This is a genomic window from Providencia sp. PROV268 (assembly GCF_028477805.1).
In the GTDB taxonomy this organism is placed as follows: Bacteria; Pseudomonadota; Gammaproteobacteria; order Enterobacterales; family Enterobacteriaceae; genus Providencia; species Providencia stuartii.
The window spans coordinates 1-57671 of record NZ_JAMPLW010000001.1; the positions used below are offsets into that span (position 1 = coordinate 1).

A 57671-nucleotide genomic window follows, 5' to 3' on the forward strand; every position below is an offset into this window, starting at 1 on the left:
ATTTAAACGGTTGTTTGGTCTTGATACCCGACAGCGAAGATACCCGAGCGATTAAGCAACAAAACCAACAGCAGCAAGCACAACTCTGTGCCATCAAACACACCATGCGTGAGTTGATGGCGGAATATGTTAGAGATTAAAGGCTAAACTAAGCAGCTATTAATGACAAAAAAGCCAGAAGATTGGTAGATCTTCTGGCTTATTTAAGCACAATGATTTTATTATCGGGTGATAAATCGAGTCTCTATCTCTCTAGGCATAATAATATCGCAGGCTCTAGTTGGTCTTGTTGAGATCTATAATTTACTGATTCTACAGAAAACATAAGTGTTTTCTGTACAATATCATCCGCTAAACTGTAATTTTTAAGGATTAAAAGAAGAGAGCCATTCTTAGTTACATTAACTTTAATCATTCCCTCCTCTGGGTACCTCAGTCCAGACAAACAATCTATTAACGCATTTATATTTCTACCAAAAAAATCAGGAAAGCCAAATATAGGAATTAGCTCATCATAGAAAATATTTTCATTACTAAACTTAGAACAATCTAATGTGATTTCTTTTTCAATATGCATTATTTCCACCCTTTGAGATCTATTTCTATGAATGAATCATAATGGTCATGTGTGTAATATGCTCGACCTGATTTAGAATCTACAACAATACGTCTAGCGCCATTAGTCCCAACATCGGGAGTTTTAACAGTCCATTCTTTATAGGGACCGCTACCTGTATCCAATCTCTGGCTGTTTGGGTTACCCATTTGGGGATTGTTTTCGAAAACTTTTCCATCATTTGAGTATTTAGGTTGCCTTAGCTTTATTCTATCAACCGTGAGCTGTAGCTCCCTCATGTCTCTTTTCGACATGGTATGCCCCCACTTTTCTTGAATGATGGCATGAGCTTGTTTAGGGTTCTTTGCAAAGAAGCAACATACTAACCCAAAAGGATCGATATATTTCGTTGGATTACTTACACACCCATAAGGATTCAACCCACCCAGTAGCCCTATTCGATCTGGTGAAATAGACTGCCCGCTGTCCTTATCCTAGTACCGAAAGCGGTTATAATACAAGCCCGTTTCGCGGTCTTCATATTGCCCGGCAAAACGAAAATGGCATTCGGTATAATTTGGGTCATTGTCGGCTCGACCGTCGTGAGACTGCCAAAACGCCATTTGACCCCATGTATTGAGGCGCCAGCCCAACTGGCTATCCCTTTTTCAGTAAAAATCTCTCGGGGTGTACCTTGATGGTCTGTGACCATAGCGTGCAATTGCCCCTTTTGATAGCGAACAGTAGGGGTGATGGCCCCGGCTGATAGAGCCATTGAATGCCAGCATCATATGCCACGGTACCTAATGCTTAAAAACAAAGCGTTATTATACGGTGGGGTATGCCCTAAACGGCAGCAAAACCAGTCCACCACAGGCGATTTACCTTAAAGGGCATTGGTTAAAGGAAGCGGGTTTTGAGACTGGTTTCACGTTCACAGTGAAGATTTTAAACGGCTGTTTGGTATTAATCCCCGACAGCGAAGGCATCCGAGAGATTAAGCAACAAAACCAACAACAGCAAGCGCAACTAACTGCCATACGGCACACGATGCGCGAGCTGATGACAGAGTATACAAGCGGCTAAAAGCAAAACTGAGCGGCTCTTAAAAACGAAGAAGCCAGAAGATTGGAAGGTTCTTCTGGCCTAATAACTATATTTAATCATATTCATACTTGGATGAAACTATTTCAACATAACTATCATTTCCAGTAATTAAATAATGTTTTAAATCAAATCTATTTAATGGGTCATAAAGTACTTTTTTATGTTTCAATATATCAGAATTCATTACTTGGTAAATTCCTGAATCAGAGTGGTATCCATTTTGCTCCCAAAAGTTAATTCTATTAGTTATGATACCTTGGCTTTCTATAGAATAATTATCAGAATAAGCATCAAAAAAATTCATAGAAACACATCGTAATTCAGCCACCATTAAAAAGTGAATTTCTATTTCACGATACGTATCACTTTTAAAATTATCAATATCTTGAATATCAATCCTAAGTTTTGCCCCACCTGATTCTGTATAAATTACCTCAAGATCCGTAGTAGATACTTTAAACGCTAATTTTTCAGAAGCTAATAGTAGTTTCATATTTTCCCTTATTAATTTTTAAAAAAAATTATTTTGTTTAGTCCAGATCCATCTTTATTCTGTGTGATGCTTATAGATCTAGATGGAGGCCTATCTAAAATATCTTTAACTAAGTGTTTCGGTACCTTTTCATATGGAACATATATTGCGTGCTGTGGGTATTTACTAGACTCAATTATAGCAGCTAAGCCACGATTATTAAGAGTTACAGGTTTACCTGTAGCTGGATCAATTGTGTATGAAATCACAAAGGTATCGGGGCTAATATGTCCAACTTTAATATCATTCGCAACATCGAGAATAGGCCTTCCAGCTATTAAAGGATCGGCCTGGCTACCAATACTACTAAAGTTTGGGGCTATTCTATTTTGGCCAAAGTGCAGGTCTTTAGGAAAATCAGTAATTTCTCCATGCATAAATGGAGCAAAACTACTCAGTTCGTATGGAGTAATAAATTTCGTTGGATTGTGTACGTAACTATATGGATTCAACCCACCCAATAGCCCTATGGGATCTGGTGAAATATACTGCCCTCCGTCCTTATCATAGTGCTGAAAGCGGTTATAATACAAGCCCGTTTCGCGGTTTTCATATTGCCCAGCAAAACGAAAATGGCATTCGGTATAATTTGGGTCATTGTCGGCTCGACCGTCGTGAGATTGCCAAAACGCCATTTGCCCCTTCGTATTTAACCGTCCATAAAAACTGATAATTTCACTTTTTTAAGTATTTTCTAAGAAATAAGAACTATAATAGGAAATACAACAAGGTGAGATTAAGCTACACCTATTTAAATTAGTAAAAGTAATGATATGTACTTTAAAATAGAGATGTTTGTTATTACTTCTTATTTAACATTGATTTTATCTCAGAAAATATTTTTTTCATTAGGTAGTAAACTATAAGCCATATTTAAGTTATTTTTCTTCACTAGTTTATGAATTTCACGAACTCTTTCTTTAATATCCTCTATATTAATTATCCATTGATTAACATATTTATCAACAGCATGATTGCGCAATCCTATTTATATTGTGCGTTCTTCTAATTTGTTTAAAAAATATCACACTCAGGATCCCATTGAATAACAACATCACTTTGTTGAACATTATATTTCCACTCTTCTTTTGATGAGTGAAGAGACTCATCATAATGGCTAATAATACCTTGATGAAGAATTTCTTTGAATCCGTCGTGTGAAATATCAATAGCCAAAATACATTTTTGACCAAGGTCTTTCATTCCCCACCCAGAGCGGTACATCATCCACAAAAATGAAGGTTTAATCCATGTCATACGTGTCATACTAAACGGTGGGGAAACGAAAGTATTATTTTCAGTAGTACTGTTCGCTATAGTTTTTGAGTATGCCTGATATACTCTAACATATTGTTCTGTATAGAATGCTTTTATTGCGTGTTTTTCATATGCTAACATGGTTACCTACTTAATTTCATTAAACTTTATTTTTCTTATACCGTTTTAATTGTTCTGTAGCATTATTTTTTATTATATCATTATTTGAATTAGATAAGATTTCTAATTTATCCAATGCCTCTTGCGTTCCTATATCACCTAATGCCCAAATGCATTTAACAGCTAGTGCATGGCTATCATCAAATGAGAGGTAGTTAAATTTCGTTTGAATTGCTTGATATAAATAATTGATACTTTCTGGCGAGCATATATCTTGTAATAAACTAGCAATATCTTCATGTCTGTAATGCCAAGTAACAAGTAAAATCTCATTTAATTTACTGATGGGGTAATGATTAATTTCAAAAATGAAATAAAGTGTAATTATATCTTCTAAATAGTCAGGATCTTGGTTTTGAATGGTGACATCAAGTTCATCATAAAGGAAATCATCAATTAGTTTTCCTTCAAAATCAAATTTTTTCCATTTCAGATGAGGATATTTTTTTGAGAAAAAAACAAGTCTAATAAATTAGTATTATGAGCATTCATTTAGTTGAAATCTCTTTTAATTTAGTTACGTTATCTATTCCATATATTAAATATATCTAAAGCTTTACCATCTCCTAATCCTATAATTAATTGTCCTTTTTCACCTTTAAAATACGCATGAGAGCTTTTCCAACTACTTTCAAGGCTATCTACGAAAGGCATATCAGAAAATTGACGAGTTACTCTAGATTTGTCTCTAACACCTATCGTCATGAGCTCTTCAATTGTATTTGGTTTCAGATCAAAACGGACTAGTACTCCACTATAACCTTCAGAGAACGATTGAGTAGGTGAAATAACTGTTTCATAAGTTGGTTTCAATTGGCCAGTATCCATTAAGTGGTCATAATGCTCTTGTGACATAGTTCGATAATAACTATCAATATCACCTTTATTTCCCTTACCGCCCGCTAGCCCAAACGGATCAATAAATTTTGTCGGACTATGCACATACCCATACGGATTCAACCCGCCCAGTAGTCCTATCGGGTCTGGTGAAATATACTGCCCGCTGTCCTTATCATAGTACCGAAAGAGATTATAATACAAGCCCGTTTCTAGGTCTTCATATTGCCCGCAAAACGAAAATGGCATTCGGTATAATTTGGGTCATTGTCGGCTCGACCGTCGTGAGACTGCCAAAATGCCATTTGCCCCCACGTATTGAGGCGTCCTGCCCAATTGGCTATCCCTTTTTCAGTAAAAATCTCTCGGGGTGTACCTTGATGGTCTGTGACCATAGCGTGCAATTGCCCCTTTTGATAACGCGCCGTCGGTATAATAGCTCCCGGTTCGTACAGCCATTGAACTTGTGAATCGTAAGCCGGTGTTCCCTTGCCATATCCCACCGTGTGACACGCCCTACTTGTTGTTGCTGGAATAACTGCAACATCGCCCCTTGCACATCCGACGGTAACGTCATGTGCTCGGTGAGGTTTAAGTTCGCATCGTACAGGAATTTTTCATCGTGACTAAAGTAAGGTTAGCTAGGTGGGGCTCACCGGACGCTTGCAATCCTCCCAAAACAGAGCGTTATTACACACTGGGAGATACCCCGAGTGACAGCAAAGCCAGCCCACCGCCGGCAATACACCTTAAAGGGCAGTGGCTAAAAGCCGTGGGTTTTGAGACAGGCTTCACCTTTACGGTAAAGATTTTAAACGGCTGTTTGGTGTTAATCCCCTACAGCGAAGACACCCGAGCGATGAAGTAACAGAACCAACAGCAGCAAGCGCAACTCAGTACCATCAAACACACTATGCGCGAGCTGATGGCGGAGTATATCAGCGGCTAAAGGGGAAACTGAGCTGCTATTAACAACAAAAAAAACAGCAGGATATTTAAGCTGCTGGTTAGATATTTAATCAGTTATATAGATGAAAAAATCCATCTCATAGAAGCTCAAAATTGAAATTTTCTTTGTTAAGCTTTTCAAAAACTGAAATTTTTTTGAAAACAGATTGTAACTGTTCAAATTCTACTGGGTACTTACTTTTAAAAATATTGCTATTTTTCCAAGTAATAGTTAAAGGCTTATCACATTCATCAATTGGAATCATGAAATCATATAATGCATCAGGATTATTTCCAAAGTAAGGACCAAAATCAAATTCATTACAAAATACTTTGTAGACTTCTAGAGGAGTGCTTTGCTGATTACCATCTAATATGATGTTCTTCATGACTATTTCTTCCCTTTACAATTACAAATATCTAATGATTCAGCATTATTCATAATGATTAGAGGTTATGTATAAGTTAATCCATCATTAGAATACAATAAGCGTGTTTCGGGTTGTTTAGCTTTAGACGTTTTATTGTCCAAACCAATATCGGCTTCATACCATACTCTTCCAGGAGAATCAGGTAAAATACCTGTACTGTCGGCGAAAATATCCCCCTCTATTTGTCCTTCAGGAACATAATTACCGAGAGCTTTTCCTCTAGACCAACCTGCGGCTTCAACTTGAGATTCGTTACTTAATTATTAGGAAGCTTTCCTGCTGTTTTTTAGCTATTTACAGCATCATTTGCATTTTCTGCTGTATTGTAATACTGGTTGAGTAATGCCCCTTGGGCTGAGCTGAAGCATGAGCGCCACCGGATAAAGAAGTATTTAATCCAAAAGGGGCAATATATTTCATTGGGTTGTGTACGTAACTATAAGGATTCAGTCCACCCAGTAGCACTATCGGGCCAGGGCAGAGATATTGTCCGGTATCCTTATCCTAGTACCGAAAGTGGTGATAATACAAGCCTGTTTCACGGTCTTCATATTGCCCAACAAAACGAAAATGGCATTCGGTATAATTTGGGTCATTGTCGGCTCGACCGTCGTGAGACTGCCAAAACGCCATTTGTCCCCACGTATTGAGGCGTTCTGCCCAACTGGTTATTCCTTTTTCAGTAAAAATCTCTCGGGGTGTACCTTGATGGTCAGTGACCATAGAGTGCAATTGCCCCTTTTGATAGCGAGTGGTAGGGGGGATAGCCCCCAGCTGATAGAACCATTGAATACCTGCATCATGTTGGTTTTGGGTGTTCCACAGATAGCGCCACTCTTGAGGGCGATAGCCGTGTTGATGTACCAAAATTGGGGCTGATGTAGCCCTTAAATCTCAAAAAATAGAACGTTATTACACCGTAGGTTATGTCCCGATCGGCAGCAAAGCCAACCCACCGCCGCCCATACACCGTAAAGGACAGTGGCTAAAAGAGGCCGATTTTGATACAGGTTTCACCTTCACCGTGAAGATTTTAAACGGCTGTTTGGTGTTAATCCCCGACAGTGAAGACACCCGAACGATTAAGCAGCAGAACCAACAACAGCAAGCGCAACTCAATGAGATTAAATTCAAGATCAATGAGTTAGTCGCAAATCAAAAAAGCCGCTGAGGGTTAACCGAGCGGCTATTAAAGAAAAATAAGCCAACAGATTATCAAATCTATTGGTTTATTTATTAGTTAGATTTAGACCATTCAATCTCATCCCAAATTGATACATCAAATGATGATAGATTTACTTGTTCCTTACCATCGCAAAAAAAACTAACATAACAATCATCATCACCCTTGAAAGATTTAAACGATGTTAAGACATTACAATGTAATTTTTCTGATAACTTTTGGGCTATAAAATCAGTTATAACTGGTAAATATCGACTCTCTATAGATGTCAACGATGTTCCTATATCAACTTCATACATAAAATTAACTTTAGAAAAAATATCAATTAATCTTTGGTCGTCTTTTACAACATCCTTATATTTTACGGCGAGTAATTTATATTCCTCTATATCAAAATAATCATAATCAGATATATCAAAGTCCAAATCGAATACACATAAGTAATTATTAAGTGTATCGAATATTTTATCTTTATTTATATATTCAACTAATATATTACTTTTTATAACCATATTCAAAAATTCCAATAAGGTTGTAAGATTGATTGATCGATTAGCTCAATTCTGACGGAGGAGTTAGGTGGTTTGTATCCATTAATAAATCCCTGGAATTGTTCTAAGCTTACAGGTGAGTTTGAATTTCTAATTACTTGAACTACACCATCATCACCGACTTGCCTCACTCCTTTTGTAATATTTTTAGCTGCATTCCCACCGATCCCATTTAATAATTTAGTATCAATTTGAACACCGTCAACAGTAAAATCAGCCATGGATATAGAACGATTAGGAGGCGTATTAAAATGAACATTATGCCCTTGATCGCGCATATATTTAGCATAAGCTAATTCGGCTTGAGCTGAAATATCACCTGAACGAGCTAAGTTAATTTTTTCTCTGAGTGTTTTAGGATCACCTGTTATCTTTCCAGGACAACAAGCCAACCCCAACGGATCAATAAACCCTGTTGGACAGTGCACATACCCATAAGGATTCAACCCACCCAATAGCCCTATCGGGTCTGGCGAAATATACAGCCCGCTGTCTTTATCATAGTACCGAAAGCGGTTGTAATACAAGCCCGTTTCGCGGTCTTCATATTGCCCGGCAAAACGAAAATGGCATTCGGTATAATTTGGGTCATTGTCGGCTCGACCGTCTTGAGACTGCCAAAATGCCATTTGCCCCCACGTATTGAGGCGTCCTGCCCAACTGGCTATCCCTTTTTCAGTAAAAATCTCTCGGGGTGTACCTTGATGGTCAGTGACCACATAGTGCAATTTGCCATTTTGATAGCGAGCAGTAGGGGTGATGGCCCCCGGCTGATAGAGCCATTGAATACCCGCATCATATGCCACAGTTCCGTCGGCATAGACGGGGGCCTCTTCCACCATTTGGTCACCGGACCACAAGTAGTGCCACGCGGTCACACGAGGTTTTAACACGGGGAAGGCGGGATGCGCATTGAGTTTTTCGCTATCCACCGTTTTAGTTTTACTGAGCCGCCGCCCAAAGGCATCGTAGGTGTAACGCCAGACATCGCCACTGGGGGTAAAGCAAGTGATAAGTTGGTTTTGGGTGTTCCACAGATAGCGCCACTCTTGAGGGCGATAGCCGTGTTGATGTACCACTTTCTTAGCCAATCGCCCATTCACATCGTAATGGTAGTCTTGATAACCACGAGGTAACCCACGGCGAATAACGCGTCCGGCTTGTTGCTGTTGGGATAACTGATGGAGAGCCACTTGAGCGCCTTCAGGCACGACAGTGTGTTCAATCAGGTTTAAGTTAGCGTCGTACTGAAAACGCTCGTATTGGCTACGGTGCTGATTACTGTATTGGGTTTCTGTGATTTGGTCATTGGCGTTATAACGGTATTGGGTTCGCTGCCAACGCGTATCTTCAATACCCACGACATTATGGGCGCGGTCATAGTGGAATGACCGGTGCACATCGGTGCAGACCGGAGGCAAATGCGGCGCTTCTTGCATGGCACGTAAGAAGTTCTCGGAGCCGCGTCCAGCCCGTTGGTGTGCTAATAAACCGGCTGCATTGTAGTGACTGGAGTTCACAAAGCCGGCGTCACTGCGGCGTAAATATTCTTGTCCCACGGCATTGTAGCTAAAGCGTAAGGGGGCATGCTGACCCACTTGTAGGGAAGTTAATTCCCCCAATTGACCGAAAGCGTAATGGAGTTCACGTTCACCAAAGCGCGTTTGGGTGAGGGTATGTGTAGCTTCATCCCATTGATGGTGTACCTCACGGCCATTAATGCGTTCGCAGGTTAACTGGCCGTGGGCATTGTATTCGAACTCGACCACGGAATCGGGGTTAGTGGCTTTCACGAGGCGTAAATGGGTATCGTATTCATAGGTGGTGGTGGAGAGGCATTGCGTGTTAATGCCATCGTCGACCCATTCACTTTGTTCAATGATGACCCCCGAGGAGGCATAGCGCCAGCGAAGCTCGTGGTTATCGGGGTAACGGGTGGCAATGCGTCGGCCTAAGCGGTCGTAACGATATTCAAGTACGCGTCCAGTAAAATCGGTTTCTCGAATGATTTGCCCAGCCGCATCACGCTCATAGGTATATGTTTCACCGAGTGAGCTTATCACTTTTTTCAGACGAGTTAATGCGTCATATTCAAAATGAATTTCGCTGCCATCGGGGCGTACCATTGCCATGAGCAAATCAAACGGGCCATACCGATAGCGGGTAGTGCGACCTTCACCGTCGGTGACCGCAACAATGCGGCGCTCGCTGTCATATTCAATGTGTTGATGGGTGCCATCAGGTAATAATACATCGCTGACACTGCCGTTAACGCCGTCATGCTCTTGACTATAACGGTAGCGGGTAGTGTGCTTGAGTGCATCGGTATAAGCTTGTAAGCGACCGAGTTCATCAAACTGATATTCAGTGCTATTTTGGTATGGGTTAGTGCTCTTAATCAGTTGATGTGCGGCGTTGTATTCATATTGCCACTGTGCACCATCGGGAGAAATGGCTTTGAGCAGTTCGCCGTGTTGGCTATATTCGTAAGTTTGTATTTGACCTTGTGGATCGATGATGGCTGATAAATTATGCATATCATCATAGGTAAGTTGCCATATATCTCCTAAGGGAGAAACATAGCGAGTGAGCTGCCCATCATCATTATATTCATAACCTATATGGCGTTTATTTGGGAGGTAAACTTGTGCCAATGAGCCATCGGCATGATAAACATAGCGAGTTATTTCACCAATATCATTGGTTTCACTGATTTTTTTGAAATCTTGCCATTCTGTACGTGTTTCTCGTCCAAGGGGATCAAGTGTGCGCACGACCAATTGATCTTCATTGTAATAATAGCGGTAATGACCTCCTTCACCGTCTATATAAGTGTTAATCTGTAATGTGTCATCATATAAGAAACGATCGCACCAATACCCACTATCTGAATGAGTTTGAATGACCCGTCCTTGTTTATCATAACGAATAGTGAGTTCTGTTTGATCTGTATCTCGCCATGAGGTCATCCAACCTTCAGGTGTATAAGTGTGCCATAAGTGGTTTTGTTGGAAAGCATCACATTCACTCAAAAAACCATATTTATCGTAAGCACAAGTCACCAATCGCTTAATTTGCTTTTGATGGTGTAAATCAATGTGAATTAATTGGTCATGAGCATAATGTAAATGTAATTCTAAACCATCGTAACGGGTAAGGTGCTTAAGCTGATGTTTGTCGTCATACTCAAATTGCAATGATAATCCTTGCAAGTTGGATATTGATGCTAACTTATGAACAGCCGCAAACTGATGTTTAAAATGATATTTTTGTTGGCGACGATTATCTTGTATCCATAAACCTGTACGCTTATTTCCTTGTAATAAATAGTGAGGTACACGCATATTACGGGCATAAACCTCCTCTTCGGGAGTGTCAAATAAGTAGGAATGCCCTTCACTATCTTGAAACTCAACCGTTTTTGAATTAACTTCAAGCTGCATGGACCAATTATCTGCCCATTTATTACCAAAAATACCGCGGTGTGTTTGAGTCGAGTAGTAACTTCGCACTAATTCAATGGGGAGTACCCCTGGGATATTAATCGCCTGCCATACTTGGATAAGATCCCCACGTACCATATCAACGGGATCACCACATGTGTGTACATCATCATTTTTATTATTTTTACCGCCATCTGATGATTTGGTTTTCTGGCTATCTTCATTGATTTTGGTTTGCGGTGGTTCCGGTGTTTTTTCTGGCGTATTCAGGTTATCCTTGCCTTTTCCCTTAATTGTTCCCCCTGCTGAGGGCGGTGTGCTTATATCCCCCATCGGAACATCGAGATCTTTGCGCGCCTTATTCGCTTTTTTTACCGTTTTAGCTGTCGTTTTTACGGTGGCTTTTGCTAGTCCACCCGCGCCTGTTGCATAACTAGCAACCTCATAGATTGAAGCTCCTGCATTTTCTGCTGGAGTCGTTAATTCTGCTTTCAAGTGATCTAAATCCGTATTTTTAGCCGATTCAAGTGAATTTTTAGCATTTTTTATTGCATAGTCAGCTAACGAATCAATCCCAAAAATTTTCCCTATTATCGCCAGTTTTATGGATTCAAAAGCAGAATAATAATGTAGGCCTGTCACTAGCAATTCACCAATATCCACAATATCATTATAGAATTGCTTGCCTGCGCCTATTGCCCCCCCGATAGGGTCGTCTGCTAAATCATTAACGGTTTTTCTAACCTTTTTTTGTGTTTCTAATATCCACTTAGTGCTTTCGGATTGCGTCGAAGGGATTTGATTTATGGCTTGATTCAGGATTTGAGAAATAACCTCTGTTTCTTCTTGACCTTCACTAGTTACAATAGGATTCGCGTTTCCCACTTCTTGATTATCGGTTAGGGCAATATGCGTGATTATACCTATCGTATTTCCATTTGCTTCTATTCCATTTGAGGGAGGAAAAAAATGGGATGATAACGGTATGTTATCAAGTTGATGTTTCTGGATAAATTCATCGTAAGTCTGATTGCTGATATAATGAACAGGTGAACCTGGTATCTCATTGTATTCATTATCTTTTAATGAAACTGTGACATAGTCATTTGAGGAAGACGAGTGGAATTGTAAATTTAGACCAGACTCTAACCCAACATAACTAATGCGTTGTCCATTACTTTCAGCAGAACCTTGCGGGGCAGTGGATAATATACTATCTCCCCATTGTTTATCTATGGTCTCAATGCTTGCATAACGATTATCTTTCCCTAATTCGGGGACTTCGTCTGTCAGATAAACTTTCATTTTTTATATCCCTATTTCCCATTCATCCAAAATTTATCGTCATGACGCAATATAGGTTTTTTTCCTACTCGAACACTCTTTGAATGCTCGATGGGATAGCATTTGCCGCCGACAGTACCACTTTTCACACCATTAGCTACTCCTGGCGCATCACCTAAAGTGGTTGGAATATAGCTTTGATCGTAAACAACAACAGGATGACCATTGGCTTTGACGGATGGCACCACAGAGACTGCAGTTTCTAATTTTGCAATAACAGGGTATGGAATTGGCGGTGTTGATGAACCTATAGGCGTTTTACAGACATCAGGGGTTAAGCTAATCACCAACCATTCACCTTGTTGGCGAGCTAAATAATTATCAGCCATGGTTCAACTCCTCTTGAGTTTCAGCAAGACGAACTAATGGGGCATTTGGATCCATTTCAAATCGAGCTTCACATACACGTATAGGTAAATCAGCTTCAAACATTAAGCGATAGGTTAAGGACAGTTGTAATTTCTCAGTATCAATTAACAGCGTATCTAAATTGAGATGTAGAGGGATAAAAAGGCCATTTAACATGCGCAATAAAACAAAAGGCCGATGTCCCGGTAATGTTGTGTTGAGTTCACCACTTGGTGTTAAATTTTTGAGTATTAGTGAAAAATCAGTTTTTGGGTAAGTAATTTGTTGGTCGATTGGTGCACAGTTCCAATAACCAAAATCAAAATCACTGGGGAGATAAGGATGACGTTGGTTTAACCAAGTTTCATCATAGGTTCCAGCAAGCAAGCGCCGAGGCAACCATGCTCGACCAATCGCCCCAAATCCAGCGACAGGATTTTGTTGCAACTCATTATTTAATTGTGACGTCAACCATTCAGTGGTGATTGGATATTCTAATGATTCGATTTGTGGGGCAGGAAGTACAGTGATTTCTTTAGATTGTTGATACCATGGTGTGATAAATCCTTGTCCTAGCGGATTGTATTCATAGGTACTGTGTGCTATCGGTGCGAAATCCTTTTCAGGATGCTCAGCACGTAGCGCCTCAGGAAATAACGCTTCATCGGGAATAGGCTTAGCCAGTTTTTCATTTTCATAGACCTTACATTCACCACCAAATGCATAACGATAATCAATCGGCAATTGCCGTATGGGAGAAGGAGAAGTTAACTTCCATTCACCTGACTTTTCATCGAGTACAAACTGACGAGCCCCAAAACAGCGTAGGGATTTTTCAATTAGTACCTTATTATCTCGGCTTGTCATGGTAAAAGAGACAGTAATGGATTCAGCGGGCGTGTTGTCTGGTGCATACGCTATGCCATTGATTAGTACATCACAATGAGGTTTGAAGGGGGCTAAGTCACTTTCTACGAGAACAGATGAACTGTTTGGTTTACTAATAAATTGATCTTCAAACTCAAAATTTAAATCAGTCAGTAAAGAAGGAACATATTCCCCTTTATTTTCTGTTGGGACCAGAGCGTACCCAACCTTCATAGCAATTACATGGTGCTCAATATCTTCCACATTGAGCATTTTATAATTAAGAACTGAAAAAGGCGTAAGATTACGAAATTCCATTTCTTATCCTCTAGTTTAAGTCCACATCTTTACCGGTAATTTGTACAGGTCCGGATGCTTCAAAATTAAACTTATGTCCATTAATTGTGACATGGCCTGCACTATCCATCCGCAACACGCTGGCTCCACAGCGGAGTTCAATGACATCACCGACATTAATGGATAACTGATTGGTAACATTGATAGTTTTACTTTGCCCAACAGTCTCTGTATTGTCTTTATTAATGCTTTCAGTGCGATTGCCTTTCACCAGCATCGCTTGGTCGTTATCAACCACTTCCATATGGTCATGTAATACATGGGTAGTACGGTCATTGAGCACTTTCGTATTCATGTCCTTTTGGGCATGAATAAACACTTCCTGCTTGCCATCCTCATCTTCAAAACGTAGCTCGTTAAAACCTTTTCCTTTATGGGTTTTCGTACGGAAGGTCGTACGCGTTTTATTTTCAGGAAATTTTATTGGTGGTGCATTACGCCCATCGTAGGTACATCCCGTGATAATGGGGCGGTCAATATCCCCGTTTAAGTAGCTTATCTGCACAATAGTGCCAATACGAGGTACGGCAGAAAAACCGTAGCCATTGCCACTCCATCCCATAGCAACACGCACCCAACAGGAGGCGCCATGATCAGGCTTACCATAGCGATCCCAATGGAAATGGACTTTAACGGCACCATATTCGTTGACGTAAATTTCTTCTCCTGGAGGACCAACTACGGTGGCTAATTCATCACCATCGGCAGTTGGTTTGTAATGATGAGGCGGGCGCCATTCTTCACGGCCAGGTATAAATGTAACGCTATTACTTAGTTGAGTTCCGTCACCACCCCCGTTATCGGCGAGTGGTTGTACGCCATGGTGAGTGACAGTGATGACTTGCCAACTGTCATTCATCAGCGCATTTGGGTGATTTTGTAAGGTGAAAATTTTTCCCGGACGTAAGGCAAAACAGTTAGTCGTGGCATTCCCCATGCGACTACCGCTACGTAATTGCTCAAATCGGACCTTTGTTAAAGGTTCGCCTTCCGCATCTAATTGGAAACGACCATAACTTTCAAACACACTATGTTGCCCACCTTTTTCTAATTTCCCTTTATGCATCAGAGGGTAGGAAGGTCGAACATAATTATTATCTTTTTGGATCGTCTCATCTGAGCATAGATATTCACCGTATTGCCATGTTGAAACGGTGCTATCCGTTATATCGGTATCGGCTTGTGGGTTGTAGGTGAGGTGGATCCCCGCGGTCATTCCCATATGTTCATCGCTATAGAACATCTCTTCATCTTCAAACCAGAAGTTAATCCCTTCTTCAAAGGCTAAGCGACACCAAAAGTCATAAGCGGATTCCCGTTTTTGTGTGGTGTAGGTCCGTACCGGATGTAAAGCTTCACGGTAAAAAAGACAGTCTGATTTGACGTGCGCTTCGTCTAATAAGGTTTTTAAAATGGTGGGGGCGTTTTGGTCTTGGAAAATACGACTGTCTTGGTTGAGGGTCATGATCCACATTTCAGGACGAATATCAAAATGATACCACGTTTTCACTCCATCGGTATTACCTTGAGCAGCCCCTGCAAGAATACCTTTTACGGTACGCACAACTTTACCGTCACGTTTGACGGTAAGTGATGAAACTTGACCAAGATGTTCTTGGAAATCTATCACTGGGAGTAGGCTGACGGCATTAATGCTCAAGCTAAAGAGTGAAGAAAGCCCTTCCGTTAATGAAAAATCGGTAACTTGTAATGTTCCCGGAGGTAATAATCCGATTTCACAGGTAAATACTAATCCACTTGGATCAGGGTTGAGTCCTAGAGCACTGAGAAGTGTGGATTGTGCTTTATCAGCCATCTCACTATAAGCGCCTGTTTCTGAAGATATTGCTCCTTGTAGTCCACCAGTAAACCCACCGCCGGGTGTGAGTGCAGCAGAAACACCATTAAGGCGTGAGGTCATATTAGAGGCTACAGATAACGCTGTTTGCGCCGCATTAATGGCTTGTTGAGTTTTGGCGGACGCTTGAGAAATTAAGGCATCTTTAGCTTGATTGATGACTTCGTCTTGAATCGAGGCTATCGGATCTATAGATGGTTTTTTGGGGTCTTTTGAGAACATAAATAGGCTCCGAATTAACGGGTAGGCGTCATGACATTAAATAGAGAAAGACGAGCCTATGTAGGCTCGTCGAGTGAAGCGATTACGCTTCCAGCGGTGCGCGCCAGTCATCAGCACCAGAAGTGCCTGCTACGGTGTGCTCCCAGTCCACCTTACGGTAAGAGAGTGACACTTCGAGCAGCTGCGTATAATCCGCTTTGGCCGGATCTTGGCAGTGTGGCATTTGGCAATCGATGTTGACGATAGTCGCATCGGTCAGTGTGGTGGTGAAGAAGTGCTCTTGCTTCCCTTCAACAGACGTGCGGTACCATTTCAGTTCCACTTTTGGCAGCATTTCACCGGACGCCAGTGCGTTATACAGCAGTGGTACCGCTTTGTTTAATGCCACAGTAAAACGGAATGGCTTGTGAGCACGTTGGCCTGAAGGCTGACCGGATTGTGGGTCAGTTGGTACGGTCACAATGTGGGAAAACTCTTGTACCAGCATTTGGTCTTCATGACCTTCTACATAGATGTTACCGACCGATTCAGGGGTAAATGCTCCCGCAGTGATGTTGCCCTGCGTTTTTCCTTCGATAGAGATATAACATGGAGTTGGCATAATATGTCCTTTTATTATCCTGAGCTATAATAATAAGTCAGGTGATTAATAACGATGGTTTATTGCAATAAGAGCAATATATTCCTTGCTCAATATCATTAATATCAGCCTATGCGCATGGTGATTTCGGTTAGGAAAAATAATATATGCCGAGGGTGGGGGTGTAAATGTATCGGAATAATCCGAACGGCCTAGGATAAGTGACTCAGCGTAAAATAATTGTCATATCGATATTTATTGCTTTCGTTTTGCCATTTTTAGTATTTAAGTAGTATAAAATGTTTTCGTTTTTGTTCGTTATTTTGATGAAAAACGCTTAACTATCGAAAATATTAGAAAAAATCTATGTACATTGAGCGAAAAAACGTTCCAGAAAATTCCTAACGTTTAATTTCTTTAACTCATTGTTTTACAATGATAAAAAATCTTACACTTAGAATGCTTGTTAAGTAGAGGACAAAGTCTGTTAGTTGTAAATTTTAATGCTAAAAAAGTATATCCTATAAAATAATTATTCTGATTGTTTTAATTTTTATCTATAATAACAAATAGTTACATGCATTGTTTAATAAGCAAATCTTCAAAGATCATTCCCAGCGTGGAATTTTGTACTCATAGGGCGATTGCTTTAATTAAAAGATATTGATGAATTTTATATTTTATTTTCACACCTTATTTATTACTTAATGAATTTTAAAGCATATGATATGGGAAAATGAATTAGAACAAGCTCTAAGCTCTTATCAAAATAGGAATATCTTGATGATGTCTAACTAACTCTGTTTTGCCATAAAACTAATAGCTGACATTAACTGTCACGGTATCGCTGTAATTTCCGGGTTGGTAGTTAGCAGAAGGAACAGTGACATACACGGGGTAGAGCTTAGCGATACCAGAGCCTATATCAGAAAACAAATTAACGAGGTTGTTACCCCATATTATCCCATTGGGTCCTGGTGTTGAGCTAAGTTGATAAGGTATTTGATCGGTTGTTGTTGGACTTTGCAAGAAACCTGCACCTTGCAAATTATTATTTGAAGGTAGTAAACCGATACTAAAAGGGGTTGTATTTGTACAGGTAACAGAAATATTACCATTAGCTGTGGTGTTGGTTGTCTGGCTTTTGACATTACCGAGATGAATATCGCCGCTGGCGGAAACAATGCATTGCTTATTAACTGTGGTTGTCACAGTAAAAGGAAAAGTGGGGCCAATAATGGAACCGCAACTATTTGGCGTACTGAGCAGACCGATATTTAAAGTTGAGCTAGCAGTCAATGAGGTATAGGTATCAATATAAGTGGCAGGGATCACGGTTGATGGATTGAGCGATAATTGGGCATAAACGGTCACCGAACCTGTTGTTGGCGTTGACCCTTGACCGATATTCAGTTTGATCATGACAGGGCTAGTGTCAGAAATATATTGGCTCCCCCAAATAAGACTATAATTTGCATTTTGATATAACTGATAGCTTATGGGGGCATTTATTCCAATGGGGGACATTTGCCGAGAAACGATTTGGCTAGAGGTACTGGAATTACCTATATTTAAACATAGTGTGGCGCCAAGAAACGTATCGAGTAACTCCTTCGTACAACTATAATGAATAGTGAGTGAGGTAGTTGCAGTATTATTAGTTAAGGGCATGATGTTGCCGAAATTAAGTGTGTCGATATTTAAAATGGAGCAAGTTAAGCCATAAGCGGGGCGAGGTTGATTGAGAAATATTGCAAAGAAAGTGAATAATAAGCTCAGCGTTTTGTATTTGTTAGTAATGTGAGTAGACATCATTTGATCCTTGTTTGACGGATTTTAATCTAAATAAGGGGATGACTCAGGATGGCAGTGTAATGGGCCAATCTGAGGAATAAGCTCATCGGTTTTTGGATAGGTAAATGTGACAGTACATTCTCCTTTGGGGTAATGGATCAGCAGATGGTTGTCAGTTTTTAAGGTATCGAAATAGGCTATGCCATCGTATCCCACTGTCACTAAATTCTCTTTTTGGCCATTTAATGCAACTTGGCTTCCCTCAGGTAATAGCACACCATTTGGGTCAGCGAGGATCACTAATGCAGGGTGCGTTTTAATTAAATCAAATTTAGCGAGAACACCTGAATGATATTTGGGGATAACGTCTATTTGGGTCTGTTTAACTTGAATATTGGCAGGTAAATGAGTTGGATCTAACGTTAGCACATTTCGCTGGTAACTATTAAGTGAAGGAATTAAAAGTAACCCATCATGATTTGTTGTACCGATAACGCTATTTTCTAACCGAATAGGAAGGTTGCCGATACCATTTGTTGATACAATGGCGAAGCTATTCATAATTGGCTTTGAAATAAAAAAGTGATTATTAGCCGCGGCGATAGCACCACTTGCACCAATATACTGTGAGTGGGTTTGGTTTAGGTTATTAAACCCTGAGCTAAGATGTATTTTATCGGTAAAATAATTAATATCGATTTGGTGATTATTTTCACTATCCTGCTTGCTTGCCGTAATATTCCAGCCTAACCCTCCCTCTGAAGGGGCCGATTGGTTTACATTTATCTGGTACATTTGAGCATTCTGGTTTTTTTGGCTCGTGATGCGAATGCTTTGCTTATTCCCGAGTAGCATGGTGGCTGCTAGGTATATAATGCTTTCTTTATCATCGGTAAGTTTTTTATTAATACTGGCGCTAATAGATAGCGTATCGTTAATAGGTTTGTACCAATGAGCACCCAAATAACCTATTGTCGGGTCATTATGGGGGCGAAAGCCAAAATAGGACAGACTAAAACTACCAAGATATTCCGAATTATAGCCAAAAACAGCATTACCATTAAACGCCAATGGTGGCGCAGAATAATTTGTTGCAATATCATGATACTGAGGTGTGGTTATGGTGGTTGAGGCGCTGAAATTAATGAGATTATTAGCCCAATGATAACCCGCATAATAGAGCCAACCTGGAGTGCGAGAGTCAGTGCTTATCGCGATAGCGGTTGAAAGTGTTCCTCCTCCTATTTGTGGTATCCAATGACTTTCAATCCCCAAATTGAACAAATCGGTTGCCAATTCGGCATGAGTGCCGGTTGTTAAATAATTATTTTCCCCATAACGAACCGTTGTGCTTATAACGGGCTTGCTAGCATAATCAAATGAGCGAATAGCATAATTTTCACGTATAAAGCCAATTTCAGCTGACCAATCAACAAGCCCCTCACGTAATAATGTTTGGTCATTATAAAATGAAATATTCTGAGTCGTGGCTCTACCTAATGAATCAGTTAACACAATTTGCGCTTTTCCTTCACCACTGACCGTTGGTAAGCTATTTAATGCAAAATGACCGATTGGCACTTCACCGCTATAGCGTTTAATACCATCAATATATAATTCCACGTTTGATGGCACCGTTGCCGAACCATAAAAAGTCGTCAATGGTGCAGTTGGCATATATGGCTGTAAGGAAAAATCAGTAGCTATTTGTAACCCTGCAATCCGTGTGGCGCGTGACCATGTTAAAGCACGAGTGACGGTATCCCCTAAATTCAAAAATAGGTGTTTGTCTTCAAATGAGGAGCGCCAAGCAGTATCTATGCGCGTCAATGAGGAGGATAATTCAGGGTGTCCCAGTGTATTGTGGCTTTGCTGTGTCGTACTCAATAGGCCAAATGGATTAAATAATCGTAATTCAGAAAAACTGCTTAATGAATTGGTGATATTTTTCGCTAGATGCAAATCATAATTTAATAAAGCGCCTTTTGAGGCGTGAGCTTGCACTTGTTCTGACGCTATTAAGTCAATAGTGGTAGCGTTAAGAGTTAATAATGAAAGTGGGGCGTCAATAATCAATCTCTGCTGATCGGCATGATAGCGATAACTAATCTCGGTTAGTTCATGCAAGCCGATAAGGCTTTTATGTTGTGTGGGGAGATTGAAATGTAATTGTTTTAATGTTTCAGCACTTACCCACAGTGTGTCATCTTGATAACCAAAGCGAGCAATACCAAAATGCGTTTGATTAATGATGACCTCAAGATAAAGCTCAGTGCCGGGTAGCGATGAAGTATCATCAATCAAATGTTCAAAGGAAGTAGGGTAAGCATTTAGCTGAGCGGTAACCAAAATAGGATAAAAAGCAGCAAATAGCAGGGAAATTTCTGCTAATAAATGCAGGTAACAAATATTAAATAGGGTAGGTTTGCTGTTCACCATTGATCAAAACTTTTATTGTATTGTTTGGTTTGGAGCAAACTTCGGGCAGTGTTACTTCCCATTGCATCGTTGAGCGCGGCAATACGTATCCTAACAAGCCGGAATTGATGATCGTATGTTTTCCTTTGCAGTCAATGAAGTGAATATTGGATAGTTGGGCATGGCTATTGCCATTGTTATGTACAATCAGGGTGTTTTTAGATGGATATTTTATGAGCTGCCATTCTAAGAAAACGGTAGCACTTGGCATATTTAAGGGTTGTACAAAAATAGGCAGTGAATAATGCAAAACAAATTGTAATTTATTGCTGCTATTCTGCCCGGTAGGCAACTCATTTATTGAAAGGCGATAGGCTAGTTCTTCACTCCCCATTATATTGTTGTTCCGGATCACTCTGACTAATTGTTGTTCATTGGGGTTCAGTTTGATCATAGGAGGACTGATAATAATGTCTCTGGTAGCCACTAGCTCATTGCTTGAATTTTTTTGATACCAGAGAAATGTCCTCACTTGCGCTTGTATCGGCTCTTTTCCATTATTACTTAGCCAAATTCCTGCGGAATTCTGTTGGGGATTAAATGTCAGTGTGACAGGTGTGACTTGTAACCCACCTCCATAAAGCTGGCTTGAGTAGAATAACCAGATGAATGAACAGATAAATAATGGTGAAAGTCTGCATGCCATTCGTTTGATCTTCCTTATAGTGATTTTGAAATGACGAAGCCTTAATAATTGACGTTAACAGTGACAACGTCAGAATAGGTATCTGGCGTGAAATTAGTGTTTGTCACTACCGCATAAACTGTAAAATTTTGCACCTCTCCATTGCCCGTTCCGGAAATTCCATTTCCTTGCGTTAACGATGTTGCGGTATTTCCCCAATGACTTCCTGTTGCAGATGATTGTTTGAGCTGATAAGGAATTTTATCGGTGTTGCTTATTGAATTAGTCACTGAAGATAAAGTGCCTGTGCCATCATCCGTACCACTATTCAGCGCCGAAGGTGACAACCCAATGCTAAAAGGAATGTTTTTCGAGCAGGTCACACTCAATGTGGTTTTCGACGATGGATTGCTAGTGTTTAAACTGACGGAGCCTAAGTTGATATCAGAATTAACACTCACTTGGCAGGAGCTGGTTACCGTCATTAAAACTTGAAAAGTGGTTGTTGCTAAGTTTGCCGCATTAAGACTGGATGACATTGAATAGGAGCCAATAGTTAGAAGAAATACGTTCTTCACTGTCGGTATCATAGGAACCTCGTGTAGGGATTATCGTTATATTAATCTTGAGTTTTTACTTTCTGACAGCGCAAACGTATAAATTAATTCATCATAAAAAGAATAAAAGCAATATTATTATCTGTTATTTTTTGTTATTGAGATGGTTAATATATGAGGAATTATTTAATTTATTGATAATATTGGTATTTTTTTGGGATGGAAAATAGCTCACTATCTTCGAATAGTCGCGATTGTTATTTTTGTTATCATAAAGTTAATCAATTGTTTAATGTTGTAAACAAAGTCAAAGCAAGGACTTTTTTATCGTTTTAAGGCGGTTTTTTCGGCGCTTTATCGCCTTTTTATCAAGGTGGGTAGGCAATGAAAAAAAATTTTTAAGCTAGTGAGATAGAAAAGAGCTAAGTGATTACTTTTAAAACAGTTTATATAACTTGATGAAGCTCTATTCAGCGGCATTATTTGAAACTATCCCATTAATTGGAAAACTTTCAGAAAGTATGAAACTAATTGTGATGTTTATCTCATTTTTGAGATTCTATTTTTGCTCATAAATTCAACAAATTGGCTATTAGATCCTATTTTATTTTTGAAATGAAATTTTGAAATGAAAAGAGGAGATAGCTGGATCCATTTTGCAGTTGCTAAGAAATTTTACTTATGTCGATTATTGAAAATAGTCAATTTGTTAAAATAAAAATAGATAGTATCAGTTATGAACTATAACTTAATGTTACTAATTGTTACCTAAAAGGGAGTAAAATTCTACCTTTCTGAAAGAAAATTAGTAATCAGATAATGCTTGAATTTTTATATTTTTATGCAACTAAATCTCTAAATATTGAAACAATAAATTAATAGAAAAATAATGTTTATAACCCGAATAATTTATTTTCTTGATCTCACTATTTGCGACGTTGGAAATGTAGGTTGATCATTTTATTAAAAAAAATAGACGCCAATGACAAATTGCCAAAAGTAAAATTATTGCCCAACCAATAAAGAATAAATGAGGTAAATAATGAATTTCTCTTTAAACATTAATTGATATTGCTATTTCTCAGATAAAAAAATAGCGGTTTTTGAAAAAATAAATTGTATTTTGTTAAGAAAAAATTACCAGTAAAGCGAAAGAGTAAATAATAATCAATATCATTTAATTGATTAATGAAACTTATTAAATATTAAGTGGGATTTATAATGCATCATTTGAATTACAGTATAAAAAACAAACAATTGAGGTTGAGGAATTTTGAATGAATAATATTTACTTTATTGAATTAATTGAAATTTAATGGATAAAATTAAATCTGTTTCTCATTCAATTTGAACGTTTACCTAAAATAGATAAGAGTTTCCCAATAACTTTCTTTGATATAGATCAATATCCTGTTTTGTCTATTATGCTTGGTCTTTTTAGTTGACTTTTAAACAAATATGAGTAGAAAGGTTATCTAAGGTGTTGTAATTTAGGTTATGTCAAACTTATATGTCGTGGTTATTTGAGATATGGAAGTAGAAGATATAGTTATAATGAAGAATTGTTTATGAATCGACGGATTATCGTTCTAATAGAGTAAAAAGAAACATCAGCATCTTGAATAGTTAATTTTGTGGTGCATAATAAATAACGACTAAAATTGATATCGGCAAATTCCTACATTTGATAAAGATTTTAGTTGGTTCATTATTTTTTGTAAGTATTTAGGAAATAGATTTAATTTAAGTTTTAACTTTCACGTATTTTATACTCCTTAATAGGTATTCGCTTAATGAGTGGCATGAATCGGTAATGGAGACTGTCGCCTAGTATATTTTTCTTATTATTAAAAATTAGGTTATAGCGGTACGTTTAAACTTCATGTTTGTCCTATTTGCACACAGATGTAGATAATATTTAAAAGGAAAAAAAATGACCTCAACGACTGATTTTCTGAAGCATATATACGATATTAATCTTTCCTATCTGCTGCTTGCTCAAAAACTTATCTCTCAAGAAAAGGCCTCCGCGATGTTTCGTCTTGGTATTTCTGAATCAATGGCGACTACATTAGCAGATCTTTCCTTGCCTCAATTAGTTAAATTAGCAGAAACAAACCAGCTTATCTGCCAATTTAGATTTGAAAATAGTGACACGATAGAGAAGTTAACACGTGACTCAAGGGTGGATGAATTACAACAAATTCATACAGGTATATTACTTTCAACTCACTTGTTGCAAACGCACAAGGCACATGACAATGAAACAGCGAGAAAATGATGAGTAGTACTACTGAAAAAAGTATTGTTAAAGAAGCTAGCGATATTCGCCTTGCGATGGAACTGATTTCTTTAGGCGCTCGTCTCCAAATGTTAGAAAGTGAGACCCAAATTAGCCGAGGTAGATTAATCCGTTTATATAAAGAGTTAAGAGGATGCCCACCACCAAAGGGTATGCTTCCGTTTTCAACTGATTGGTTTATGACTTGGGAACAAAATATTCACTCTTCCATGTTTTATAACGCTTATCAGTTTTTAATTAACACAGGGCACTGCAAGGGTGTTGATGCCATTGTGAAAGCTTATCGTCTATATTTGGAACAATGCGCACCGCAATCAGAAGAACCATTATTAGCTTTAACACGCGCATGGACACTAGTTCGTTTCGTTGAGAGTGGCATGTTGCAAAGCTCGGTGTGTAGCTGCTGTCATGGCTCATTTATTACTTATGCTCATATACCAGAAAATAGTTTTACTTGCAGTTTATGCCAGCCGCCATCACGGGCAATAAAAAAACGTAAACTTTCCGAACATCTCGCCGATATTACGGTATATCGACAGGATGGCATTACTAAAGCGGTAATGTAATTGGATTGATGTGGTAAACAGATAATAAATTATCTGTCCTTCCTAATATTCCCTTTAACTGCCATCTGTTACATAACTGAGTTGAAGGGAATATTGTGTTAATACTCATCGGATATATCATTGTTACAGGTACAGTCATCGGCGGCTATCTGATGCTTGGTGGCCACTTAGGGGCACTTTACCAACCTGCTGAATTTGTCATTATTCTAGGTGCCGGTTTCGGTGCATTCGTTGTTGGTAACAGTGGTAAGTCGATTATCGCCTTATGCAAAGTGTTACCTCGCGTGTTCCGCCGTTCTTCATACAACAAAGCGATGTCCATGGATTTGATGGCATTGCTATTTCAGTTATTAAATAAATCACGTCAAGAAGGTTTACTGGCGCTTGAAAAAGACATTGAAAACCCTCAAGAGAGTGAAATTTTCTCGCAATATCCCCGTGTATTAAAAGATAAAACAACGCTGATGTTTGTTGTGGATTATTTACGCCTAATGGTAACAAGCAATCTACAAAGTCATGAAATTGAAGCCTTGATGGATGAAGAGCTTGAGACTTTTCGCCAAGAAAGTGAGGTGCCTGCCTCTGGTTTAAATATGGTTGGGGATTCAATGCCGGCTTTTGGTATCGTTGCCGCCGTACTGGGTGTGGTTAACGCATTGGGATCAGCCGATCGCCCTGCGGGTGAACTAGGCGCATTAATTGCGCATGCGATGGTTGGTACTTTCCTTGGTATTTTAGTGGCTTATGGGTTTATTTTACCGCTGGCTGCATTGATTCGTTTACGCACCAATGAACAATTAAAAATGTTGGAATGTATAAAAGTGACATTCCTTTCCGCGTTACAAGGGTATGCCCCTCAAATTGCTGTCGAATTTGGTCGTAAAGTCTTGTACAGCGCTGATCGCCCTTCATTCATGGAACTAGAAGATAAGGTTCGCGAAGTCAAAATTAGTCATCGTTCACAAGCACAGAGCGAGGAGTAATGAGCCAATGAGAGGAAATAACGCCCATATTATTCGAGTCAAAAAGCGCGTTGCAAGCCATCAAAATGGACATGGTGGCTCTTGGAAAATTGCCTATGCAGACTTTATGACGGCGATGATGGCGTTCTTTTTAGTGATGTGGCTAATTTCCATATCTAGCCCACAAGAATTGACACAGATTGCCGAATATTTTCGTACCCCATTAAAAACAGCCATTAATTCAGGCACTAAAAGTGGTGATGCCACCAATCCAATTCCGGGCGGGGGGAAAGATATCGTGTTTCGTGATGGGGATATCTTACCTGAGCCGAATAACAAAATAGAAGATCAATCCAATTATCGGTTTGAAAAACTAAAGCAATCGCTTGAGCAAGCGATTCTAAAAGACCCGCGGTTAAATGAACTGAAGCCTCATCTACTGATCGACATGATTGATGATGGCTTACGCATCCAAATTGTTGATAGTGAAAATCGCCCAATGTTTATGGTGGGCTCTGCCTATGTTGAGCCACATATGCGCGACATTTTGCGTGCCATAGCGCCTTTACTCAATGATGTTCCAAACAAAATTAGCATATCAGGTCATACCGATGATCTGCCGTATGCGAATGGAGCCAACTATAACAACTGGGAATTATCAGCTGATAGGGCAAATGCTTCGCGTCGTGAACTTATCGCTGGGGGATTAAACCAAGACAAAATTTTACGTGTTGTAGGGATGGCTTCCAGTATTCATCTGGATAAAAACAATGGATTAGCGCCAGTCAATCGCCGTATTAGCATCATTGTATTAAATGAAACTGAGACTGAACAGATATTGCATGAATACGATGGTGCAACGCCACTGAATGAACTATTGAACAAACCGCAGCAAGACGCTGAGGCATCATCAATAGAGAATGCAGAAAAAAAGGCGGATGGGGCAACTCATTCAGCAGCAGTATTAACGCCTTCAAATTAATTTTCGTTGTGACACTTAAAAACAGACTTACAACGTTAAGTGAAACCTAAGCTAAATTGGATAAGAACCATGGATATTACCGAGTTTTATCAAACGTTTTTCGATGAAGCTGATGAGCTACTTAGGGATATGGAACAACATTTACTTGAGCTCGATCCTTTCGACCCAGATAGCGAACAGTTAAATGCCATTTTCCGTAGTGCCCATTCAATAAAAGGGGGCGCTGCGACCTTTGGTTTCACACAGTTGCAAAACACCACGCATACATTGGAAAACCTGCTCGATAAAGCACGTCACGATGAACTGACTTTAACGCCAGATATTATTGATGTTTTTTTAGATGCTAAAGATGTAATGGCATCACAACTTGAAGCTTATAAAAATGACTCGTTACCTGATGAAGAGGCATTTAAACATATTTGTGAGGTGCTTGGCCGTGTTGAACAAAAAGCAGAAGAAGTGGTCACTGAGGCACTTCCGATCCAAGCACCGACTCCGATTGAGCAGCCGACGGTAACTGAAGCAGCGGCAAGTGATGAATATACCCATTACTTTGTTATCACGCTAAGTCAGCTAAAAGCCAATGAAGTCGATTTATTAGCAGAAGAATTGGCTTTATTTGGCACACTTTATGACACCGAAAAAACGGCAGATAGCTTAAAAGCTTGGCTTGGAACAAATACCGTGATTGACGATATTTGTGGGGTGCTCTGTTTTGTGGTCGATGAATCACAAATTACACATCAAGTGGTTGATGCTCAAACTTGTTTAGCCCATTTACCGCCAGCTGCCAGATCACCTGCCGAAGATGTTGCTACCACGGCAGTAGCTGAAGCGGCGATGAAACCTAAGGCTCCACAAACAGACGCTGAAGAGACGACGAAATCGAAACCTACGGCAACAGCACGTAAGGCGCCTCCGGCAAAAGCGAAAGCGGACTCCAGTAGTATTCGTGTTGCCGTGGAAAAAGTGGACCAACTGATTAATTTAGTCGGCGAGCTGGTGATCATTCAATCCATGCTGACACAACATAGCCAGCAGCTTGACCATAACGAATACGGTGACTTATTGAGTTCGATTGTGCAGCTAGAGCGCAACTCGCGAGCGTTGCAAGAGTCTGTTATGTCGATCCGCATGATGCCAATGGATTATGTATTTAGTCGTTTCCCTCGAATGGTGCGAGATATCGCCACTAAGCTTAACAAAAAAATAGAGCTGAAGGTGGAAGGAAGTGCAACAGAGCTTGATAAGAGCTTGATTGAACGGATTGTAGATCCACTTAACCATCTTGTACGTAATAGCCTCGATCATGGTATCGAGAAACCAGAAGTTCGTGTGGCAAATGGTAAACCGGAAACAGGGACTTTGACCTTATCTGCATCACATCAAAGTGGCAACATCTGTATTGAAGTTCGTGACGATGGGGCGGGGCTTAACCGTGAACGCATTTTGGCGAAAGCACGCTCCCAAGGCATGAATGTTCATGATGGCATGAGTAATGAAGAGATAGCCATGTTAATTATGGCGCCTGGTTTTTCTACAGCCGAAGTGGTCACCGATGTTTCTGGACGCGGCGTTGGCATGGATGTGGTGAAACGCAATATTCAAGATATGGGGGGCCGTATTCAGATTGGTTTTACCGAAGGAAAAGGAACCATTATTCGCATTTTGCTGCCTCTCACATTGGCTATCCTCGATGGTATGTCGGTTAAAGTTGCAGAGGATGTTTTTATTGTTCCTTTAAGTGCCATTATCAGTACGTTGCAACCACGCCAAGAAGATATTTATCGCCTTGCTGGTGAGGAAAAAATGTTATTGGTTCGTGGTGAGTATTTGCCATTAGTTGAGTTGCATCAAGTGTTTAGCATCACAGGCGCAGAGCGTGATTTAACCAACAGTATTGTGCTGATTATTCAACATGCCGGACACCGTTTTGCACTGTTGGTTGATAAGTTAATTGGGCAACAGCAGGTCGTTGTTAAAAATATTGAAAGTAATTACCGAAAAATCCCCGGTATTTCCGCCGCCACCATTATGGGGGATGGCTCGGTCGCTCTGATTTTAGATGTTGCCGAGCTACAACAAATGAATAACAGCATTCTGCTCAAAAAGAAGCAGCAAATTGCACAACCCGTTATGCACTAAATAGAGGCTAAACACCATGTCAATGTTGGATGATGATTTAAATAAACTTGATGAAGAAAAAAATGGGGAAGGTTATCTCATTTTTACTTTAGGTGAAGAAGAATATGGTATTGAAATATTAAAAGTACAGGAAATCCGAGGTTACGAACAAGTGACTCGTATTGCCAATACACCAGACTTTATTAAAGGGGTGACCAATTTAAGAGGTGTGATTATCCCTATTATTGACCTGCGTGTGAAATTCTCTCATCAAAATGTCACTTATAACGATAATACCGTCGTTATTGTGGTGAATTTAAAAGATCGTGTTGTTGGAATTGTTGTTGATGGTGTTTCCGATGTATTGGTTTTAAACGAAGAACAAATTGCAGCTCCGCCTGATTTTGCGGTGACATTATCTACTAAGTACCTGACAGGGCTAGGTACAGTCGGTGAAAGAATGCTGATTTTAGTGGATATAGAAAAGCTTTTAACCAGTGATGAGATGGCACTGATTGACAACATGGCCGAGTAATAACTTGGCCTCAAATATTCTATCTACTATGGCTAAAGTTTTTAGCCTTATGACCGATATCCAAATTACAATAACATTATGTTAGTAAAACATCATGCATAGCCGAATTAAAATCGTATCAGGACTTTTGTCCGTCATTGTTATCTTTATTCTGTTGCAATTAATATCCAGCGGTTTGATGTTCAATAAACTTGGGGATAATAGTGACAGTATTAAATATTTGAATTCGCTCCAACGCCAAAGACAAGTATTAACCGAAAGTTGGGTTAATTTATTACAAGCTCGCTCTAATTTAAATCGCTCGGTCAATGCTTTTTTATTGGAAGGGCGTACCTACCAAGATGATGCTTCTGCCGAAGATTTAATTAAAGCGGCAGAGCGTAATTTCAAAGCCGCAGATGCTGCTTATCAGCGATATATCAACCTGATGGCAGAAACGAGCCATGATAAAACGAAATTTGAACAGCTTTTTTCCACCTATGAAACTTATCGGGACGCTCTGATCCAGCTAGGAAAATATGCTCAAAAAGGGCAGTTAGATGAATTCTATGCTCACCGTACATCTGGGTATCAAATTAAATTTGAAGAACAGTTTAATGCTTACTTTGCGGATATTTCGGAAGATTTCCAAAGTGAAGTGAAACGTGCAGAAGCAAATTATCGCGAATCACTTTATATGATTATTGTTTTATCAATCGTATTAGCACTGATTGGCTTCTTTAGTTATCGCTATGTACGCAAAGGCATCATTGAACCATTAAGAGCTTTAATTCAACGAATTACCACTTTTGCTGCGGGTGATTTAACCCCAAGTGTTGATACTAAAGCAACAAATGAAATTGGTGAATTAGCGCGTGGCGTAGAGCATATGCAAAAAGAGCTGATCAACACCGTACGCGGCGTTCGAGATGGTAGTGAGACTATTTATCAAGGCACCAGCGAAATTGCTGCGGGTAATAATGATCTCTCTGCACGCACTCAACAACAGGTGGCTTGTTTAGAAGAAACCGCGGCAAGTATGAGTGAGTTGACGGCGACGGTTAAGCAAAATACAGAATACGCTCACCAAGCAAGCGAATATGCAAGCCAAGCTTCAGCGATTGCGAAAGAGGGCGGGAAAGTGGTATCCAACGTGGTAAATACCATGCTGAATATTGCAGAAAGCTCGCAAAAAATCTCAGATATCACGGCTGTCATTGATAGTATTGCTTTCCAAACCAACATATTAGCCCTAAATGCGGCGGTTGAAGCTGCTCGCGCTGGGGAGCATGGTCGTGGGTTTGCAGTTGTTGCCGATGAAGTGCGTAATCTGGCACAACGTAGTGCAAATGCCGCCAAAGAGATCAAAGCACTCATCGAAGATTCTGTATCAAGAACGGATACAGGCGCGCGCCAAGCAGAAGATGCAGGTGAGACAATGACTAAAATTGTCGAGTCAGTGACCCGTGTTACCGACATCATGTCGCATATTGCGTTGGCCTCAGATGAACAAAGCAAAGGCATTTCACAAGTCAGCATTGCTGTTGAAGAGATGGATAAAGTCACACAGCAAAACGCGTCATTGGTTGAACAGTCAGCGGTTGCGGCAAATGTCTTGGAAGAACAAGTCGCAAAACTTGCTCAGTTAATCTCTATTTTCCGTTTGCCTGCAATGAAACAAAAAGAGTTACAAACAACTGAGCCTGCGGCAAGAACCATTTCAAATGTCGTGAAGACACCGGATCTAAATAAAATATCATCGAAAAATCATCAAGATGATGACAATTGGGAAACTTTCTAAAGACTCAGCTCAGCTTAGCGCTGCCAAGTTTTACACTTGGCAGCGTTTCTGTGCATCACTGCGATAGTGACTGTAACGCATGGAAATCTTGGCTGGCGTATGTGGGGATAAAATATGTTTGGTAAGAGTATACGGATTTCAGTCAGTTTATATCTGCTTCTCGTGATGTTTTGTGGGATGCAAATTGTGTCGAGCGCACTCTCATTAGGGATAGTGTCAAGTGAGCTCTCCTCTTTAGAGCGTATCGATCTTGGTTCGAAAAAACGTGATTTACTCGAAACAACTTATGAAGATTTGATGCAGGCTCGTAGCACATTGACTCAAATTGTCGTGCATATGAAAGTGGACTCGGATACCGCGAGTATTAATAACGCAAAAGCGGTTTTTGAGCAATTTTTACAACAAGCTGCTGACGACTACGAAAAATTTAAAGCTCAGCCATTATTGAGTGAACACGAAAACCTCGCGGTTATTGACGAAAAATATCAAGCGTTTCTAGCTATTTTAAAAGAGTTAAGAGCGTTAATTGATAAAAATGATATTCCTGGTTATGTTGCATTACCTGCACAACAACATCAAGAACAGATGGCCGCAGTTATCGATCAATACCTGAATTTATTGAATACCGATAGCCAAAACTCATTAGATTCCGCCAATTTTTATAACAAAGTGGCATGGTTCATGTTCTTTGCGGTGACTTTTATTATTTTAGCGGTTTCTGGCTTAGCCCATTTTTGGATGAAACGAAAACTCATTTATCCATTGATGAGCATGAGCGATCACTTTATGAAATTGGCGAAAGGTAAGTTGAACCAAGATATTCGAGTGACGACACGTGACGAAATTGGCGAGGTCTTTGAGCAACTAAAATTAATGCAAGAATCACTGGCGACCTCCGTCATTAATTTACGTACCAATACCGACCAAATGTATACCGGTATTCGTGAAATTGCGTTGGGTAATAATAATTTATCATCTCGCACCGAACAGCAAGCAGCGTCGCTAGAAGAAACAGCGGCTAGCATGGAGCAACTCACGGCGACGGTGAAACAAAACGCAGATAACGCACGTCAAGCCAGTGAGCTAGCAATATCAGCATCAAAAACAGCAACAAAAGGTGGTGATATTACCGTTGATGTTATTGATACCATGACGGAAATTTCACATAGCTCGCAAAAAATTAGCGCCATTATTAGCGTAATCGATGGCATTGCTTTCCAAACAAATATTTTGGCTTTAAACGCGGCAGTAGAAGCGGCAAGAGCCGGAGAGCAAGGTCGAGGCTTCTCCGTGGTGGCAGGGGAAGTACGTGCTTTAGCTCAGCGTAGCGCAGAAGCGGCAAAAGAGATCAAAACACTAATTGATGAATCTGTGGGTCGTGTTAATCAAGGATCTCAATTAGTTAATGAGGCCGGACAAACCATGAATGAATTAGTGGCAGCAGTTAATCAGGTCACCGAATTGATGGGCAATATCGCCTCTGCCTCTAATGAGCAAAGTCGTGGTATCGAACAGGTCGCAACCGCAGTGAGCCAAATGGATTTAGTGACGCAACAAAACGCTGCATTAGTGGAGCAATCTACAAGTGCAACGGCTGCCTTGGAAGATCAGGCAAATAACTTAGTCGATACAGTTGCCTTTTTTGAAGTGTCAGAAACAAAAGCCGCACAGGTTAGCTAGTTATTATTGTTAAGACTAAGCAGCCGATAACCGGCTGCTTCTGGGTTTTTATCAAATAGGACAAAGTACGATGCTTTTTGCACCACAAATAGAACCATTGACCGATGAAGAGTTTGGTCGGGTTTGCCGGTTTATTCATAAAAAATCAGGCATCGTTCTTACCATGAATAAAAAAAGCATGGTGTATAACAGGCTGCTAAAACGACTACGTGATTGTAACGTCAATAATTTTTCTGAATACCTACGTATGCTGGAGCGCGAGCCTTTACACCCAGAGTGGCAAGCATTTGTCAATGCGTTGACGACAAATTTAACCGCCTTCTTCCGAGAGCCTCACCATTTCGTGACATTGGCTGACTTTGTACGCTCTCGTAAAAGTAGCAATATCAATATTTGGTGTGCGGCCTCTTCTACCGGTGAAGAGCCTTACTCCATTGCGATGACATTAAGTGATGTGCTCGGTTCACAAGCGGTGAATGCCAAAGTTATTGCGAGTGATATTGATACCGAAGTGTTAAGTAAAGCAAAACAAGGTGTTTATCGTATCGAGGAGTTAAAAGCCCTCAGCGCGTTGCAACGTCAACGCTATTTTATGAAAGGCGTTGGCGACTTTGAAGGCTATGCGCGAGTGAAACAAACGCTTAGGCAGATGATTGAATTTCGTTATTTAAATCTCAGTGATAGCGATTGGCAGCTTCAACACCGTTTCGATGCAATCTTTTGTCGTAATGTCATGATCTATTTCGATAAAGACACGCAGATCAAATTATTAGAACGATTTGCACCGTTACTCAAACCGGATGGACTGTTATTTATCGGCCATTCAGAAAATTTATCTCAATTATCACAACGATTTGTAATTAAAGGACAAACCGTCTACAGCCTACAACCGGCGAGGAGGGGGTGATGAAAAAAATTAAAGTGCTTTGTGTCGATGACTCAGCACTAATGCGTCAAATCATGCGTGAAATCATTAACAGTCACTCCGATATGATGGTAGTTGACACAGCGCCTGATCCTTATGTAGCTCGTGACTTAATTAAACAACATGAACCCGATGTGTTAACGCTCGATGTTGAAATGCCACGTATGGATGGAATTGATTTTTTAGAGAAATTGATGCGTTTACACCCATTACCTGTCGTGATGGTATCAACATTAACTTCTAAAGGCTCAGAGGTCACATTAAAAGCGTTAGAGCTGGGCGCGGTTGATTTTGTTACCAAACCACAGATTGGTATTCGTGAAACAATGATGAGCTATCGAGATGTGATTGGTGAAAAAATTCGTGCTGCCGCCATGTCGAAAATAACACATCGAAACCGTTTTGCGCGCACAGAAAAAGCAACTCCAGAGCCAGCCAATATCGCTAAGCCATTATCTGCTTATGTTTGCCATAGCAGAGTGATTGCCGTGGGCGCTTCGACGGGAGGAACAGAAGCCATCCGTCAATTTTTAGAAATGTTGCCTCGCGAATGTCCGCCAGTCGTGATCACTCAGCACATGCCTGCGGGTTTTACGCGTTCGTTTGCAGAAAGGCTAAACAAGTTATGCTCATTGACGGTAAAAGAAGCGGAGCACAATGAGCCTTTGCAAAAGGGCTATGCTTATATTGCGCCGGGTGACTCTCACATGCTGGTGGTTGATAACGGGCGAGGGTATCAGATTCGTTTGCAACAAACCGAGCCGGTTAATCGCCATCGTCCTTCTGTCGATGTGTTATTTGATTCTGTTGCGAAATGTGTGGGGCGCAAATGTGTTGGCATTCTATTGACCGGAATGGGGATGGATGGGGCCAAAGGTATGCTCAACTTGCGCCAACAAGGTGCGGTGACTTACGCACAAAATGAAAGTAGTTGCGTGGTATTTGGCATGCCACGTGCCGCTATTGAGCTGGATGCCGTGGACGAAATTCAGGATATCGCCAAAATTGCCCCAAGCGTTTTGGCTCGACTTTCATCTGTTTCCGCTTAGCGGTTACAGAATTTACTATTGTATTTTTGAAGGAGTGGTTATGGCCGCTAAAGATCTCAGTTTTTTGGTTGTTGATGATTTTTCCACAATGAGACGTATTGTCCGTAACTTATTAAAAGAACTTGGTTTTAATAAAATAGAAGAAGCAGAAGATGGCGTTGATGCATTAGAAAAAATTCGTGCGGGCCATATCGATTTCGTCGTAGCAGATTGGAACATGCCAAACATGGATGGTTTAGAACTACTGAAAACGATCCGTGGCGACGAAGCGTTGAAGCACATTCCTGTTTTGATGGTAACGGCAGAAGCGAAAAAAGAAAATATCATTGCGGCGGCACAAGCGGGCGCGAGTGGTTATGTCGTGAAGCCATTTACCGCGGCTATATTGGAAGAGAAACTGAATAAAGTCTTTGAAAAAATGGGATTGCAATAAACGAACCTGTAAAAGGAGAGTGTGATGACAGAGCAAATAGTAACGACGAGCAATCCTACAGGTAATGAAGATTTAAAACAGGTCATTACGCGGATTGGCACCTTGATGAGAACGCTACGCGAAAGTATGCGTGAACTCGGTTTAGAAAAAAGTGTTCAGCAGGCGGTGGCTAGCATTCCTGATGGTAAAGATCGTTTGCGTTATATCGCCCAAATGACGGCTCAAGCGGCAGAAAAAACCCTAAACGGTATTGATATAATCAAGCCACTTCAAGTAGAAATGCATGATGAGGCAATCAAACTACAACAGCAATGGGAAGGGGTGAATACGAATCAAATCACACCTGAACTCCATCAATCAACCCATGCTTTTTTGGGGCGTGTGATTAATGACAGCTGTACGACGAAAGCCGAGTTGCTTGAAATTATGATGGCTCAGGATTTTCAAGATTTAACTGGGCAAGTGATTAAAAAAATGATGGAAGTGGTTGAAGAGGCAGAAAAACAGCTGTTGGCACTGCTTATGGAAAATACGCCACCAGAGATGCGAGTGAAGCAACAAAATGACAGTTTGCTAAATGGCCCGCAAATTAACAAGGAAGGTGTCAATGTGATGGCATCACAATCACAAGTTGATGATTTATTAGACGAGCTAGGTTTTTAAATCTTTGTTGAAGTTCCCCCCTTGCCAAAAAGCAGGGGGTCAAGAGCGAATTGCAAATTAATCGGTGTAATAAGGCGGTGATGCTCAGTCATGCTGATAGACATCAATGATTCTCCCCCCAAATACTTTGGTAAATTGTTGAATAAACGCATCACTCATATCCCAGCTATGAAAGCTAAAACCAAGCTCGCCAAATGCCCAGGTTGGGTCATAATGCCAGTCGCCAATTGGCGCACGATAATCACAATTAACACATGACAAATCATGCGGATTACCTTCATACCATGCAGTTACAGCATCGCTCCAATCTTCACTTTGGTTGCTTTGTTCGTTTTTACAAACAGGGCAGTAGATACCAAGACCATTTCCACCTGCATGAAATACGGTACGTTGAGTGGTAATGGTGAGATAGTTTTTTAATATATGTTCCGGTAACTGAGTGGGCACAATTTTGTCATCAATAATATAGAGGATAGGCTGTTTATACTCAGGGGTGGGGCGATATATCACCTCATCATCTTCTATGAGTTGGTAATCAGGGTCGATAATCCCTTGTTGCTTGAGCCAGTTCAGCATGCGTTCCGCTTCTTTTTCTGCATTCTCTGATGAAACATCTGGGGCGACGAGATGACAACTATCCATATATTTATGACCTTTAAGCTAAAGAGTGGGTAGGTAGCTTACCCTTTGAAATTACCTAACAAAATAGGATTTAGTGTATTTATTTCTGACTCATTCTCAGGGAAAAATAGCCTATCTTTTCCCCTACCGCCACCTCGGCGTGGTGTTATTACTAGGCGTTACGTAACGGTTCGCAAAACGGATGTCATCTTACTCAATTGGCAAATAACCCTTGTGAACTTCGTCTATTTTCTTGCATTGATTTTTTTACACTCTGTCATGCTATAGCACAAACTTCTAATCTGCTGACGAGCAAGGAAACGGCGTGTCCGACGAAAGTGATGTAGAAAAAACAGAAGAACCCACGCCCCATAAAAAACAGAAGGCGAAAGATGATGGGCAGATAGTTCGCTCAAAAGAACTCAGTTCACTCATGATGATGTTAGCAGGGGTCAGTCTCCTGTGGCTCAGTGGTGGGCATCTTGCTGATGAACTACGGCAAATTTTTCGTCAAGGTTTTATTTTCGATGGGCATTACATACAAAACACCTTGTTAATGGTGAGCTACTTTGGGCGCATGGTGGGCGAAGCATTATTTGCTTTATTACCTGTTATTGGTGGATTGGCGTTAGTTGGGATCTCTGCATCGTCGCTGGTTGGAGGGTTATTATTTAATAGCAAATTAATTAAATTTGATTTGAAAAAACTTAATCCTATCAGTGGATTAAAACGAATTTTTTCGATGAATGCGCTTTCTGAATTATTTAAAGCCATTTTGAAATCGCTCTTTGTCGGGCTAGGGGCAGCTATTTTTCTCTGGCAAAACTGGTCATCACTTTTGCATCTTGTGACTGAATCTCCCGTAACCGCTTTAGGGAATGCAATGCATAAAGTGATTTTTGCTGGATACCTAATCGTATTTTTGCTGATCCCAATGGTGGCATTTGATGTTTTTTATCAATTTCGTTCACATTTGAAGAAATTACGCATGAGTCGCCAAGAAATTAAAGATGAGTTTAAACAACAAGAAGGTGACCCTCAGATAAAAGCCAAAATCCGCCAACAGCAGCGTGCAATTGCGCGGAATCGTATGATGGCTGATGTACCTCAAGCGGATGTGATAGTGACGAACCCAACTCATTATGCGGTTGCACTGAAATATGATGATAAACGTATGGGAGCACCGAAAGTGCTCGCTAAAGGCGCAGGCGTGATAGCTCAACGCATTAAAGAAATTGGCCAAGAACATCGAATTTTACAATTAGAAGCTCCCCCATTAGCGCGTGCACTGTATCGCCATGCCGAAATCGGGCAAAGCATTCCTGTAGCGCTATATGCTGCGGTGGCAGAAGTTTTAGCATGGGTTTACCAGCTACGTCGCTGGCGGCGTGAGGGTGGATTAAAACCAAGAAAACCGAAAAATTTACCAGTGCCACCGGCGCTGGATTTTGCTGGAGAAAACAATCGCGATGGCTAATTTGGCTGCATTATTAAAATTGCCTAAAAACTTACAGGGAACGCAATGGCAAATTCTTGCTGGGCCTGTTCTCATCTTACTGATCTTGTCGATGATGGTACTGCCATTACCGGCTTTTATCTTAGATTTACTGTTTACCTTTAATATCGCTTTATCGATCATGGTGCTATTAGTGGCAATGTTCACTAAGCGTACCCTTGATTTTGCAGCCTTCCCAACCATTTTGCTGTTTGCCACACTATTACGTCTATCACTAAATATTGCGTCAACGCGCATTATTCTGCTGGAGGGGCATACTGGGCCTGATGCGGCTGGGCGTGTTGTTGAAGCCTTTGGTCACTTTTTGGTGGGGGGAAACTTTGCCATAGGGATAGTGGTTTTCATCATTTTAGTGTTAATTAACTTTATGGTGATCACCAAAGGTGCGGGGCGTATTGCCGAAGTAGGCGCACGCTTTGTCCTTGATGGTATGCCAGGTAAACAGATGGCAATTGATGCGGACTTAAATGCTGGCATTATCAATGATGATGAAGCCAAAAAGCGCCGTGCTGAAGTGACCCAAGAAGCTGATTTTTATGGCTCAATGGATGGTGCAAGTAAATTTGTGCGTGGGGATGCCATCGCGGGGATCATGATTATGGTGATCAACGTTGTCGGTGGGCTAATTATTGGTGTTGGTCAACATAATATGACATTGGGCGATGCCACGAGTGCATATACTTTGCTAACGATTGGTGATGGCTTAGTCGCTCAGATCCCAGCTTTGATTATCTCAACGGCGGCAGGGGTGATTGTGACCAGAGTCGCAACCGATGAAGATGTCGGTGAGCAGATGGTCACTCAGCTATTTAATAACCCACGGGTGATGTGGCTAAGTGCCGGTGTGTTGGGGTTAATCGGTTTAATCCCAGGTATGCCAAACTTTGTATTTTTACTGTTTACTGCCGCATTAGCAGGGCTAGGCTGGTATTTGGTTCGCAAAGCTAAACAGCCAGAAAGTCAGACAGATGATGGGCAAATGAAACAGTTCCAAGAGGCAAATAAGGTCGTTGAAGCCACTTGGGATGATGTTCAGCTTGAAGATTTACTTGCCATGGAGGTGGGCTATCGCTTAATTCCACTGGTAGATAATGACCAACAAGGTGAATTACTTGGACGAATTCGTGGCTTACGCAAGAAATTTGCGCAAGAGGTAGGTTACTTGCCACCTGTAGTGCATATTTGTGACAACTTAGAGTTAGCGCCTTGTGAATATCGTATCCTTATTAAAGGTGCGGTTGTCGGACATGGTGAAGCGCAACCAGGAAGAAGCTTGGCGATTGACCCAGGTAATGCCGCAGGTACGCTACCCGGAGATGCAACCAAAGAGCCTGCCTTTGGCCTACCTGCCGTTTGGATTGATGATGATTTGCGTGAACAAGCGCAAATCCAAGGGTATACCGTGGTTTCAGCAAGCACTGCCGTTGCTACGCACTTTAATCAGATCTTGCTACAAAACTCGAGCACATTGTTTGGTCGCCAAGAAGCACAAATGCTTTATGACCGAGTGAAGAAAGAGATGCCGAAGCTGGCTGATGATTTAATACCGGATACCATTTCTTTGACCACATTGCATCGGGTATTACAGAATCTATTAATGGAAGATGTTGTGATCCGTGATATGCGCACAATCATCGAAACACTTGCAGAAATGGCGGGTGAAAATGGTGAGCAAAAAGATACGGATTATCTAACATCACAGGTACGTATCGCATTAGGGCGGGCAATCACTCAGCAATGGTTCGGCAATGCGGATGAAATACAAGTCATTGGTCTAGATGCGGGGCTTGAGCAGATTTTATTACAAGCGGCCAAAAATGGTGGTGGCTTAGAGCCAAACCTTGCGCAATTTATTCAGACGCAAGCCGAAGAGGCCGTGAAGCACCAAGAGGCGATGGGCGCACCGACGGTATTATTGGTCAATCATGGACTACGTTTGATCTTATCTCGCTTTTTACGCAGAAGCTTACCTGAACTGGTGGTAATGTCGAATCTTGAGCTAAACGATCGCCGGAAAATTCGCATGACATCGATGATCAGTGGTAACTAAGTTGCTGAGTATAGGAATGAGGTTTTATCGCTTTTGCCGTAAGAAGCGCTTTTTATCATGCACAAGCAAAGCGTCAACGCATTCCTGATACGGATATCAAAGCAGTTGTTATACAACTGCTTTGATGCATAAGAGAGCGGGTTATCTTTTTTAACTTAACGTTTTGGGCGATTTAATAGCATAGTGGAGGCATGAAACGCTTAATTCACACTTTTTTGTGGTTATTACGTTATTTTGCATAAAATTGCAGAAGTAACAGTTAAAGTCTCACCTTATGGGCGATGTCGCAAGAAGCGCTTTTTATCATGCACAAGCAAAGTGTCAACGCATTCCTGATACGGATATCAAAGCAGTCGTTATACAACTGCTTTGATGGCATAAGAGAGCGGGTTATCTTTTTTAACTTAACGTTTTGGGCGATTTAATAGCGTAGTGGAAGCATGAAACGCTTAATTCACACTTTTCTGTGGTTATTGCGCTTTTGGGCTTAAAATGACAGGAATAAAAATCAGAGCCTCATCTTGTTTGAGTGCTAAATTGCCTTGGTAATAAAACTACGCTAGCACTTCATTAAGGTTACAAAAGGCAGGCTGATATTGGATAGCGCTAGCTAATCATTTCGTATAACGGTCACCTATGTTCACTTAATGCGATAGTGGATATAGGTGACCACTTTTCTTTTATAGACATAAAAATGGCGTGATTTATTTAGTCGAAAAACAAGAGAAGATAAAGAGTATATTCAATATGGCTTACAAGCGCATGACTGCACGTTACCGAACAGAACGGTGATCTTGTTTATCACCGTCGCCTAAATAGAAATTTTCTTACCTAATACTGGACGCTTTTCTTCTAAACCGTCTGCACCATAAGTGGATTGGTTATTATGTTTTTTGACAAAAGCAAGACGCTGGTTATTCAGTTCAATATGTAACTGCAACATTTGGTGGTTACGGTAATTTAACTCTTTTAATGTTGTTGTCAGCGCTTTGATTTCACCCCACAGGCTATGAAGCGCAGGGTTTTCATCGTAGGGCGCCACAATTCCCATTTCTTGCTCAAGGCGTAGACGATGTGTTTCACCATGTCCAATAGCGGCAACCAAATAACGCTTTTGCTCGGTGGCTTCTTGAAACGGTGATGGGGGAACACGATGGTAGCCTAACAGTAACTCCTCATTTTTCATCACTATTTGCAGTGATTGTAAATGAGTGAGCTGTTGTTCTAGCAACGTCAACAAATCATCATTCATATTCATTGTCTTACTTCATTGATAGCATGAATTCATGGGCATCACGTAAAATACCGTCGGCAACTTTCTCGGTATTCATTTGCAATGTACCATCTTTAATGGCCTGTTTAATTCGTTCAACTTTTTCACTGTTGATATCACTGGCTTGAGGTTGCAATAACTTCTTTTTTAGTTCACTTGGTGAAAAAGTACTTTCTTTAACGGATTCAGTCGCTGATACTTTTTTCTCACGAAGGGGCGCCGTGGGATCCTGTGGGTCACGGTTTGTCACTTGCGTTAGCGCTGAAATTGCAGATGTTTGCTCGATAGCCATAGTGTTTTTCCTGTTCCAGTATTTTTATAAATGGAATATCGGCGTTAATTACCAATTCTTTAATCTAATGCTTATCTTTAAGACTATTCTAATACTTGAGAATGATAATGATACCCTTTGATATGAGTAGGCGCATAATATCGATTATCTTATTGAGTCTCAATCAAAATTCGCTACTTTAGCGCTACCCGCACACTGCCATTTTCTAAGGCTTCTCCATTAACAACCTGACCGTTGATTAATCGAACACGCGTGTTTTCCCCGGTGGCGGCATTGTTGATGGCTCGTCCTTCATATTTAACCGAAAAATTATGGCCATTTGCAAAGACATAAACGTTTTGTCCTGCTTTAACGGCCCAAGGTCGACGCATCATAGATTGTGTCAATGTTTGACCTGCATTGATATCACGCAATGCGATGCTGCCGCGTATTGCCACTTTATCGGTGGCAGCCCCTGTAGGTAGCTTATGGAGTAACCCCTTTTGGGTGCCAATATCGACAAATTCAATTTTTTCCCCACGAGCGATATTACGTGTTGCCACATAATACTGTCCGGTGACATTAACAGTTAACTGAATAAACTGTTTTTTCTTACCGCATTGCACCGGTAATGAAACATTTCCCATATTACGACTACCGACAGGAGGAAGAATTTGGGGCTTTTCACAACTAGGCCAACGTTCTATAGGTGTTTTTATCTCAATAGAGACTTGATTCGGCTTGGTGTGTATTTTACGAAAATAGTTATTAATGTCTTGCGGTAAAGAGGCTTGCGCTGTTGTCGTTAGTAAAATTAACGAGCCAAATAGCGTTGTATGAAAACCATTCATTGAGTTGCCTCCTCATCAAAAGATACTTTTCTAATTGCTCGCAGTTTACGCATCTCATCAATAATGAATGGGCCAAATAGGTCAATAATTTTGCCTTTATCTTGCCATTAGATTTTTTGTTATACGGCTAATATAAGCGCGTCGAATTTTAAATTTCAGCGTTTTCTGCATTGCTATTCTTTGAAAATTACAGTTAGCGAATGGCGTGACGCATTGGTGCTTATTTTATCGTGATAACGATAAGAGAGAGATAAGCAAAATTTATTGGGGTTGAACATGATTGATAAATTAAATGCCACATTTGCTTTTCAGCAACAGGCGTTATCAATACGCGAGGCAAGGCAAACTATTTTGGCTGCAAATATTGCTAATGCGGATACACCGGGGTATCAGGCGCGTGATATTGATTTTAGCCGCCAGTTACAGCAAGCCATGAAAAATGGCGTTGTAAAAGGTAAAGGCGTTGCTTTGGCGGTGACATCAAAAGGCCATATCGAAGGTCGAAACATGAAACAGCCCGAATTGGATCTTAAATATCGTGTTCCATATCAAACCTCAATGGACGGTAATACCGTCGATATGGATATAGAGCGCAGTCAATTCGCAGATAACACATTGAAGTACCAAGCAGATCTCACTTTTATTAATAGCCGCGTCAAAAGTATGTTGGCCGTGTTACAGCAGGGGTAATAAAAATGGCGTTACTCAGTATTTTTGATATTTCAGCATCTGCACTGACCGCGCAATCACAGCGTCTTAACGTGAGCGCTAGCAATATGGCGAACGCGGAAAGTGTTGTAGGCCCTGATGGCGAACCGTTTCGTGCTAAACAGGTAGTTTTCCAAATGACGCCCCAAGGCCGTAATGGCGTTGGCGGTGTTCGTGTGAGCCAGTTGATTGAAGATCCCACGCCACCACGTATGGAATACAAACCCGGTCACCCATTGGCGGATGAGAAGGGGTACGTGCGTATGCCTAACGTCGATATGGTCGGTGAAATGATCAATACCATTTCGGCATCGCGTAGCTACCAAGCAAACTTAGAAGTGATGAATACAGCTAAAACGCTGCTTCAGAAAACCTTAACCATAGGCCAGTAACGAGGAAGCTAAATGGGCATAGCAGCCACCATGTATGACTCTTTGGATAACACCACAGCAGGCCCAGAGCCGCTGAAAAGTAATATTCCAAATAAAAATAAGAGTCAAACGGATGATATGCGTGACACGTTTTTAAAAATGATTGTAACGCAGATGCAAAATCAAGACCCCACTAAGCCGATGGAAAACGCAGAGTTGACCAGCCAACTTGCACAAATCGCGACCCTTGAAAGTATGAATAAGCTGAGTGATAAAGTCAGCGGAATTTCAAGCCAAATTGGTTCTGGTCAATCATTGCAAGCGACTCAATTGGTCGGAAAAGGGGTTTTGATACCGCGTAATGAAATCGTTCTTGCGCCATTAAAAACGCAAAATGACAGTGATAATACGGCTATTTCTAAACCAACAAATCCATTACCTGATGATGAAACTAGCCGTGCGTTGTCCGCAGCCAATGACAATGGCGGAGATGATGATGTATCCCAAGGGGATTATATTTCATCGCCGTTTGGTTTCTTCCTTCCCAAAATGGCTGACAGCGTTGAGATCACGATACGCGATAAAAATAGAGCCATTATTCGTACCATCTCTTACGACACAGAAGTGAAACCTGACATTTATGACATGTCGTGGGATGGGCGCGATGACAATGGAAAACTCGTTGCTGATACGAACAGCAAATACTTCTTTGATGTAAGGGCTGTCAGTAACGGCGCAGAAATTGAAGTCACCAAATTGGGATATACCCGAGTTAATGGTGTCACGCCGGGTACAGATGCTCCTTTATTGGATGTTGGTATAGGACAAAGTGTGCCGCTTAGCAGCATTTTTAAAGTCTATCCATCATCTTAATTTTATTTCCCCAACCGTCATGGAGAAAACATGTCTTTTTCACAAGCAGTTAGTGGCTTAAATGCTGCCTCAGCGGGGCTTGATTCGATTGGTAATAATATTGCCAACTCCGCAACTAATGGTTTTAAAGGTGCAACCACCTCTTTTGCCGATATGTTTGCCGGTTCAGGTGTAGGTCTGGGGGTTAACGTTGCCGCGGTAACCCAAAACTTTAAAGATGGCCCAATCACTCGTACTGACAGACCGACGGATGTGGCCATTTCAGGAAATGGTTTTTTCCGTGTGCAAGACCAAAACGGTGATATTTTTTATAGCCGTGATGGGCAATTTATTCGCGATAAAAGCGGCAACCTCGTCAACAACCAAGGAATGACGGTGACAGGTTATCCGGCTGGTTTGGATGAGAATGGTAATGTGGTCGTTCAAAGTGGTGGTGTTCCTCAAGGGCTAAATATCCCAACAGATATGATGGATGCTCAAGCCTCTGATTTGGCAAAACTGACTATCAACCTGAATTCTGAAGACAAAGTTAAATCCAAACCTTTTGATATCAATAACCCAGATGATACTGGCAGCTATAACTTCAGTACCACCATGACCGCATTTGATAGCCAAGGTAATACCCATGAAATCTCCGTTTACTTTGTCAAAACAGACGATAACAAATGGACGGCTTATGCAAAAGATGCTGGCGATAAAGTGGCTAAGAAATTAGGAGATATGGAGTTTGATGGAAATGGCCGCCTAAATAGCCCAACTAATGCCGTTTTTGCGTTTGATTATCAAGGTCTAAATGGTGCCAATAACGGTACGTTGCAGATTGACCTAAATAAAACACGCCAGCAAAAAGTCAGCGAATCATCGGTGAGTGCGATTGATGTTAACGGTTATCCGGCAGGTGAGTACACCAATTTCAAAGTCGAAGATAACGGCTTGATCGTGGCGAATTACTCAAACCAACAAAAACGTGTTGTTGGGCAAGTGGCACTTTCAGCATTCGCTAACCCGAATGGCTTAGTATCACAAGGTGGTAACGTTTGGGCACCGTCTAATGCCTCTGGTAACCCGATGGATGGCGTACCGGGCGTCGGTCAATTCGGTAAGCTAACGAGCGGTGCGCTGGAATCTTCCAACGTAGATATGAGCCAAGAGCTGATCAACATGATTGTGATGCAACGTAACTACCAATCGAACGCACAGACGATCAAAACCCAAGATCAGATGCTGCAAACGATGGTTAACTTACGCTAAGTGTAGAGGGTGGCTATGGATCATGTCATTTATACCGCAATGGGAGGCGCACGACATGCGCTTGAAAACCAAGCGATTGTTTCTAATAACATTGCGAATGTTTCCACATCGGGTTTTAAAGCGCAATTAGCGGCGATGCGGGCTGTTCCTATTCATGGAGATAGCCAGCAAACACGAACGTTGGTGGTTGCTTCAACGCCCGGAGCGGATATGAGCCAAGGGCCGCTCAACTATACGGGTAGGCCAATGGATGTGGCATTAAACGACAAACACTTTCTAGCCGTTGAACTTGCAGATGGTAGTGAAGCTTATACCCGTAACGGTAACATTCAAATTTCACCTGACGGTGAATTGGTGATTGGTGAGCGCCGTCTACAAGGAGATGGTGGCCCGATCAATGTGCCGCCGAATGCGGAACTGACCATCGGTGAAGATGGCACAGTGACGGCCTTATTGGCGACCGACCCGCCAACAATGTTAGGGCAGATAGGGCGCTTAAAAGTGGTTGAAGCTCAGCCGCAAGATTTAATTCGCGGTGAAGATGGCTTATTTCATCTATCACCACAAGCCGCGGCGGCGAATGGTAATGGGCTTGCACAAAGTGAGCGAGCTTCCGTGACATCTGGGGTGATTGAAGGCAGCAATGTCAATGCCGCAGAAGCGATGGTGTCGATGATTGCCAACGCTAGGTATTTTGAAATGCAGATGAAAGTGGTTCGTAGTGCCGATGAAAATGCACAAAAAGCCAACCAACTGCTTGCCGTTAGCTAATTTTCAGTAAGGAATAACGATGATCCGTTCATTATGGATTGCTAAAACTGGGCTTGATACCCAACAAACCAACCTTGATGTTATTTCCAACAACTTGGCAAACGTCAGTACAAATGGTTTCAAACGTCAACGTGCAGTATTTGAAGATTTACTGTATCAAAATATTCGTCAACCGGGGGCAATGAGCTCTGAGCAGACCTCTTTACCATCAGGTTTACAACTGGGTACAGGGTCACGCCCTGTGGCGACAATGCGTATTCATAGCCAAGGTGCGTTGAATAAAACCGGAAACACCACCGACATTGCTATCAAAGGACAAGGTTTCCTACATGTGCAGTTGCCCGATGGTACGGATGCATATACACGCGACGGTGCTTTGCAGCCAAACCAAGATGGTCAGCTAGTCACTTCGAGTGGTTACCAAATCGTACCTGCCATCACCATCCCTGATAATGCCAATAGCCTCACCATCGCACGTGATGGTACGGTCTCAATCACGGTCTATGGGGATAACCAACCACAGCAAATTGGGCAAATTACGCTAACAACATTTATTAATGATGCGGGCTTGGAAAGTATGGGTGAGAACCTGTACATGGAAACCGCTAGCTCAGGAGCGCCAAATGAAAGCGCGCCGGGCACGAATGGTGCTGGTTTGCTGTATCAGCATATGCTTGAAACCTCGAACGTCAATGTGGCTGAGGAATTGGTGAATATGATCCAAACCCAACGCGCCTATGAAATTAACAGTAAAGCGGTTTCAGCTTCCGACCAGATGCTACAACGCTTAACGCAACTGTAATTTGATGGCATAACGCGCGGCCTGATCCCAAATGACAATTTGCTCGAGAAGGTAAGTTGTCATTTGGTGATAACTAGGCATTTGATGTGATGATAAAACAGACACAGCAGCAAAAGAGTACCATGATGACGAAAAACGGTTTTACCCCTGAAATTAAGGGCGATTCATTCTTTTCACCGAGTAAGGTTTTGGTGATTGCTTTGGTATTAGCCACAAGTGGTTGTGCTTATGTCAAACCTCGTCCTCTGGTGGATACTCAAACAAGTGCGTTACCGACAGCACCCACAGCCCCCGCACCCAATGGCGCTATTTTTCAAAGTGCTCAGCCCGCCTATTACGGCTACCAACCACTGTTTGAAGATAGGCGACCTCGCAATGTAGGCGATATTTTAACCATTAATTTGCAAGAGAATGTGAGCGCCAGTAAGAACTCATCCGCGAATGCAAATCGCAGCGGTAAAACGGGGTTCTTAGCCGCAATCTTGCCTGGTTTTATGCAAGGTTGGCTGGGCGGCAGTAATACAGAGCTGGATGTGAAAGGCAGTAGTGATTTTTCAGGGAAAGGCGGAGCCAATGCCAACAATACCTTTAGAGGCACCATAACCGTCACGGTCGATCAACTCTTAGCTAACGGTAACTTGCATGTAGTGGGCGAAAAACGGATAGCGATTAATCAAGGAACGGAGTCGATTCGTTTTTCGGGCGTGGTAAACCCTCGCACAATAGGCGCAGATAACAATGTCAGCTCCACACAAGTGGCGGATGCGCGTATTGAATATGTTGGTGATGGTTATATTAATGAATCGCAAACCATGGGCTGGTTGCAACGCTTTTTCTTAAACGTTTCGCCTTATTAATTTAGGTAGAAATTGAGCTGTAAACCCATAGAGATAATCGAATGAATAAATTAGTGACTCTTCTGCTAACGCTGCTTTGTCTATTTGCTACATCAGCATATAGCGAACGTATCAAGGATTTGACAACAGTGCAGGGTGTACGTGACAACGCGTTAATTGGTTATGGATTGGTAGTAGGGCTGGATGGCACCGGTGACCAAACCATGCAAACACCCTTTACCACTCAAAGCTTGAGCAATATGTTATCTCAAATGGGGATCACCGTGCCACCTGGCACTAACATGCAGTTGAAAAACGTGGCAGCCGTGATGGTTACCGCGAAATTACCGCCTTTTGCTCGCTCAGGACAAGCCGTGGATGTGGTGGTCTCCTCGATGGGGAATGCGAAAAGCTTACGAGGTGGTACTTTGCTAATGACCCCACTTAAAGGCGTTGATGGGCAGGTTTATGCCATGGCACAAGGCAACATTTTAGTTGGTGGAGCTGGCGCGAGTGCGGGGGGAAGTAGTATTAAAGTCAATCAATTAGCTGGTGGGCGGATCACTGGAGGGGCGACCATTGAGCGTGAGCTACCTACTAGCTTTGGTCAAAATGGCATTATTAACTTACAACTGAACGATGATAGCTTCACATTAGCGCAAGATATTAGTGATGCAATTAACCGATTACGTGGTGCAGGCACCGCAACACCATTAGATTCACGCACAGTTCAGCTACGTGTGCCAATGAACAATAGTGATCAGGTGCGTTTTCTTGCACAAATTCAAGAATTGAATGTACGTACGCCAATTGCCGAAGCCAAAGTGATCTTAAATTCGCGAACAGGCTCAGTTGTGATCAATCGCAGTGTAACATTAGAAAGCTGTGCGGTAGCACACGGCAGTTTATCGGTGATGGTAGAGAGGCAAACTCAGGTCAGTCAGCCGAACACGCCTTTTGCAGGCGGGCAAACCGTTGTTACCCGTAATACGAATATTGGGGTGAGGGAGCAAGGCGGCGCATTACAAAAAGTCAATGCCAGCGTACAACTTAATCAAGTGATACAAGCACTTAATACTTTAGGGGCGACGCCAACCGACTTAATGTCGATTTTACAGGCCATGGAAAGCGCTGGATGCTTGCGCGCTAAGCTGGAGATCATCTGATGAATGATATGCAATTAATGCAAGGTGCCGCATTTGATTTGCAGTCGCTCAGCCATTTAAAGCGTGAATTAACTGATTCGCCAGATAAAGGGTTGCGTCAAGTCACCCAGCAATTAGAAGCGACGTTTGTACAAATGATGTTAAAAAGCATGCGTGATGCACTACCGCAAGATGGTCTTTTTTCTTCCGATCAGACGCGTATGCTAACCAGTATGTATGATCAGCAAATTGCGCAAGACCTGTCACAAAAAGGGTTAGGCTTTGGTGAAATGATGTATCAGCAGCTAACTCAAATGCAAGGTGATACATCTTCAGAAGACGTACCAGTGAAGCCCTTTAACATGGATGATCGATTGATAGACTCTCTACCTAATCAAGCAATGGCGCAGATTGTCCGTCGTTTTGCTCCGTTAGGAGATGCTCTATCGTCATCCATGCAGAAGGTCAAATCCCTCTCTTTAAATAGTCAAAATTTTATTAGTCGACTAATAGAGCCTGCAAAAGTTGCCAGCCAGAAAAGTGGTATATCGCACCTTTTGGTCCTTGCTCAGGCGGCATTAGAAAGTGGTTGGGGGCGTCGAGAAATTTTAACGGCGGAAGGCAAAACTAGCCATAACCTGTTTGGTATTAAAGCGGGTAAAAGTTGGCAAGGGCCAGTAACCAATATTATGACAACGGAAGTGATTAATGGCAAAAGCATCAAAATGCGAGACGATTTCCGTGTGTATGGCTCATATGAAGAAGCGATAGCCGATTACATTAATTTATTGACTGAGAACCCACGCTATCGTGATGTTAAACACGCGCAATCCCCTGAGGTAGCAGCACGTCGCTTACACCAAGCAGGTTATGCGACAGACCCTAATTATGCCGATAAATTAATTACGCTGATCAATCAAATTCGTGGCTATCAGACGGCAGACAAAGCGGCGTCACGAGCGGTTCAAGCCTATACCGTCGATCTGAGTGATATTTTTTAAATTTTCATCTTGAAAGGTGCCGTAAACACTAAACATTTGCGGCATCTTTCCGATAACTAACTATATTCGTCATATTTCAAGTGACAGCACGATTGATGATGCTTATTGGTGCTGCAAGGATACAGTGATTTGTTACCTAACTGCACCTCGAATTATTTGAAATATAAATAAAAAGTTCGGGTTGATATTGCGACGGTTATTATCGATGAACCATGGCGATAAGCAGCAGATAAAGGAAAAGCTTATGCTGAACAATGTAATGAATAATGCACTTAGTGGTGTGAATGCCGCACAGGGTGGGTTAAGTGTGATTTCAAATAACTTAGCTAACGCAGGTGTGGGTTACTATCATCGCCAAAGTGCTGTTTTCGGGGAGAATCCCGGCACAATGACACCTAACGGTTATTTTGGTAACGGCACCTATTTTAGCCATGTTCGCCGTGAGTTTGATGAGTTTATTAACCAGCAATATGGTCAATCACGCGCTCGTAGTGGTGAGTATGAAGCTTATGCGAAAAACAGCAGCCAAGTCGATGACTTACTCACTAATGATATTGAAGATATTTCGAGCAATATTGGGAGTTTTTTTACAGCGCTCGATGCCGCAAGCAGTGATGCGAGTGATAAAACATTAATCGATGTTTTTTTAGGTAAATCAAATGCACTGGTAGGGCAGTTCAAGGAAGCAGATAGACGATTACAAGAAATGGAGCGTGATGTTAATCGCCAAATTGAAACTAAGGTGAAAGACATCAATACCTACGCAGAGAAAATCGCTGGTTTGAACCAACAGATAGCGCGGGTGCGCTCTGTGAGCGGCTCAGAGCCTAATGATTTGCTGGACGTACGTGATCGCCTAGTCAGTGAGATCAACTCATTGATTGGCGTAAAAGTGATTGAGCAAAATGGAAACTACAACGTCACTTTTGCAAATGGTTTACCGTTGGTGACTGGAGAAAATGCGAATCGCCTTGAGGCCGTTCCTTCCTCACAGGATGACAGCCGCTTTAGTATTGGTTTTGTTGGTGCTAATGGTCAAGTGCGCGAAATTGCAGACGATGCGTTTCGTGGTGGTGAGCTCAGCGGTGTATTACGCTCTCGCAAAGAGGTCATTGATCCTGCATACCAAAAACTCAATAAATTGGCCTTGGTCTTCGCAAGTAAATTCAACGAAGTACATAAGAAAGGCTTTGATGCCAATGGTAATCCGGGTAAGGACTTTTTCGAAATCGGCAAAGGTAATGTAGTCAGTAATACCTTTAACCGCGGTAAAGCAGAATTTGATTTTAACTATAGCGACGTCTCTCAAGTCACTGGCAATAATTATGAGATGCGTTTTGATGGTAAAGAGTGGAATGTCACTCGACTACCTGAAGGCTTTGCCGTTACCGTTGATCGCTCAACCCCAGATACATTGAAGTTTGATGGTATCGAGCTGAAAATTACCCAAAACAATGCCCAAAGTGGTGATTCGTTTTTAGTCAAACCAGTTAATGGCGTCATCAATGGCATGCAATCTTTGATAAGCGATGCGGCAAATTTTGCGGCGGCGGGTGAGAAAGGGAGCGGACCTGGTGATAATGATAACCTAAAAGAGCTGGTTAAGCTTCAAGACCAAAAATTAATTGGGGGCACATCAACGTTTTCCGATTATTACGCCACTATCGTCAATGATGTGGGCAACCAAACCAAGCAAGCACAGATTGACTCTGAAACACAAAACAAAATGACAGAAAGTTTCTATCAGCAAGAGCAAGCGGTTTCGGGCGTCAATATGAACGAAGAAAGCATTCAAATGCAAAAAATCCAACAGTTTTTTAATGCGAATGCGCAAGTGCTAAAAACTGTAGATGACCTCTTTAATGCCCTAATGAGAGCGTTCTAAATTCTAGTCATTTAAAAGGATTCTATTATGCGTTTAAGTACGAATATGATTTATCACCAGCGCTTGCAAGATATGAATAATGCTCAAGCGCGTTGGATGGATGCGGGTAGCCAACTGGCATCCGGTAAGCGTGTCAGCAAGCCGTCGGATGACCCCCAAGCTTCATCGCAGGCGGTGCGTGTTAATCAATCTGAAAACCGCAACCAGCAATATGTGGCAAGTCGAGGTTTTGCCAAAACAGGCATGCTGCTACAGATGAGCGTGTTGACCCAGATGACAGAGGTTACCACTCAGATTGATACAACAATTATTCAAGCTTCAAACCAAGGTAGCTTGAGTGATAGTGACAGAATGTCACTTGCGGAGCAATTAAGCGGTTTGAAAGATCAGCTGGTAGCGTTAGGCAATACGACAGATGGTAATGGTCGCTATATTTTTGCAGGTTATAAATCTGACAAGCCACCATTTGAGGTGAATGCTGCGGGCGATGTGATTTACAAAGGCGGCGATAAAGCGATTATGCAGAATGTATCCAGCGATCGCGAAATGACCACTTACTTTACTGGCGCACAAGTGTTTGCAACGGATAGCAATAATGTCGTGAATGTTTTCAAAGCGTTAAATGAAGGCATTGCTGCGCTGAAAACGCCTCAAGACCAAGCAACACAAAGCGAAAAAGAGGCAGCTCAAAAAGCATTAGATAGCGCCAATACAGCGGTTAAATCAGCGTTAGATAAAATCTCAAATATTGAGTCGAAGCAGGGGTTGCAACTACAAGAAATTGATCAGTTAAACTTTCTAGCAGATACAAGAAGTATTCAAAATAGTCAGCGCATAAGTGAGTTGTTGGATACAAATTGGACTGGAGTCACAACAGACTATTATAAAGAAATGGCTATGTTCCAAGCATCGCAAGATATTTTTAAAGATTTAAATAGCATGTCATTATTTGGTGGTCGCTAAGACGTGTGCCAGTCTCAACTCATTTGAGGCTGGCGCAATTACCGTATCGTTATTTTTCCCTACAATTATTTTCTTTTCTCTTATCCTATATTGCATTTCTCTTAAGATGATTTACTCTTTATTTTACCCTTTGTTTTTGCTCTTTAAAAAATTAGCCAATAAAACAATAAGTTACTAAGTGTCATAAAAAAGAAGGTATTTTTCTAAAAAATAGGCTAACGAATTGTTATTTAGGGATTTTGTTTGGTAAGCTAATTGTTCACTGCCGTATAGGCAGCTTAGAAAATTAGATTCAATGGCTATAAGTTTATATTCTTGTTCACTGCCGTATAGGCAGCTTAGAAAAATTAGAGAAAGGCGATTTAAAGAAAGCCAAGGTTCACTGCCGTATAGGCAGCTTAGAAATTAGCTAAGTCACGAACGCCTACACCTAGTTCGTTCACTGCCGTATAGGCAGCTTAGAAATTTTATTCGTCCAGCCCTCGATTACAACCAACGTTCACTGCCGTATAGGCAGCTTAGAAAAATTAGAAGCCCACTTTATAATTGACCAGGGTGTTCACTGCCGTATAGGCAGCTTAGAAAAAAAGTGTCAGCGCTAAAGCCGATTTGTGTAAGTTCACTGCCGTATAGGCAGTTTAGAAAAAACATGACGAAAATTATGCGTTGGCTAAGAGGTTCACTGCCGTATAGGCAGCTTAGAAACAAAAATGACAAAGCGCAGTTGGAACAATAACGTTCACTGCCGTATAGGCAGCTTAGAAATGAACGTTTCCAAAACAAACGCATTAAGCAAATTGATGAAGAAAGTAAGTCAATTTACTACGAAAACTACGAACCCTGCGACGTTCCTGATTCACGTTGGATTGATATGCTTGTCGAAATGCCAAGTAATTTAATCTACAATCAGCGACAAGCAGAAGCAGAGCGATTAGCAAAAGAAGCAGCAAAGAGAGATGCTAAGCTTGAAGCTGCATCACAGATAGAGGACAATAAAAATTAATGCGCCATCTCGAGTAGTTGGCGCATGTGTATATTTATTCTTTAGGGTTTGAGCCAAATCGGTTGTTACCTGGGGTTCCATCAAGGCATGTAAACACAAAAATGACAAGACCACCAAAAGGTATAAATGTGAGCAAATACCACCAACCTGACTTATCTATGTCATGTAAGCGCCTAACAGTTACTGCAAGGCTAGGTATTAAAATAGCTACGCAATAAATCATCAGGAGGACTAGAGCTACGATCCCCAAACCATTTATATCTCCAGTATAGTCGTTTGTAGAGGCTAAAACTACAAGATACAAAGGGATAATGATTATGAAATTGATTAAACTAAATATCCAATATTCTTTACGTCTAGCTCTACCATTAAAGTTGGCATAATTATTTTTTATAACTTCCAAATACCAATTCATTAGTTAATCCTTAACTGAAATTTGAGAGTAAAGAGTCAAGAAGTATAGGGATTGAGTAATTATCTGTAAACAATTAGGTTGAATATTTAAGATATTACTTATTAAAATATTCCACTTTGGCTTCTTGGGTTTCAGGAAGCCAATCACCATCATTGAATATCTCTTCCAGCGTTTCTTCAATATACGTTTTCTTCTCATTCTACCCAAGACCATCAATAGATATATTATCTTGAGTACCCCAGTTAATATCGACCCTAAGATCAGAATACTTAGCGCTTAATCTTTTTGTTACTTCATTTTTCAATGCTTCGAATGTGCTGATTGGTAACTGGTTTTTCTTATTTTCGTTAAAACGGATCTTGATAGTAACCATAAAGTACTTGTCCACTTCCCCTAAAATGAGACAGCTATAATTAGATTTTCTGCCCTAAAAATTGCAGAGGTCATGATGAAAAAAGCTCATTTTACTGAAACTCAAATTATTAATATCTTAAAACTCGCTGGTTCAGGGATGAAAGTGGAAGACATTTGTCGCCACTGGAGTGCTGTCTTGGTACAAGTCCTAACTAGGCAGCGAAATGACGACCATTTTTGAATTCAGTTCCTTTGCCAATCGCAGCAGCAACTGCAGTTGCTGTTTTAGGGCCAATACCTTTAACTTTGGCAATCCGCTGACAGGCTTCAGATTGTCGGAAAACAGTATCAATTTTTTTATCAAAAAAGTTTATACGACGACCAAGATCGCTAAAAAGATCATAGAGTTCTGCTATCGTTCTGCGCATTCTGGTACTAAGACCATTTTTTGTGTCCTCCAGAATCGTGACTAACCCTTGAGACTGCCGTACCGATTGTTATTCCACGGTCAAGCAGTAGTCCTCTGATTTGACAGACTGTCGCAGTGCGGTGATTAACAATACGCTGTCTTGCCCAGTGCAAGGCCTGAATATCCTGCTGTTCCGGACTTTTTGGGGGAACGAACTGCATTGTTGGCTGCATCAGAGCAATTGCGATAGTCTGTGCATCATTACCGTCATTTTTGTGCCCGCGGACAAAGGGTTTTACATACTGGGGACTGCTCACTTTTACCTTATGTCCCAGTTTTTCGAACTCACGCTGCCAGTAAAATGCGCCTGTGGAGGCTTCCACACCAATCAGGCAAGCCGGAATATTCGCGACGGTCTGTAGTAACGTTTTACGATCAGGGCGTTTTTTATAAACCGGTTTACCCGACTGATTTAATCCACAAAGTTGAAAAACATTTTTAGCCAAATCAATACCGAGATAGATAACATTCATGACAAAGTATGGCGGCATGGAAACTAATGAAGCTAAACGATTAAAAGAGCTTGAAGAAGAAAGTACAAAACTCAAAAAATGTTTGCAGAAGTCAGCCTTGAAAATCATGCAATGAAGGAACTCTTTACAAAAAAGGGTTGATAGTGGCTGAGAAAAAGTCCTGCGCTCAGTCATTAAAGCGTGCAAGCTGACATCATTGTCACGAGCTACTTTTTATCGTCAGCCGTTAGATTGGCATAAAAAAGACAGTGTGGTGATTGATGCCATACAAGCGATTTTAGTGAAATCACCTCAATCAGGTTTCTGTAAATACCATTTCCGACTGAGCTTTCAAAGCTATCCTTTTAATCATGAACGAGTTTATCGCGTTTATTGTCGATTAGGATTAAATCTAAAACGTCGAATTAAAAAAGTGCTACCAGTACGTGAAAAAAGACCACTAATAATTGAGAAAACACCGAATATTCATTGGGCATTGGATTTTATGCATGATAGTTTATCTTGTGGTAACCGTTTCAGAACACTCAATATTATTGACGAAGGAACGCGTGAATGTTTAGCGATTGAGGTTGATACTTTATTATCGGCTGAGCGCGTCATCAGGGTGCTTGAAGGTTTAAAAGCAGAAAGAGGGTTATCGAAACAGCTCCGAGTCGATAATGGCCCTGAACTGATTTCAGCGACGCTATTGAATTATTGTGCAAATAATCGAATTGAGCTATGTCATACTCAACCCGGTAAGCCACAACAAAATGGCTTTATCGAACGTTTTAATGGCTCATTCCGCCGTGAATTTCTAAATGCATATTTATTTGAGTCATTAAGCCAACTACGTGAAATGGTGTGGTTTTGGCAATAATATTATAACCAAAATCGAACGCACGAAAGCTTAAATCACCTCCCTCCAGAGGTATATCGTAAACAGTTAGAAAACTCTAAATTGATGTGTCTCAATTAATGGGGAGTGGACAGTAATCATGGATATGACAAAATTCGCTATCGCTGCTTAAATAACAACGGCAGTGACAGGAGGTATTGTAACAGGTGCATTGATTTCATATGCTTTATATAAACTGGATGATGAATTTGGTATCAGTGAATCAATTATTAACGCTTTGAAATCTAAAAGGCCAAATAAACCTGTACCATTAGGGCATCCACAACAAATGTTCACTACTTGGGGGTTATGTAGTCGTGGTTTCTAATCCGGACATAAAGTTGTTAATATCTTCTATTATATTGTTTTTATTGGCATTATACGGGGTGTATGTATCAGTATCTCATTATCTTGATTACTTTTTAATGAAAGATAGAATATTATTTTCATTTTTAACGGGACTATTTGGCTTTGGAGCACCAATAGTCTTATATTTTTCATATTTTGGATTTATTTTGGCGTTTAAAAAAAAGCCAACAAAAAAAACTATAAAAGCGGCTAACTATTTAGCTGGTATAGTTATAATTGGCGCTTTTATTAGTTTATTCTTTTGTTTTGAAATCAAATTTAATTTAACATCAAAAGGTTATACTGAGTGTTATAAAAGCTCTATATTTGCACCAACAGAGTATGTGATATCAAAAGATATGTGTAAGTAATATATATATCTTTTGATGTATTCGCTATTAAATGGCGTCGTGATATCGACTCATATTTCATTTGAATTCGTTGATATGGCATATAGAGTCATTATCTTTTATTGAATCCGGAAATAT

The 57671-nt window shown here is 41.0% G+C and carries 57 protein-coding genes, 4 pseudogenes and 1 CRISPR repeat array; of the genes and pseudogenes, 31 read left to right on the plus strand and 30 right to left on the minus strand.

Going from position 1 to position 57671, the window contains the following annotated elements; translation table 11 throughout:
• Positions 1-244: 244 nt before the first annotated feature.
• From PR699_RS00005 to PR699_RS00015, 3 genes are all read right to left on the minus strand, one after another.
• Complete coding sequence (locus tag PR699_RS00005) at positions 245-577, minus strand: barstar family protein (protein ID WP_014658032.1); 333 nt, start codon at positions 575-577, stop codon at positions 245-247.
• Entirely contained in the window at positions 577-870 is a 294-nt protein-coding gene (locus tag PR699_RS00010) for a ribonuclease domain-containing protein (RefSeq protein WP_014658033.1), read from the minus strand. Before PR699_RS00010 ends, PR699_RS00005 begins: the two co-directional genes overlap by 1 nt.
• A gap of 140 nt (positions 871-1010) precedes the next feature.
• Positions 1011-1331, minus strand: a complete 321-nt coding sequence (locus tag PR699_RS00015; protein ID WP_014658034.1) for a hypothetical protein — start codon at positions 1329-1331, stop codon at positions 1011-1013.
• Positions 1332-1390: 59 nt separating this feature from the next.
• Between PR699_RS00015 and PR699_RS00020 the strand changes: the two genes are divergently transcribed.
• On the plus strand, positions 1391-1642 hold the full coding sequence (locus PR699_RS00020; RefSeq protein ID WP_014658035.1) for a SymE family type I addiction module toxin: 252 nt from the start codon (positions 1391-1393) through the stop codon (positions 1640-1642).
• Between the two features lie 73 nt (positions 1643-1715).
• On the opposite strand, the gene PR699_RS00025 is transcribed toward PR699_RS00020, so the two are convergent.
• The 7 genes and pseudogenes from PR699_RS00025 to PR699_RS19625 all read right to left on the minus strand — a co-directional run bounded on the left by PR699_RS00025 (position 1716) and on the right by PR699_RS19625 (position 4972).
• Positions 1716-2156, minus strand: a complete 441-nt coding sequence (locus PR699_RS00025) for a hypothetical protein (protein ID WP_014658036.1) — start codon at positions 2154-2156, stop codon at positions 1716-1718.
• Positions 2157-2167: 11 nt separating this feature from the next.
• On the minus strand, positions 2168-2830 hold the full coding sequence (locus tag PR699_RS00030) for an RHS repeat-associated core domain-containing protein (protein ID WP_272573001.1): 663 nt from the start codon (positions 2828-2830) through the stop codon (positions 2168-2170).
• A gap of 194 nt (positions 2831-3024) precedes the next feature.
• A complete protein-coding gene (locus PR699_RS00035; RefSeq protein ID WP_272573000.1) occupies positions 3025-3177 on the minus strand; it encodes a DUF4291 family protein in 153 nt (50 codons plus the stop codon).
• 32 nt (positions 3178-3209) lie between these two features.
• A complete protein-coding gene (locus PR699_RS00040) occupies positions 3210-3593 on the minus strand; it encodes a DUF4291 family protein (protein ID WP_014658038.1) in 384 nt (127 codons plus the stop codon).
• Between the two features lie 561 nt (positions 3594-4154).
• Positions 4155-4574 carry a hypothetical protein gene (locus tag PR699_RS19615; protein WP_318563181.1) on the minus strand — a complete coding sequence of 140 codons (420 nt, stop codon included), beginning with the start codon at positions 4572-4574 and terminating at the stop codon, positions 4155-4157.
• Positions 4575-4595: 21 nt separating this feature from the next.
• Positions 4596-4718: pseudogene (locus tag PR699_RS19620) on the minus strand (RHS repeat-associated core domain-containing protein); the annotation flags it as partial.
• On the minus strand, positions 4682-4972 hold the full coding sequence (locus PR699_RS19625; protein ID WP_050979622.1) for a hypothetical protein: 291 nt from the start codon (positions 4970-4972) through the stop codon (positions 4682-4684). The pseudogene PR699_RS19620 and the gene PR699_RS19625, both read right to left, overlap by 37 nt.
• Before the next feature lie 119 nt (positions 4973-5091).
• Here PR699_RS19625 and PR699_RS00050 point away from each other — a divergent pair, with 119 nt between their 5' ends.
• Positions 5092-5337 (plus strand): SymE family type I addiction module toxin, encoded by a 246-nt coding sequence (locus tag PR699_RS00050; protein WP_014658040.1) that lies wholly within the window; start codon positions 5092-5094, stop codon positions 5335-5337.
• 178 nt (positions 5338-5515) lie between these two features.
• Here the strand turns inward: PR699_RS00050 and PR699_RS00055 are convergent, their stop codons facing one another.
• The 3 genes and pseudogenes from PR699_RS00055 to PR699_RS00060 all read right to left on the minus strand — a co-directional run bounded on the left by PR699_RS00055 (position 5516) and on the right by PR699_RS00060 (position 6715).
• A complete protein-coding gene (locus PR699_RS00055) occupies positions 5516-5806 on the minus strand; it encodes a barstar family protein (protein ID WP_272572999.1) in 291 nt (96 codons plus the stop codon).
• A 65-nt stretch (positions 5807-5871) separates the two neighbouring features.
• Positions 5872-6081: pseudogene (locus tag PR699_RS19645) on the minus strand (ribonuclease domain-containing protein); the annotation flags it as partial.
• A 271-nt stretch (positions 6082-6352) separates the two neighbouring features.
• Positions 6353-6715 carry an RHS repeat protein gene (locus PR699_RS00060; protein ID WP_014658042.1) on the minus strand — a complete coding sequence of 121 codons (363 nt, stop codon included), beginning with the start codon at positions 6713-6715 and terminating at the stop codon, positions 6353-6355.
• Positions 6716-6749: 34 nt separating this feature from the next.
• On the opposite strand from PR699_RS00060, the gene PR699_RS00065 reads away from it, so the two are divergent.
• Positions 6750-7019, plus strand: a complete 270-nt coding sequence (locus tag PR699_RS00065) for a SymE family type I addiction module toxin (protein ID WP_272573002.1) — start codon at positions 6750-6752, stop codon at positions 7017-7019.
• A 65-nt stretch (positions 7020-7084) separates the two neighbouring features.
• Here the strand turns inward: PR699_RS00065 and PR699_RS00070 are convergent, their stop codons facing one another.
• The 10 genes from PR699_RS00070 to PR699_RS00115 all read right to left on the minus strand — a co-directional run bounded on the left by PR699_RS00070 (position 7085) and on the right by PR699_RS00115 (position 22037).
• Positions 7085-7543 (minus strand): hypothetical protein, encoded by a 459-nt coding sequence (locus tag PR699_RS00070; RefSeq protein ID WP_036943729.1) that lies wholly within the window; start codon positions 7541-7543, stop codon positions 7085-7087.
• Positions 7544-7545: 2 nt separating this feature from the next.
• On the minus strand, positions 7546-12330 hold the full coding sequence (locus PR699_RS00075) for an RHS repeat-associated core domain-containing protein (protein ID WP_272577816.1): 4785 nt from the start codon (positions 12328-12330) through the stop codon (positions 7546-7548).
• Positions 12331-12341: 11 nt separating this feature from the next.
• Complete coding sequence (locus tag PR699_RS00080) at positions 12342-12698, minus strand: DUF4150 domain-containing protein (protein ID WP_014658046.1); 357 nt, start codon at positions 12696-12698, stop codon at positions 12342-12344.
• A complete protein-coding gene (locus tag PR699_RS00085) occupies positions 12691-13902 on the minus strand; it encodes a DUF2169 domain-containing protein (RefSeq protein WP_004918554.1) in 1212 nt (403 codons plus the stop codon). Before PR699_RS00085 ends, PR699_RS00080 begins: the two co-directional genes overlap by 8 nt.
• A gap of 10 nt (positions 13903-13912) precedes the next feature.
• Positions 13913-16021 carry a type VI secretion system Vgr family protein gene (locus PR699_RS00090; RefSeq protein ID WP_004918555.1) on the minus strand — a complete coding sequence of 703 codons (2109 nt, stop codon included), beginning with the start codon at positions 16019-16021 and terminating at the stop codon, positions 13913-13915.
• An 82-nt stretch (positions 16022-16103) separates the two neighbouring features.
• Positions 16104-16622, minus strand: a complete 519-nt coding sequence (locus PR699_RS00095; protein ID WP_004918557.1) for an Hcp family type VI secretion system effector — start codon at positions 16620-16622, stop codon at positions 16104-16106.
• Positions 16623-17417: 795 nt separating this feature from the next.
• Complete coding sequence (locus PR699_RS00100; protein WP_014658047.1) at positions 17418-18413, minus strand: spore coat protein U domain-containing protein; 996 nt, start codon at positions 18411-18413, stop codon at positions 17418-17420.
• A 24-nt stretch (positions 18414-18437) separates the two neighbouring features.
• Positions 18438-20834, minus strand: coding sequence for a fimbria/pilus outer membrane usher protein (locus PR699_RS00105; protein WP_014658048.1), 2397 nt, complete (start codon positions 20832-20834; stop codon positions 18438-18440).
• Positions 20806-21519: a molecular chaperone gene (locus tag PR699_RS00110; RefSeq protein ID WP_014658049.1), complete on the minus strand. Its 714-nt coding sequence runs from the start codon at positions 21517-21519 to the stop codon at positions 20806-20808. Before PR699_RS00110 ends, PR699_RS00105 begins: the two co-directional genes overlap by 29 nt.
• 41 nt (positions 21520-21560) lie before the next feature.
• Positions 21561-22037, minus strand: a complete 477-nt coding sequence (locus PR699_RS00115; protein ID WP_071599648.1) for a spore coat protein U domain-containing protein — start codon at positions 22035-22037, stop codon at positions 21561-21563.
• Positions 22038-23988: 1951 nt separating this feature from the next.
• Between PR699_RS00115 and flhD the strand changes: the two genes are divergently transcribed.
• The 12 genes from flhD to PR699_RS00175 all read left to right on the plus strand — a co-directional run bounded on the left by flhD (position 23989) and on the right by PR699_RS00175 (position 36056).
• The gene (gene flhD / locus PR699_RS00120) at positions 23989-24336 is read left to right on the plus strand and encodes a flagellar transcriptional regulator FlhD (protein WP_004918564.1); all 348 of its coding nucleotides are present in this window, start codon (positions 23989-23991) and stop codon (positions 24334-24336) included.
• Positions 24336-24923 carry a flagellar transcriptional regulator FlhC gene (gene flhC, locus PR699_RS00125; RefSeq protein WP_040133449.1) on the plus strand — a complete coding sequence of 196 codons (588 nt, stop codon included), beginning with the start codon at positions 24336-24338 and terminating at the stop codon, positions 24921-24923. The genes flhD and flhC overlap by 1 nt, the downstream gene beginning before the upstream one ends.
• Positions 24924-25018: 95 nt before the next feature.
• A complete protein-coding gene (motA, locus tag PR699_RS00130; RefSeq protein ID WP_004918567.1) occupies positions 25019-25906 on the plus strand; it encodes a flagellar motor stator protein MotA in 888 nt (295 codons plus the stop codon).
• A 7-nt stretch (positions 25907-25913) separates the two neighbouring features.
• Entirely contained in the window at positions 25914-26867 is a 954-nt protein-coding gene (gene motB, locus PR699_RS00135) for a flagellar motor protein MotB (protein WP_004918569.1), read from the plus strand.
• Positions 26868-26936: 69 nt separating this feature from the next.
• Complete coding sequence (cheA, locus tag PR699_RS00140) at positions 26937-29012, plus strand: chemotaxis protein CheA (RefSeq protein ID WP_014658050.1); 2076 nt, start codon at positions 26937-26939, stop codon at positions 29010-29012.
• A 16-nt stretch (positions 29013-29028) separates the two neighbouring features.
• Positions 29029-29526 (plus strand): chemotaxis protein CheW, encoded by a 498-nt coding sequence (gene cheW / locus PR699_RS00145; protein ID WP_014658051.1) that lies wholly within the window; start codon positions 29029-29031, stop codon positions 29524-29526.
• A gap of 94 nt (positions 29527-29620) precedes the next feature.
• Positions 29621-31306 (plus strand): methyl-accepting chemotaxis protein, encoded by a 1686-nt coding sequence (locus PR699_RS00150; RefSeq protein WP_014658052.1) that lies wholly within the window; start codon positions 29621-29623, stop codon positions 31304-31306.
• Between the two features lie 114 nt (positions 31307-31420).
• Entirely contained in the window at positions 31421-32986 is a 1566-nt protein-coding gene (locus PR699_RS00155; RefSeq protein ID WP_004918577.1) for a methyl-accepting chemotaxis protein, read from the plus strand.
• 70 nt (positions 32987-33056) lie between these two features.
• A complete protein-coding gene (locus PR699_RS00160; protein ID WP_004918579.1) occupies positions 33057-33893 on the plus strand; it encodes a chemotaxis protein-glutamate O-methyltransferase in 837 nt (278 codons plus the stop codon).
• On the plus strand, positions 33893-34960 hold the full coding sequence (locus PR699_RS00165) for a chemotaxis response regulator protein-glutamate methylesterase (protein WP_014658053.1): 1068 nt from the start codon (positions 33893-33895) through the stop codon (positions 34958-34960). Before PR699_RS00160 ends, PR699_RS00165 begins: the two co-directional genes overlap by 1 nt.
• Positions 34961-35000: 40 nt before the next feature.
• Positions 35001-35393, plus strand: a complete 393-nt coding sequence (gene cheY / locus PR699_RS00170; protein ID WP_004918582.1) for a chemotaxis response regulator CheY — start codon at positions 35001-35003, stop codon at positions 35391-35393.
• 24 nt (positions 35394-35417) lie between these two features.
• A complete protein-coding gene (locus tag PR699_RS00175; protein ID WP_004918584.1) occupies positions 35418-36056 on the plus strand; it encodes a protein phosphatase CheZ in 639 nt (212 codons plus the stop codon).
• An 84-nt stretch (positions 36057-36140) separates the two neighbouring features.
• Here PR699_RS00175 and PR699_RS00180 read toward each other — a convergent pair whose 3' ends face one another.
• Positions 36141-36698 (minus strand): hypothetical protein, encoded by a 558-nt coding sequence (locus PR699_RS00180; protein ID WP_014658056.1) that lies wholly within the window; start codon positions 36696-36698, stop codon positions 36141-36143.
• A 304-nt stretch (positions 36699-37002) separates the two neighbouring features.
• Between PR699_RS00180 and flhB the strand changes: the two genes are divergently transcribed.
• Both flhB and flhA read left to right on the plus strand, forming a co-directional pair.
• A complete protein-coding gene (gene flhB, locus PR699_RS00185) occupies positions 37003-38154 on the plus strand; it encodes a flagellar biosynthesis protein FlhB (RefSeq protein ID WP_004918591.1) in 1152 nt (383 codons plus the stop codon).
• The gene (gene flhA / locus PR699_RS00190) at positions 38147-40243 is read left to right on the plus strand and encodes a flagellar biosynthesis protein FlhA (protein ID WP_014658057.1); all 2097 of its coding nucleotides are present in this window, start codon (positions 38147-38149) and stop codon (positions 40241-40243) included. The genes flhB and flhA overlap by 8 nt, the downstream gene beginning before the upstream one ends.
• An 811-nt stretch (positions 40244-41054) precedes the next feature.
• On the opposite strand, the gene PR699_RS00195 is transcribed toward flhA, so the two are convergent.
• The 3 genes from PR699_RS00195 to flgA all read right to left on the minus strand — a co-directional run bounded on the left by PR699_RS00195 (position 41055) and on the right by flgA (position 42638).
• On the minus strand, positions 41055-41495 hold the full coding sequence (locus PR699_RS00195; protein WP_169342339.1) for a flagella synthesis protein FlgN: 441 nt from the start codon (positions 41493-41495) through the stop codon (positions 41055-41057).
• Positions 41496-41505: 10 nt separating this feature from the next.
• Complete coding sequence (gene flgM / locus PR699_RS00200; RefSeq protein WP_004918599.1) at positions 41506-41808, minus strand: flagellar biosynthesis anti-sigma factor FlgM; 303 nt, start codon at positions 41806-41808, stop codon at positions 41506-41508.
• Positions 41809-41981: 173 nt separating this feature from the next.
• A complete protein-coding gene (gene flgA, locus PR699_RS00205) occupies positions 41982-42638 on the minus strand; it encodes a flagellar basal body P-ring formation chaperone FlgA (protein ID WP_004918600.1) in 657 nt (218 codons plus the stop codon).
• A 276-nt stretch (positions 42639-42914) separates the two neighbouring features.
• Between flgA and flgB the strand changes: the two genes are divergently transcribed.
• The 12 genes from flgB to PR699_RS00265 all read left to right on the plus strand — a co-directional run bounded on the left by flgB (position 42915) and on the right by PR699_RS00265 (position 54247).
• Positions 42915-43328, plus strand: coding sequence for a flagellar basal body rod protein FlgB (flgB, locus tag PR699_RS00210; protein ID WP_004918603.1), 414 nt, complete (start codon positions 42915-42917; stop codon positions 43326-43328).
• A gap of 5 nt (positions 43329-43333) precedes the next feature.
• The gene (gene flgC, locus PR699_RS00215; protein WP_004918605.1) at positions 43334-43738 is read left to right on the plus strand and encodes a flagellar basal body rod protein FlgC; all 405 of its coding nucleotides are present in this window, start codon (positions 43334-43336) and stop codon (positions 43736-43738) included.
• 12 nt (positions 43739-43750) lie between these two features.
• A complete protein-coding gene (locus PR699_RS00220) occupies positions 43751-44590 on the plus strand; it encodes a flagellar hook assembly protein FlgD (protein ID WP_014658058.1) in 840 nt (279 codons plus the stop codon).
• A gap of 30 nt (positions 44591-44620) precedes the next feature.
• Positions 44621-45841: a flagellar hook protein FlgE gene (gene flgE, locus PR699_RS00225; RefSeq protein WP_004918608.1), complete on the plus strand. Its 1221-nt coding sequence runs from the start codon at positions 44621-44623 to the stop codon at positions 45839-45841.
• A gap of 15 nt (positions 45842-45856) precedes the next feature.
• A complete protein-coding gene (locus PR699_RS00230) occupies positions 45857-46612 on the plus strand; it encodes a flagellar basal body rod protein FlgF (protein WP_014658059.1) in 756 nt (251 codons plus the stop codon).
• A gap of 19 nt (positions 46613-46631) precedes the next feature.
• Entirely contained in the window at positions 46632-47414 is a 783-nt protein-coding gene (gene flgG, locus PR699_RS00235; protein ID WP_004918612.1) for a flagellar basal-body rod protein FlgG, read from the plus strand.
• A gap of 89 nt (positions 47415-47503) precedes the next feature.
• Positions 47504-48271: a flagellar basal body L-ring protein FlgH gene (locus PR699_RS00240; protein WP_004918615.1), complete on the plus strand. Its 768-nt coding sequence runs from the start codon at positions 47504-47506 to the stop codon at positions 48269-48271.
• Positions 48272-48312: 41 nt separating this feature from the next.
• Positions 48313-49416: a flagellar basal body P-ring protein FlgI gene (locus PR699_RS00245; protein WP_014658061.1), complete on the plus strand. Its 1104-nt coding sequence runs from the start codon at positions 48313-48315 to the stop codon at positions 49414-49416.
• Complete coding sequence (flgJ, locus tag PR699_RS00250; RefSeq protein WP_004918619.1) at positions 49416-50396, plus strand: flagellar assembly peptidoglycan hydrolase FlgJ; 981 nt, start codon at positions 49416-49418, stop codon at positions 50394-50396. Before PR699_RS00245 ends, flgJ begins: the two co-directional genes overlap by 1 nt.
• Positions 50397-50640: 244 nt before the next feature.
• The gene (gene flgK / locus PR699_RS00255) at positions 50641-52281 is read left to right on the plus strand and encodes a flagellar hook-associated protein FlgK (protein WP_014658062.1); all 1641 of its coding nucleotides are present in this window, start codon (positions 50641-50643) and stop codon (positions 52279-52281) included.
• A gap of 27 nt (positions 52282-52308) precedes the next feature.
• The gene (gene flgL, locus PR699_RS00260; protein ID WP_014658063.1) at positions 52309-53244 is read left to right on the plus strand and encodes a flagellar hook-associated protein FlgL; all 936 of its coding nucleotides are present in this window, start codon (positions 52309-52311) and stop codon (positions 53242-53244) included.
• A 257-nt stretch (positions 53245-53501) separates the two neighbouring features.
• A CRISPR array of direct repeats spans positions 53502-54009; the repeat unit is 28 nt; unit sequence GTTCACTGCCGTATAGGCAGCTTAGAAA.
• A gap of 106 nt (positions 54010-54115) precedes the next feature.
• Positions 54116-54247, plus strand: coding sequence for a hypothetical protein (locus tag PR699_RS00265; protein WP_256719919.1), 132 nt, complete (start codon positions 54116-54118; stop codon positions 54245-54247).
• Between the two features lie 34 nt (positions 54248-54281).
• On the opposite strand, the gene PR699_RS00270 is transcribed toward PR699_RS00265, so the two are convergent.
• From PR699_RS00270 to PR699_RS00280, 3 genes and pseudogenes are all read right to left on the minus strand, one after another.
• The gene (locus PR699_RS00270) at positions 54282-54662 is read right to left on the minus strand and encodes a DUF805 domain-containing protein (protein ID WP_004918626.1); all 381 of its coding nucleotides are present in this window, start codon (positions 54660-54662) and stop codon (positions 54282-54284) included.
• Positions 54663-54861: 199 nt separating this feature from the next.
• A complete protein-coding gene (locus PR699_RS00275; protein WP_014658064.1) occupies positions 54862-55035 on the minus strand; it encodes a DinI-like family protein in 174 nt (57 codons plus the stop codon).
• 196 nt (positions 55036-55231) lie between these two features.
• A pseudogene (locus tag PR699_RS00280) lies at positions 55232-55958 on the minus strand (IS110 family transposase); the annotation flags it as partial.
• A gap of 1 nt (position 55959) precedes the next feature.
• On the opposite strand from PR699_RS00280, the pseudogene PR699_RS00285 reads away from it, so the two are divergent.
• Positions 55960-56916: pseudogene (locus PR699_RS00285) on the plus strand (IS3 family transposase); the annotation flags it as partial.
• A 344-nt stretch (positions 56917-57260) separates the two neighbouring features.
• On the plus strand, positions 57261-57554 hold the full coding sequence (locus PR699_RS00290) for a DUF1240 domain-containing protein (RefSeq protein ID WP_014658067.1): 294 nt from the start codon (positions 57261-57263) through the stop codon (positions 57552-57554).
• The last annotated feature ends 117 nt before the right edge of the window (positions 57555-57671 follow it).

Excerpts from the sequence above, each read along its gene's own strand:
- PR699_RS00160 (WP_004918579.1), top strand. The coding sequence starts at position 33,057 with ATGCTTTTTGCACCACAAATAGAACCATTGACCGATGAAGAGTTTGGT.
- PR699_RS00230 (WP_014658059.1), top strand. The coding sequence starts at position 45,857 with ATGGATCATGTCATTTATACCGCAATGGGAGGCGCACGACATGCGCTT.
- cheW (WP_014658051.1), top strand. The coding sequence starts at position 29,029 with ATGTCAATGTTGGATGATGATTTAAATAAACTTGATGAAGAAAAAAAT.
- PR699_RS00080 (WP_014658046.1), bottom strand. The coding sequence starts at position 12,698 with ATGGCTGATAATTATTTAGCTCGCCAACAAGGTGAATGGTTGGTGATT.
- PR699_RS00290 (WP_014658067.1), top strand. The coding sequence starts at position 57,261 with ATGAAAGATAGAATATTATTTTCATTTTTAACGGGACTATTTGGCTTT.
- PR699_RS00095 (WP_004918557.1), bottom strand. The coding sequence starts at position 16,622 with ATGCCAACTCCATGTTATATCTCTATCGAAGGAAAAACGCAGGGCAAC.
- PR699_RS00075 (WP_272577816.1), bottom strand. The coding sequence starts at position 12,330 with ATGAAAGTTTATCTGACAGACGAAGTCCCCGAATTAGGGAAAGATAAT.
- flhA (WP_014658057.1), top strand. The coding sequence starts at position 38,147 with ATGGCTAATTTGGCTGCATTATTAAAATTGCCTAAAAACTTACAGGGA.
- cheY (WP_004918582.1), top strand. The coding sequence starts at position 35,001 with ATGGCCGCTAAAGATCTCAGTTTTTTGGTTGTTGATGATTTTTCCACA.
- PR699_RS00025 (WP_014658036.1), bottom strand. The coding sequence starts at position 2,156 with ATGAAACTACTATTAGCTTCTGAAAAATTAGCGTTTAAAGTATCTACT.
- PR699_RS00195 (WP_169342339.1), bottom strand. The coding sequence starts at position 41,495 with ATGAATGATGATTTGTTGACGTTGCTAGAACAACAGCTCACTCATTTA.
- PR699_RS00150 (WP_014658052.1), top strand. The coding sequence starts at position 29,621 with ATGCATAGCCGAATTAAAATCGTATCAGGACTTTTGTCCGTCATTGTT.
- flgE (WP_004918608.1), top strand. The coding sequence starts at position 44,621 with ATGTCTTTTTCACAAGCAGTTAGTGGCTTAAATGCTGCCTCAGCGGGG.
- PR699_RS00040 (WP_014658038.1), bottom strand. The coding sequence starts at position 3,593 with ATGTTAGCATATGAAAAACACGCAATAAAAGCATTCTATACAGAACAA.
- PR699_RS00085 (WP_004918554.1), bottom strand. The coding sequence starts at position 13,902 with ATGGAATTTCGTAATCTTACGCCTTTTTCAGTTCTTAATTATAAAATG.
- PR699_RS00220 (WP_014658058.1), top strand. The coding sequence starts at position 43,751 with ATGGGCATAGCAGCCACCATGTATGACTCTTTGGATAACACCACAGCA.
- flgJ (WP_004918619.1), top strand. The coding sequence starts at position 49,416 with ATGAATGATATGCAATTAATGCAAGGTGCCGCATTTGATTTGCAGTCG.
- PR699_RS00175 (WP_004918584.1), top strand. The coding sequence starts at position 35,418 with ATGACAGAGCAAATAGTAACGACGAGCAATCCTACAGGTAATGAAGAT.
- PR699_RS00090 (WP_004918555.1), bottom strand. The coding sequence starts at position 16,021 with ATGTTCTCAAAAGACCCCAAAAAACCATCTATAGATCCGATAGCCTCG.
- motB (WP_004918569.1), top strand. The coding sequence starts at position 25,914 with ATGAGAGGAAATAACGCCCATATTATTCGAGTCAAAAAGCGCGTTGCA.
- flgC (WP_004918605.1), top strand. The coding sequence starts at position 43,334 with ATGGCGTTACTCAGTATTTTTGATATTTCAGCATCTGCACTGACCGCG.
- flgG (WP_004918612.1), top strand. The coding sequence starts at position 46,632 with ATGATCCGTTCATTATGGATTGCTAAAACTGGGCTTGATACCCAACAA.
- PR699_RS00030 (WP_272573001.1), bottom strand. The coding sequence starts at position 2,830 with ATGGCGTTTTGGCAATCTCACGACGGTCGAGCCGACAATGACCCAAAT.
- PR699_RS00005 (WP_014658032.1), bottom strand. The coding sequence starts at position 577 with ATGCATATTGAAAAAGAAATCACATTAGATTGTTCTAAGTTTAGTAAT.
- PR699_RS00270 (WP_004918626.1), bottom strand. The coding sequence starts at position 54,662 with ATGAATTGGTATTTGGAAGTTATAAAAAATAATTATGCCAACTTTAAT.
- PR699_RS00105 (WP_014658048.1), bottom strand. The coding sequence starts at position 20,834 with ATGGTGAACAGCAAACCTACCCTATTTAATATTTGTTACCTGCATTTA.
- flgM (WP_004918599.1), bottom strand. The coding sequence starts at position 41,808 with ATGGCTATCGAGCAAACATCTGCAATTTCAGCGCTAACGCAAGTGACA.
- PR699_RS00180 (WP_014658056.1), bottom strand. The coding sequence starts at position 36,698 with ATGGATAGTTGTCATCTCGTCGCCCCAGATGTTTCATCAGAGAATGCA.
- flgB (WP_004918603.1), top strand. The coding sequence starts at position 42,915 with ATGATTGATAAATTAAATGCCACATTTGCTTTTCAGCAACAGGCGTTA.
- PR699_RS00245 (WP_014658061.1), top strand. The coding sequence starts at position 48,313 with ATGAATAAATTAGTGACTCTTCTGCTAACGCTGCTTTGTCTATTTGCT.
- PR699_RS00015 (WP_014658034.1), bottom strand. The coding sequence starts at position 1,331 with ATGGCTCTATCAGCCGGGGCCATCACCCCTACTGTTCGCTATCAAAAG.
- flgL (WP_014658063.1), top strand. The coding sequence starts at position 52,309 with ATGCGTTTAAGTACGAATATGATTTATCACCAGCGCTTGCAAGATATG.
- flgK (WP_014658062.1), top strand. The coding sequence starts at position 50,641 with ATGCTGAACAATGTAATGAATAATGCACTTAGTGGTGTGAATGCCGCA.
- PR699_RS00240 (WP_004918615.1), top strand. The coding sequence starts at position 47,504 with ATGATAAAACAGACACAGCAGCAAAAGAGTACCATGATGACGAAAAAC.
- flgA (WP_004918600.1), bottom strand. The coding sequence starts at position 42,638 with ATGAATGGTTTTCATACAACGCTATTTGGCTCGTTAATTTTACTAACG.
- PR699_RS00265 (WP_256719919.1), top strand. The coding sequence starts at position 54,116 with ATGCTTGTCGAAATGCCAAGTAATTTAATCTACAATCAGCGACAAGCA.
- PR699_RS00165 (WP_014658053.1), top strand. The coding sequence starts at position 33,893 with ATGAAAAAAATTAAAGTGCTTTGTGTCGATGACTCAGCACTAATGCGT.
- PR699_RS00110 (WP_014658049.1), bottom strand. The coding sequence starts at position 21,519 with ATGGCATGCAGACTTTCACCATTATTTATCTGTTCATTCATCTGGTTA.
- flhD (WP_004918564.1), top strand. The coding sequence starts at position 23,989 with ATGACCTCAACGACTGATTTTCTGAAGCATATATACGATATTAATCTT.
- PR699_RS00115 (WP_071599648.1), bottom strand. The coding sequence starts at position 22,037 with ATGTCATCCAGTCTTAATGCGGCAAACTTAGCAACAACCACTTTTCAA.
- cheA (WP_014658050.1), top strand. The coding sequence starts at position 26,937 with ATGGATATTACCGAGTTTTATCAAACGTTTTTCGATGAAGCTGATGAG.
- flhC (WP_040133449.1), top strand. The coding sequence starts at position 24,336 with ATGAGTAGTACTACTGAAAAAAGTATTGTTAAAGAAGCTAGCGATATT.
- PR699_RS00070 (WP_036943729.1), bottom strand. The coding sequence starts at position 7,543 with ATGGTTATAAAAAGTAATATATTAGTTGAATATATAAATAAAGATAAA.
- PR699_RS00100 (WP_014658047.1), bottom strand. The coding sequence starts at position 18,413 with ATGTCTACTCACATTACTAACAAATACAAAACGCTGAGCTTATTATTC.
- PR699_RS00055 (WP_272572999.1), bottom strand. The coding sequence starts at position 5,806 with ATGAAGAACATCATATTAGATGGTAATCAGCAAAGCACTCCTCTAGAA.
- PR699_RS00010 (WP_014658033.1), bottom strand. The coding sequence starts at position 870 with ATGTCGAAAAGAGACATGAGGGAGCTACAGCTCACGGTTGATAGAATA.
- PR699_RS00155 (WP_004918577.1), top strand. The coding sequence starts at position 31,421 with ATGTTTGGTAAGAGTATACGGATTTCAGTCAGTTTATATCTGCTTCTC.
- PR699_RS00275 (WP_014658064.1), bottom strand. The coding sequence starts at position 55,035 with ATGGTTACTATCAAGATCCGTTTTAACGAAAATAAGAAAAACCAGTTA.